At 50.9% G+C, this 49,040-nt stretch carries 51 protein-coding genes; 15 read left to right on the top strand and 36 right to left on the bottom strand.

The annotated features are described in order from the left end of the window. From BZG80_RS09655 to fkpA, 9 genes are all read right to left on the bottom strand, one after another. Nucleotides 1–199: GTP-binding protein (locus BZG80_RS09655; protein ID WP_241833891.1), on the bottom strand; the 199-nt coding region annotated here is incomplete at its 3' end. Nucleotides 200–299: 100 nt separating this feature from the next. After that, nucleotides 300–2,396 carry an elongation factor G gene (fusA, locus tag BZG80_RS09650; RefSeq protein ID WP_077679226.1) on the bottom strand — a complete coding sequence of 699 codons (2,097 nt, stop codon included), beginning with the start codon at nucleotides 2,394–2,396 and terminating at the stop codon, nucleotides 300–302. 75 nt (nucleotides 2,397–2,471) lie between these two features. After that, nucleotides 2,472–2,942 (bottom strand): 30S ribosomal protein S7, encoded by a 471-nt coding sequence (gene rpsG / locus BZG80_RS09645; protein ID WP_025673237.1) that lies wholly within the window; start codon nucleotides 2,940–2,942, stop codon nucleotides 2,472–2,474. Nucleotides 2,943–3,039: 97 nt separating this feature from the next. Beyond that, entirely contained in the window at nucleotides 3,040–3,414 is a 375-nt protein-coding gene (gene rpsL / locus BZG80_RS09640) for a 30S ribosomal protein S12 (protein WP_025673238.1), read from the bottom strand. Nucleotides 3,415–3,591: 177 nt separating this feature from the next. Beyond that, the gene (gene tusB / locus BZG80_RS09635) at nucleotides 3,592–3,882 is read right to left on the bottom strand and encodes a sulfurtransferase complex subunit TusB (RefSeq protein WP_077679225.1); all 291 of its coding nucleotides are present in this window, start codon (nucleotides 3,880–3,882) and stop codon (nucleotides 3,592–3,594) included. Between the two features lie 9 nt (nucleotides 3,883–3,891). Continuing rightward, nucleotides 3,892–4,245 (bottom strand): sulfurtransferase complex subunit TusC, encoded by a 354-nt coding sequence (gene tusC / locus BZG80_RS09630; RefSeq protein ID WP_077679224.1) that lies wholly within the window; start codon nucleotides 4,243–4,245, stop codon nucleotides 3,892–3,894. A 9-nt stretch (nucleotides 4,246–4,254) separates the two neighbouring features. After that, nucleotides 4,255–4,647, bottom strand: a complete 393-nt coding sequence (tusD, locus tag BZG80_RS09625) for a sulfurtransferase complex subunit TusD (protein ID WP_077660303.1) — start codon at nucleotides 4,645–4,647, stop codon at nucleotides 4,255–4,257. Then, nucleotides 4,644–5,333 carry a helix-turn-helix transcriptional regulator gene (locus BZG80_RS09620; RefSeq protein ID WP_174566330.1) on the bottom strand — a complete coding sequence of 230 codons (690 nt, stop codon included), beginning with the start codon at nucleotides 5,331–5,333 and terminating at the stop codon, nucleotides 4,644–4,646. Before BZG80_RS09620 ends, tusD begins: the two co-directional genes overlap by 4 nt. Before the next feature lie 162 nt (nucleotides 5,334–5,495). Then, entirely contained in the window at nucleotides 5,496–6,278 is a 783-nt protein-coding gene (gene fkpA / locus BZG80_RS09615) for an FKBP-type peptidyl-prolyl cis-trans isomerase (RefSeq protein WP_077679223.1), read from the bottom strand. Between the two features lie 126 nt (nucleotides 6,279–6,404). Between fkpA and BZG80_RS09610 the strand changes: the two genes are divergently transcribed. Together BZG80_RS09610 and BZG80_RS09605 are read left to right on the top strand one after the other, a co-directional pair. Further along, nucleotides 6,405–7,388, top strand: a complete 984-nt coding sequence (locus BZG80_RS09610; RefSeq protein ID WP_077676578.1) for a WD40 repeat domain-containing protein — start codon at nucleotides 6,405–6,407, stop codon at nucleotides 7,386–7,388. Between the two features lie 12 nt (nucleotides 7,389–7,400). Continuing rightward, nucleotides 7,401–7,622 carry a SlyX family protein gene (locus BZG80_RS09605; protein ID WP_025744270.1) on the top strand — a complete coding sequence of 74 codons (222 nt, stop codon included), beginning with the start codon at nucleotides 7,401–7,403 and terminating at the stop codon, nucleotides 7,620–7,622. A gap of 114 nt (nucleotides 7,623–7,736) precedes the next feature. Here BZG80_RS09605 and slyD read toward each other — a convergent pair whose 3' ends face one another. Genes slyD through kefG form a run of 4 tightly spaced genes read right to left on the bottom strand, consistent with a single transcriptional unit; the run spans nucleotide 7,737 to nucleotide 10,865 of the window. Continuing rightward, nucleotides 7,737–8,228 (bottom strand): peptidylprolyl isomerase, encoded by a 492-nt coding sequence (slyD, locus tag BZG80_RS09600; RefSeq protein WP_077461573.1) that lies wholly within the window; start codon nucleotides 8,226–8,228, stop codon nucleotides 7,737–7,739. A gap of 50 nt (nucleotides 8,229–8,278) precedes the next feature. Beyond that, nucleotides 8,279–8,482, bottom strand: a complete 204-nt coding sequence (locus tag BZG80_RS09595; RefSeq protein ID WP_025744269.1) for a YheV family putative zinc ribbon protein — start codon at nucleotides 8,480–8,482, stop codon at nucleotides 8,279–8,281. A gap of 9 nt (nucleotides 8,483–8,491) precedes the next feature. Then, a complete protein-coding gene (gene kefB / locus BZG80_RS09590; protein ID WP_077679222.1) occupies nucleotides 8,492–10,291 on the bottom strand; it encodes a glutathione-regulated potassium-efflux system protein KefB in 1,800 nt (599 codons plus the stop codon). Beyond that, nucleotides 10,281–10,865 (bottom strand): glutathione-regulated potassium-efflux system ancillary protein KefG, encoded by a 585-nt coding sequence (gene kefG / locus BZG80_RS09585; RefSeq protein WP_077679221.1) that lies wholly within the window; start codon nucleotides 10,863–10,865, stop codon nucleotides 10,281–10,283. The genes kefB and kefG overlap by 11 nt, the downstream gene beginning before the upstream one ends. 194 nt (nucleotides 10,866–11,059) lie before the next feature. On the opposite strand from kefG, the gene BZG80_RS09580 reads away from it, so the two are divergent. From BZG80_RS09580 to BZG80_RS09545, 8 genes are all read left to right on the top strand, one after another. Continuing rightward, nucleotides 11,060–12,988, top strand: a complete 1,929-nt coding sequence (locus tag BZG80_RS09580) for an ABC transporter ATP-binding protein (protein WP_077679220.1) — start codon at nucleotides 11,060–11,062, stop codon at nucleotides 12,986–12,988. A gap of 8 nt (nucleotides 12,989–12,996) precedes the next feature. Beyond that, on the top strand, nucleotides 12,997–13,476 hold the full coding sequence (locus BZG80_RS09575; protein WP_101494532.1) for a TIGR02444 family protein: 480 nt from the start codon (nucleotides 12,997–12,999) through the stop codon (nucleotides 13,474–13,476). Next, nucleotides 13,460–14,431 (top strand): hydrolase, encoded by a 972-nt coding sequence (locus tag BZG80_RS09570; protein ID WP_077660310.1) that lies wholly within the window; start codon nucleotides 13,460–13,462, stop codon nucleotides 14,429–14,431. The genes BZG80_RS09575 and BZG80_RS09570 overlap by 17 nt, the downstream gene beginning before the upstream one ends. 147 nt (nucleotides 14,432–14,578) lie before the next feature. After that, a complete protein-coding gene (locus BZG80_RS09565) occupies nucleotides 14,579–14,797 on the top strand; it encodes a YheU family protein (protein ID WP_025744266.1) in 219 nt (72 codons plus the stop codon). 56 nt (nucleotides 14,798–14,853) lie between these two features. Further along, a complete protein-coding gene (locus tag BZG80_RS09560) occupies nucleotides 14,854–15,723 on the top strand; it encodes a phosphoribulokinase (protein WP_077679219.1) in 870 nt (289 codons plus the stop codon). A 249-nt stretch (nucleotides 15,724–15,972) separates the two neighbouring features. Next, nucleotides 15,973–16,605 (top strand): cAMP-activated global transcriptional regulator CRP, encoded by a 633-nt coding sequence (crp, locus tag BZG80_RS09555; RefSeq protein WP_025673251.1) that lies wholly within the window; start codon nucleotides 15,973–15,975, stop codon nucleotides 16,603–16,605. A gap of 130 nt (nucleotides 16,606–16,735) precedes the next feature. Then, complete coding sequence (locus BZG80_RS09550) at nucleotides 16,736–17,437, top strand: hypothetical protein (protein ID WP_077679218.1); 702 nt, start codon at nucleotides 16,736–16,738, stop codon at nucleotides 17,435–17,437. Beyond that, the gene (locus BZG80_RS09545; protein ID WP_077679217.1) at nucleotides 17,412–17,720 is read left to right on the top strand and encodes a hypothetical protein; all 309 of its coding nucleotides are present in this window, start codon (nucleotides 17,412–17,414) and stop codon (nucleotides 17,718–17,720) included. Before BZG80_RS09550 ends, BZG80_RS09545 begins: the two co-directional genes overlap by 26 nt. A 69-nt stretch (nucleotides 17,721–17,789) precedes the next feature. On the opposite strand, the gene BZG80_RS09540 is transcribed toward BZG80_RS09545, so the two are convergent. The 9 genes from BZG80_RS09540 to rpe form a co-directional block, all read right to left on the bottom strand. Beyond that, nucleotides 17,790–18,581: a DUF1338 domain-containing protein gene (locus tag BZG80_RS09540; RefSeq protein WP_077679216.1), complete on the bottom strand. Its 792-nt coding sequence runs from the start codon at nucleotides 18,579–18,581 to the stop codon at nucleotides 17,790–17,792. A gap of 10 nt (nucleotides 18,582–18,591) precedes the next feature. Next, complete coding sequence (gene astD, locus BZG80_RS09535) at nucleotides 18,592–20,073, bottom strand: succinylglutamate-semialdehyde dehydrogenase (protein WP_077679215.1); 1,482 nt, start codon at nucleotides 20,071–20,073, stop codon at nucleotides 18,592–18,594. A 1-nt stretch (nucleotide 20,074) separates the two neighbouring features. After that, nucleotides 20,075–21,097 carry an arginine N-succinyltransferase gene (astA, locus tag BZG80_RS09530; RefSeq protein ID WP_077461564.1) on the bottom strand — a complete coding sequence of 341 codons (1,023 nt, stop codon included), beginning with the start codon at nucleotides 21,095–21,097 and terminating at the stop codon, nucleotides 20,075–20,077. A 29-nt stretch (nucleotides 21,098–21,126) separates the two neighbouring features. Next, nucleotides 21,127–22,344 carry an aspartate aminotransferase family protein gene (locus tag BZG80_RS09525; RefSeq protein WP_077461563.1) on the bottom strand — a complete coding sequence of 406 codons (1,218 nt, stop codon included), beginning with the start codon at nucleotides 22,342–22,344 and terminating at the stop codon, nucleotides 21,127–21,129. Between the two features lie 406 nt (nucleotides 22,345–22,750). Further along, nucleotides 22,751–23,329, bottom strand: a complete 579-nt coding sequence (locus tag BZG80_RS09520; RefSeq protein ID WP_077461562.1) for an anthranilate synthase component II — start codon at nucleotides 23,327–23,329, stop codon at nucleotides 22,751–22,753. Between the two features lie 96 nt (nucleotides 23,330–23,425). Further along, a complete protein-coding gene (locus tag BZG80_RS09515) occupies nucleotides 23,426–25,771 on the bottom strand; it encodes an ExeM/NucH family extracellular endonuclease (RefSeq protein ID WP_077679214.1) in 2,346 nt (781 codons plus the stop codon). Nucleotides 25,772–25,993: 222 nt separating this feature from the next. Continuing rightward, the gene (gene trpS, locus BZG80_RS09510; RefSeq protein ID WP_198532940.1) at nucleotides 25,994–27,007 is read right to left on the bottom strand and encodes a tryptophan--tRNA ligase; all 1,014 of its coding nucleotides are present in this window, start codon (nucleotides 27,005–27,007) and stop codon (nucleotides 25,994–25,996) included. A gap of 60 nt (nucleotides 27,008–27,067) precedes the next feature. Further along, on the bottom strand, nucleotides 27,068–27,748 hold the full coding sequence (locus BZG80_RS09505) for a phosphoglycolate phosphatase (RefSeq protein WP_077676564.1): 681 nt from the start codon (nucleotides 27,746–27,748) through the stop codon (nucleotides 27,068–27,070). Nucleotides 27,749–27,757: 9 nt separating this feature from the next. Next, nucleotides 27,758–28,432 carry a ribulose-phosphate 3-epimerase gene (gene rpe / locus BZG80_RS09500; protein WP_025744259.1) on the bottom strand — a complete coding sequence of 225 codons (675 nt, stop codon included), beginning with the start codon at nucleotides 28,430–28,432 and terminating at the stop codon, nucleotides 27,758–27,760. 150 nt (nucleotides 28,433–28,582) lie between these two features. Here rpe and BZG80_RS09495 point away from each other — a divergent pair, with 150 nt between their 5' ends. Further along, nucleotides 28,583–28,771 (top strand): DUF2970 domain-containing protein, encoded by a 189-nt coding sequence (locus BZG80_RS09495; protein WP_037367268.1) that lies wholly within the window; start codon nucleotides 28,583–28,585, stop codon nucleotides 28,769–28,771. A gap of 36 nt (nucleotides 28,772–28,807) precedes the next feature. Here the strand turns inward: BZG80_RS09495 and BZG80_RS09490 are convergent, their stop codons facing one another. The 9 genes from BZG80_RS09490 to pilM form a co-directional block, all read right to left on the bottom strand. Then, a complete protein-coding gene (locus tag BZG80_RS09490; RefSeq protein ID WP_077461556.1) occupies nucleotides 28,808–29,638 on the bottom strand; it encodes a Dam family site-specific DNA-(adenine-N6)-methyltransferase in 831 nt (276 codons plus the stop codon). A 72-nt stretch (nucleotides 29,639–29,710) separates the two neighbouring features. Continuing rightward, a complete protein-coding gene (locus BZG80_RS09485; RefSeq protein ID WP_077676563.1) occupies nucleotides 29,711–31,312 on the bottom strand; it encodes an AAA family ATPase in 1,602 nt (533 codons plus the stop codon). Nucleotides 31,313–31,323: 11 nt separating this feature from the next. Next, complete coding sequence (gene aroB, locus BZG80_RS09480) at nucleotides 31,324–32,403, bottom strand: 3-dehydroquinate synthase (protein WP_077679212.1); 1,080 nt, start codon at nucleotides 32,401–32,403, stop codon at nucleotides 31,324–31,326. Between the two features lie 19 nt (nucleotides 32,404–32,422). Then, nucleotides 32,423–32,941 (bottom strand): shikimate kinase AroK, encoded by a 519-nt coding sequence (gene aroK / locus BZG80_RS09475; RefSeq protein WP_025739049.1) that lies wholly within the window; start codon nucleotides 32,939–32,941, stop codon nucleotides 32,423–32,425. A 144-nt stretch (nucleotides 32,942–33,085) separates the two neighbouring features. Further along, nucleotides 33,086–34,831, bottom strand: a complete 1,746-nt coding sequence (locus BZG80_RS09470) for a type IV pilus secretin PilQ (RefSeq protein WP_077679211.1) — start codon at nucleotides 34,829–34,831, stop codon at nucleotides 33,086–33,088. A gap of 12 nt (nucleotides 34,832–34,843) precedes the next feature. Next, nucleotides 34,844–35,356 (bottom strand): pilus assembly protein PilP, encoded by a 513-nt coding sequence (locus BZG80_RS09465; RefSeq protein ID WP_077679210.1) that lies wholly within the window; start codon nucleotides 35,354–35,356, stop codon nucleotides 34,844–34,846. An 8-nt stretch (nucleotides 35,357–35,364) separates the two neighbouring features. Further along, nucleotides 35,365–35,970, bottom strand: coding sequence for a type 4a pilus biogenesis protein PilO (locus tag BZG80_RS09460; protein WP_077676559.1), 606 nt, complete (start codon nucleotides 35,968–35,970; stop codon nucleotides 35,365–35,367). Next, nucleotides 35,970–36,548 carry a PilN domain-containing protein gene (locus BZG80_RS09455; RefSeq protein WP_158011543.1) on the bottom strand — a complete coding sequence of 193 codons (579 nt, stop codon included), beginning with the start codon at nucleotides 36,546–36,548 and terminating at the stop codon, nucleotides 35,970–35,972. The genes BZG80_RS09460 and BZG80_RS09455 overlap by 1 nt, the downstream gene beginning before the upstream one ends. Beyond that, nucleotides 36,545–37,459 (bottom strand): pilus assembly protein PilM, encoded by a 915-nt coding sequence (pilM, locus tag BZG80_RS15775; RefSeq protein ID WP_108742921.1) that lies wholly within the window; start codon nucleotides 37,457–37,459, stop codon nucleotides 36,545–36,547. The genes BZG80_RS09455 and pilM overlap by 4 nt, the downstream gene beginning before the upstream one ends. A gap of 141 nt (nucleotides 37,460–37,600) precedes the next feature. Here pilM and BZG80_RS09450 point away from each other — a divergent pair, with 141 nt between their 5' ends. After that, complete coding sequence (locus BZG80_RS09450) at nucleotides 37,601–40,099, top strand: penicillin-binding protein 1A (protein WP_077679208.1); 2,499 nt, start codon at nucleotides 37,601–37,603, stop codon at nucleotides 40,097–40,099. Between the two features lie 68 nt (nucleotides 40,100–40,167). Here BZG80_RS09450 and oxyR read toward each other — a convergent pair whose 3' ends face one another. Further along, entirely contained in the window at nucleotides 40,168–41,076 is a 909-nt protein-coding gene (oxyR, locus tag BZG80_RS09445; protein ID WP_025744252.1) for a DNA-binding transcriptional regulator OxyR, read from the bottom strand. A 147-nt stretch (nucleotides 41,077–41,223) separates the two neighbouring features. Between oxyR and BZG80_RS09440 the strand changes: the two genes are divergently transcribed. The 3 genes from BZG80_RS09440 to BZG80_RS09430 all read left to right on the top strand — a co-directional run bounded on the left by BZG80_RS09440 (nucleotide 41,224) and on the right by BZG80_RS09430 (nucleotide 43,861). Next, the gene (locus BZG80_RS09440; RefSeq protein ID WP_025744251.1) at nucleotides 41,224–41,955 is read left to right on the top strand and encodes a glutathione peroxidase; all 732 of its coding nucleotides are present in this window, start codon (nucleotides 41,224–41,226) and stop codon (nucleotides 41,953–41,955) included. Between the two features lie 52 nt (nucleotides 41,956–42,007). Next, nucleotides 42,008–43,459 (top strand): dihydrolipoyl dehydrogenase, encoded by a 1,452-nt coding sequence (locus BZG80_RS09435; protein ID WP_077676556.1) that lies wholly within the window; start codon nucleotides 42,008–42,010, stop codon nucleotides 43,457–43,459. 162 nt (nucleotides 43,460–43,621) lie between these two features. Beyond that, complete coding sequence (locus tag BZG80_RS09430) at nucleotides 43,622–43,861, top strand: DUF3624 domain-containing protein (RefSeq protein WP_077679207.1); 240 nt, start codon at nucleotides 43,622–43,624, stop codon at nucleotides 43,859–43,861. 17 nt (nucleotides 43,862–43,878) lie between these two features. Here BZG80_RS09430 and argH read toward each other — a convergent pair whose 3' ends face one another. From argH to argC, 4 genes are read right to left on the bottom strand one after another with little or no spacing between them, the layout of a single operon-like run. Beyond that, complete coding sequence (gene argH, locus BZG80_RS09425) at nucleotides 43,879–45,765, bottom strand: argininosuccinate lyase (protein WP_077679206.1); 1,887 nt, start codon at nucleotides 45,763–45,765, stop codon at nucleotides 43,879–43,881. A gap of 35 nt (nucleotides 45,766–45,800) precedes the next feature. After that, the gene (locus tag BZG80_RS09420; RefSeq protein ID WP_025744247.1) at nucleotides 45,801–47,012 is read right to left on the bottom strand and encodes an argininosuccinate synthase; all 1,212 of its coding nucleotides are present in this window, start codon (nucleotides 47,010–47,012) and stop codon (nucleotides 45,801–45,803) included. Nucleotides 47,013–47,067: 55 nt separating this feature from the next. Further along, nucleotides 47,068–47,847 (bottom strand): acetylglutamate kinase, encoded by a 780-nt coding sequence (gene argB / locus BZG80_RS09415; RefSeq protein ID WP_077679205.1) that lies wholly within the window; start codon nucleotides 47,845–47,847, stop codon nucleotides 47,068–47,070. Between the two features lie 9 nt (nucleotides 47,848–47,856). Beyond that, entirely contained in the window at nucleotides 47,857–48,867 is a 1,011-nt protein-coding gene (gene argC, locus BZG80_RS09410) for an N-acetyl-gamma-glutamyl-phosphate reductase (protein ID WP_077676551.1), read from the bottom strand. Between the last annotated feature and the right edge of the window lie 173 nt (nucleotides 48,868–49,040).

Raw genomic sequence — 49,040 nt, 5'->3', positions numbered from 1 at the left:
GAGACGTTGCGATGGTGATACCACGATCACGCTCTTCTGGTGCGTTATCGATTGACGCGAAATCACGCGCAGCACCGCCGTATACTTTTGCAAGTACAGTACAGATAGCTGCAGTCAGCGTAGTTTTACCATGGTCAACGTGGCCAATAGTACCAACGTTAACGTGCGTTTTCGTACGTTCAAATTTTTCTTTAGACACGATCGTCTTCCTTCCTAGTTGTGAGTTAAGGGGCTTTGCCTAATAACTCAGAAGTCAGTGTTTGATGCCGGTGATCGCACCGGCATCAGGACCAAAATAATTAGCTACGCTCAGCAATTAGAGCATCAGCAATGTTCTTCGGCACTTCACCATACTCGCTGAATTCCATCGAGTATGACGCACGGCCTTGTGTTGCACTACGTAGGTCTGTAGCGTAACCGAACATTTCAGACAGTGGCACTTGGGCACGTACGATCTTCAGACCCGCTGGGCCTTCGTCCATACCGCCAATCAGGCCACGACGACGGTTCAAGTCACCGACAACGTCACCCATCCACTCTTCTGGCGTGGTTACTTCAACCTTCATCATTGGTTCAAGCATAACAGGTTGCGCGTCGTGTGCACCTTTCTTGAATGCCATTGATGCAGCGATCTTAAACGCCATTTCGTTGGAGTCAACATCGTGGTAAGAACCATCGAACAAGGTCGCTTTAACGTCGAGCACTGGATAACCGGCGAGTACACCGTTTTTCATTTGCTCTTCGATACCTTTTGATACCGCACCGATGTATTCGCGTGGAACCACACCACCAACGATTTCGTCAACAAAGACGAAGCCTTCGTTTGGCTCTGAAGGTTCGATCTTCAGCCATACGTGACCGAATTGACCACGACCACCAGACTGCTTCACGAATTTACCTTCAACTTTGGTGCTACCACGGATGGTTTCGCGATAAGCAACCTGAGGCTTACCAACGTTACACTCAACGTTAAACTCGCGACGCATACGGTCAACGATGATGTCTAGGTGAAGCTCACCCATACCCGAGATCAGGGTCTGCCCAGACTCTTCGTCAGACTCAACGCGGAAAGACGGATCTTCTGCCGCTAGTTTACCCAGCGCGATACCCATTTTCTCTTGGTCTGCTTTAGACTTAGGCTCAACCGCGATCTGGATAACAGGATCTGGGAACTCCATGCGCTCAAGAATAACTTTTGAGTCCATAGAACATAGAGTGTCACCCGTAGTCACGTCTTTGAGACCAACACCTGCAGCGATATCACCGGCGCGGATTTCTTTGATCTCTTCACGCTTGTTCGAGTGCATCTGTACGATACGGCCCAAGCGCTCACGCTTTTGCTTCACTGAGTTGTATACACTGTCGCCAGAGTTCACCACACCAGAGTAAACACGCATAAAGGTCAGCGTACCTACGAATGGGTCAGTTGCAATTTTGAATGCCAACGCAGAGAACGGTTCTTTGTCGTCTGCATGACGCTCAATTGGGTTACCGTCTTCGTCTTCACCTTTGATCGCTTTAACGTCGATCGGTGAAGGCAAGTATTCGATAACCGCATCCAATACCGCCTGAACGCCTTTGTTTTTAAACGCCGAACCACAGGTAGCTAGAACAATCTCGTTATCAAGGGTGCGCTGACGTAACGCTTTCTTGATTTCTTCTTCGGACAATTCGCCTTCTTCAAGGTATTTGTCCATCAGTTCTTCAGAAGCTTCAGCCGCTGACTCAACCAGGAAGTTGTGCCACTCTTCTGCTTGCTCTTTCAGATCGTCTGGAATTTCTTCATAGGTATACGTCATACCCATGTCTTCTTCATTCCAGTTGATCGCTTTCATTTTGATCAGGTCGATAACGCCCTTGAACTGGTCTTCTGCACCGATGTTCAAGTGAATTGGCACAGGGGTTGCGCCAAGACGGTTTTTGATTTGATCAACAACGCGCAGGAAGTCAGCGCCCGCACGGTCCATCTTGTTGACGAATACCATACGCGGTACTTCGTACTTGTCAGCCTGACGCCATACGGTCTCAGACTGAGGCTCAACACCTGATGAACCACAGAATACAACCACAGCACCATCAAGCACACGCAAAGAACGCTCAACTTCGATGGTGAAGTCAACGTGTCCAGGGGTGTCGATGATGTTTACACGGTGCTGTTTAAACTGCTGATCAGAACCGGCCCAGAAAGTGGTGGTCGCCGCAGAGGTAATAGTGATACCACGCTCTTGTTCTTGCGACATCCAGTCCATGGTCGCGGCACCGTCGTGTACTTCACCGATTTTGTGTGACAGACCTGTGTAAAACAGGATCCGCTCGGTAGTCGTGGTTTTACCGGCGTCTACGTGAGCACAAATACCGATGTTACGGTAGTGCTCGATAGGGGTTTTACGAGCCACAATAGTATCCTCTTGCTAAGGTTAACCTTAGAAAATGGGTTTGGCGTGCTCCGAACGGAACACGCCATGAAGGCATTACCAGCGGTAATGTGCGAACGCTTTGTTCGCGTCTGCCATACGGTGAACGTCTTCACGTTTCTTAACAGCAGTACCTTTGTTTTCTGATGCGTCTAGCATCTCGCTTGCTAGGCGCTGAGCCATAGATTTTTCACCACGCTTACGAGCGGCTTCAACCAACCAACGCATAGCCAGGGCATTACGACGCACTGGACGTACTTCTACTGGCACTTGGTAAGTTGAACCACCTACACGGCGAGATTTCACCTCGACCGCTGGGCGTACGTTTTCAAGAGCTTGTTCAAATACAGCCAAGTGCTCTTTACCAGAACGCTCAGCCATGATGTCTAGAGCACCATAAACGATTTTTTCAGCAGTTGACTTCTTACCGTCAACCATCAGGATGTTTACAAATTTTGCCAGCAATTCGGATCCGAACTTAGGATCTGGAAGAATTTTACGCTGACCAATTACGCGACGACGTGGCATGGATTATCTCCGTTGTCTTCTTCAGGTTTTATCCAAAACTTTTCAGTTTTTTCAAAATTCAATTGTTTGAGTGTTTGGCCTTACTTAACGGAATCCATTAAGACTTAGGACGCTTCACACCGTACTTAGAACGACCTTGTTTACGGCCGTTAACGCCTGCACAGTCAAGTGCGCCACGAACAGTGTGGTAACGCACACCCGGCAAGTCTTTAACACGACCGCCGCGGATCAGAACAACACTGTGCTCTTGCAGGTTGTGGCCTTCACCACCAATGTATGAGGTGACTTCAAAGCCATTAGTCAAACGTACACGGCATACTTTACGCAGTGCGGAGTTTGGTTTCTTTGGAGTAGTAGTGTAAACACGAGTACATACACCACGTTTTTGTGGACACGCTTCCAGCGCAGGCACGTTGCTTTTCGCAACTTGCTTCAAGCGTGGTTTGCGGACCAGCTGGTTAATAGTTGCCATTAAATAGCTCCTGATATTACTTAACGTATAAGTGTGAAAAATCTAGCCCCAATACAACAGGGACGCGAAATTTTAGGCGTCGGGGTATAGGGTGTCAAGATTTATACAGAGATCTTTGCATTGTTTGTTTTTCAAGCAGCGCGCAGGGGGCGTTTTCACGCTATACAGGCTAGGGTATTACCATGTCATTTGCGTGACATGCTCGACGCTCAAGCTCACTAATTTGTTCATCTCAATCATCACCGCGCTGGGATGAAGCTTATCGCCGAGTCCTCGAGCGTGAACATCATCACTGAGCAAATAAACAACATGATTCCCGGTAAATAAGCGCGTCGCCCACTCGCTTTTATCTACTCCCGCCAGTACCGCATCACTGATTAGTACAATCACACTGTCCTGATCGATGTAGTTTAAGCACAACGTTAGCGCTTGGTCACGATAGGGAGACGATTTCACGATATGAAGCACGTCGACTCCTTAAAAATGTAGTATACGGTCGCACTCTGACAACCGCTTTTTGACTTGTTCAAGTGCCAGAACTTGAGTGGGTAAGACGGTCTCGGCGTACTCCAGCCCACGAGATGCCAATGAAGCGCGGCACACATAGATGTTCTCAACGTCACACAGCGGTAGCATTTTAAAGCTGGCAATGTAATCGCGGCTCAGGATCTGTTGCGGTTGCTGACCCGCTATAAGTTGTAGAACCCCATCACCAATAAAAAAAACCGATAAGGTATCGCAAAACGCCGAGGTAGCGAGTAACGCATCTAGCCCTTCTCGACCGCTCGCCGACCCGTGGGGCGATGTAGAAAATACAAACCCTATTTGCATGAAGCCCTCTTAAAATTGCATCACTCGGTCAGCGGTTAACAAAGCGTCAGCCAATGCGCCTAAGCCTGCCTGAGAGAATCCTTCTGCCAAGGTCGCCGTCGATAATTGATGCTGCGTCGCTTCTTGCTCACTGATAATCCCGCGTCGTAATGCCGCGGCAACACAAGTTTCCAGCGCAACACCGTGATCATGCGCCAACCGCTGCCACGCTTCCACCAAATCAAATTCATCATTTGCAGGCACTGTGGTTGCGACGCCATTCAGTACACCTTCTTGATAGAAGAAGACTTTACTCACCTGGTGCCCCGCCTTTATTGCTGCACAGGCAAACTGATAGGCGGTGCGTGCCAACTGTGATCCATACGCTGGCTCAGTCACGACTAACACATAACGCAGACTCATGATTCGATCTCTTCTGTTTTGCGCTGTCTAACGTAAAGATAGACCGTATGTTTCGAGATATTGAGACGAGATGCCACACGATGAATGGCATCTTTAATATCAAAAATCCCTTTGTCATAGAGCGCCATGACTATCTGACGGTTTTTAGTGTTATTAGACACCGTTTTATCGGCATTGACTTCTTCAACTGTCCGTTCAACGGTTTGATCCACCAGCTCTTCCACGTCACTGGCAAAGTTTACCGACGAGGCCGCTTGTTTGGCGAGATCATCCGGAATGAAGGCTTGTAGTACCTGTGAAAAAGGCGCATCTAAATTGATGTTGATACACAATAGCCCGATGATACGATTATCGCCATTGCGAATCGCTACCGTGATCGACTTCATCAAGGTGCCACTTTTCGCTCGGGTAAAATAAGCCCGTGAAAAATTACGCTCTGAGCCTTCAATATCGCGCAACATCCGCAGCGCAAGATCGGTGATTGGCGATCCCACTTTTCTACCCGTGTTTTCACCATTCGCGATCTTGATCGCTGATTTATTTAAATCGTCTAATGCGTGCAGCACGATTTCACAATGTTCACCGATCAGCGCCGCAAGCCCATCCACTACCGCCGCATAAGACCGCAGAATAACACTGTCTTGTTGATTCAATGGATTAGACTCAATGAGCTCATTTTCCGTCATCACGTTCGCGCCAAAGCCTTCTGTCGGTACCACGTACGCCTATCCTTATTCGACCGTCAATGTAAATGTCTCTGCGCACAGTTTAACAGAATTTAAGCCTAAAAATGCAAAAAGCCCCGGCGATGCCGGGGCGGAGATTACACAGTCAGACGAGGCTGTCGTTTAGCCTTCGCTCGCCGCGTCTTTTTTGGTATCGTCTTTTATTTCAAGCAGTTCAACATCAAACACTAGGGTTGAGTTGGCAGGAATCGATGCGGTATCTTGATCACCGTAAGCCAACTCAGGTGGCACAACAAAGGTAAATTTAGAGCCAACAGGCATTAGCTGCACACCTTCAGTCCAGCCTGGAATCACGCGGTTAAGCGGGAAGGTAGCTGGTTCACCACGATCGTAAGAGCTATCGAACTGGGTACCGTCAGTCAAAGTGCCTTTGTAGTGAACAACCACGGTATCTTCTGCGGCTGGCTTATCGCCCTCACCCATGCTATCCACTTTGTAAAGTAAGCCAGAGTCCGTTTCTTTAACGCCGTCTTGCTGGGCAAAGTCAGCACGGTATTTTTCACCTTCCGAAATCGCGGCTTCTGCTTTCTCTTTGGCTTGCTGTTGCGCCAGTTTAGTCACGCGCTGATCAAGCGATTGCAGCGCCGCTTGCGCTTGCTCATCGGTCAGTTTTGATTCCCCTTGAAAGACATCTTGCACCCCTTGAAGTACCACCTCTTTATCAAGCTCTAAGCCGATGTCTGCCTGTTGCTCTAAGTTAGCGTTGAGGTATTGGGCTAAAGACGCACCGATCGCGTAGGCTGCTTTGTCGTCATCGTTGGCAAACGTTGCTTCTGCTTGTTCGGCAGCTTGATTGGTTTGCTCTACTTTAGCGTCGTCTTGTTGACAGCCGACGGCAAAGGCAACGGTTGCCGCGAGTAGCGACATCTTCATTACTGATTTCATTGGGTACTCCGTTGATGACAAGGATAAATCCTCGTATGGTTGTTACTGACGCATCAACAATGCGAAAGCCTGATTCTATCAATATACTCGTGGTTATATGGCTGCAAACACTGGAACTCAAGCATGATGCCCAAAATCCGCCACATTATTTGCATTTTTATAGTTATTAACAGCTTAACCGGTTGTTGGCAGTCTGGCAAAGAAGCCCAGCGCTGGTCAATCCATCCGGAAGGGGCGACCAGTTTTAGCCTCAGTCGTGACGGCCGTTTTGCCCTGATCGCGTCTGAAGAAACGGATATTGTCCTGTGGGATCTTGTCACTAATCAGCAGCTAGCCGAACTCGGTGCGCAAGATCCGGACGCCAATCCGGTCGTTGTTAGTCATATTTCCGATAATAAGCGCTATGCCATTACCACAACAGCACAAAACTTTGCCGTCTGGGACCTCGCCTGGAGCCAAGCTCAAGGGTTATGGTCCATTTCTGAAGGCATCATACGCGATGCCGCGATCAGTAATAACGGTGAAAAATTGGTGCTAGCGTTGTCGAATGGAAAAGCACTATTTATCGACTTAGGCACGGGAAGGCGCTTAGAGTTCCTCGCCCACCGCGATAAAATCAATGCAGTCTCGATTTCCCCCAACGGCGCCTATGTGCTCTCAGGTGGCAATGACCATCACGCCTACTTCTGGGATACCCAGTCTGGTCAGATCATCAATGACTTTGCTTATGATCGGCGAGTAAAACAAGTCGCCTTGCATCGTGAGGGGAAGTACGCATTTGTCTCTGACGGTGGCAACCGCGCTGTGATTTGGGCCCTACCCAGTGGCGAGAAAGTCAGTGAATTGGATATCTTTGCTCGCCAAGCCATTTATGTCAGTGCCCGGTTTTCCGATGATGGTACCTTGCTAGCCACCGGTTCACCGTCACAACGGGTCGAATTGTGGGATGTGAAAACGGGTAAAAATATAGGTCGTTGGCAAGCATTGGCCCAGCCAGATACTCGCCCACCCAGCGCAGTGGTGTATGATGTAGCGATTGATCCAACTGGACGTGTTATTTCAGGTACCTCGGCCGGGATTGCCCAAGCTTGGTTAACCGACGCGCAATAACGAGAGAGCAATATGAGCGAGATAGATAAGTTACAACAGCAAATTGATGATCTTGAGTACAAAGTGGCGTTTCAAGAAGACACGATCGACCAGCTCAATACCGCATTGACGCGACAACAAGGTGATATTGAGCGCATGACGGTGCAAATCCAGTACCTTGTCAGCAAGCTCCAACATGTTGAGCCAGAGAATATTGCTAGCCAAGCTGAAGAAACACCCCCCCCGCATTATTGAAACCACACCGTATGCGTGACGATTAGCGCGCGGTCACGACGGCCAAATAAAAAAAAGGCGCCAAACGGCGCCTTTTATTCGATGGTACTCATTACCATTTATCTGTCGTCGTGATTAGTGGTCGTGGCCACATTCTTCACCGTCTTGGTGAATGTGCCCATGTGAAAGCTCGTCTGCAGTGGCTTCACGCACATCAACGATTTCCACTGAGAAGGACAGGGTTTGGCCTGCAAGCATGTGGTTGGCATCAACAACAACTTCATCGCCTTCAACCTCAGTCACTTCGACTGGGATCTGGCCTTGGTCGGTTTCAGCCATAAAACGCATACCAACTTCAACTTGATCGACGCCTTGGAACACGTTAGCCGGTACACGTTGTACCATGGCTTCTTGGTAGTCACCGTAAGCTTCGTCTGGGCCTACAGTCACTTCAAAGTTCTCGCCTTTTTCACGGCCTTCCAGCGCGCTCTCAAGTCCGACGATCAGGTTACGATGACCGTGTAGGTATTGGAGAGGCTCTTGTGCTGTTGATTCATCAACAAGTGCACCGTCTTCATTTTTTACTTGGTAAGCCAGGCTGACTACCACATCTTTTGCAATTTTCATGCTCGCTCCGAGACCGGAAGGTAAATGGACTGCCGATGATAACGGATCCCCTACTCCGGTTTAAAGATCCCAATGACATTCTCTGCCGACTCGGCGCCAGAGTGTGACTGTTGTGCCGATTCCGGTAACCGACTATCGTGGTAATCGCAGCTGACACATTCCACTTTGTCAATGTTATTCTCACGCCACACTCGCAATGTATCGCGTTGTTGGCACGACGGACAGGCAGCGCCTGCGATAAAACGTTTTTTCACATCAACACCTTATTCGTCTCGATTCCAACTTTGATGCCGCTCACTATCACCGCGCATTTCTCGGTCAAAAATTTCTTCCAGCTCTTTGCGCGCTTCTTTAACTCGTGATGCAGTCGCGACATCTTGACTGTGCTGAGGCAATAAATCTTCCAGCACCCGCATGTCGAGTTTACGGAACAATATTTCTGCGCGTTTCGCTTTGTACGGGTGCATACCTAGGGACTCTAACGTTTGCCGCCCAAGATCCAGCGCGCCCAAAAAGGTTTCCCGAGAAAACTGCTCGACACCGTGCGCCATCAACTGATACGCCTCGACACGACTACGCGCACGCGCCATTACTTTTAGATTAGGGAAGTGATGGGCACAAAGATCAACAATCTCCATCACTTCGTCTGGCGAATCGGTACAAATCACGATCGCTTCAGCCGTCTTTGCACCAGCGGCACGTAATAAATCGAGTTGCGTAGCATCACCATAATACACTTCGTAGCCATAGCGGCGTAGTAACTTGATTTGAGTCGGATCACGTTCCAGGATGGTCACCCCAATTTTATTGGCGAACATCAAGCGACCGACGACCTGACCAAACCGACCAAATCCGGCAATGATGACTCGCGAGTCAGTCTCAGTGAATGGCGCTTGCGGAGGCAAGGATTCAGGCTCGTTAAAAGTACGCGCAAACCAACGCTGCTGGAGCGAGAGAATTAACGGCGTAGTCATCATCGACAAGCTCACGACCACAAGCAAAAAGGCATTTAATTCTTTATCCAGTAGCCCTTGGCTACGCGCGGCAGTGAAAATCACAAAGGCAAACTCTCCCCCCTGACTGAGCAATACCGCCATTTGACTGCGCGCCTTGGGCGCGACACCAAACGCACGCGCCAGTCCATACAGTAAGCAGGCTTTACCACCGACTAACGCAGCCACGGCACCGATGATCGCCCAGGGATATTCCAGTAAAAGCCCTAAGTCGACCGTCATCCCGACCGCTATAAAAAACAGCCCGAGTAATAAACCCTTAAAGGGCTCAATTGCCGTCTCAAGCTCATGGCGGTATTCACTCTCAGCCAACAACACCCCGGCTAAAAACGCCCCCAGCGCCATCGATAGACCAAGGCTTTGCATGGCCAATGCAATCCCGATGACCAAGGCAAGCGCGGTGACATTAAACAACTCGGTGACGCCACTCATCGCGATCAGACGAAAAATAGGGCGCAAGAAAAAGTGACCGCCGGCCAAGAGAGCGCCAATGCCTAAAAACATCCAGAGGACATCAAACCAACTGCCTGCACTGCCACCGGCCAACGCTGGGATCACAGCCAGTATCGGGATCACGGCGATATCTTGAAATAATAAAACGGCAAATCCAGATTGTCCGGTTTCGCTGCGCATTAAGCGTTGGTCTTCGATGATTTTCATCGCAATCGCGGTAGAAGAAAGTGCCAGCCCCGCCCCGATCACCACGCCTTGTGGCAACGTGAGCCCAGCGAAGACACTTAATGCCCCTATCACGACCCCGGTCAGCACCACTTGGCTACCACCAAGGCCGATAATGGGGCGCCACATTTTCAATAGCTTTTTAGGGTTAAGCTCCAAGCCAATCAAAAACAGCAGCAGCACCACACCAAATTCGGCAAAATGCAGGGTTGAGTCGACATCATCGATTAAACCCAGCCCCCAAGGGCCAATCACAATGCCTGCTACCAAGTAGCCAAGCACCGAGCCCATCCCCAAACGCTGCGCCAAAGGCACCGCAATCACGGCTGCCAATAAAAAGATAAACGCGATGAGCAGAAAGCTATGATCCACGATGTGCCTCCTGCTTCGCTAAAGGGTTAGCCAACCAGTCCGCATAGAGTTCAGCAAAGGCATTGCGATCAGCATCGGTGACGCGGCGCGCCCAGTGAAGAACTAAAGGTGAGACCCAGTGCATGCGGCATAACGCCGCCGTCAGTTCAAAAGGTTGCAATAACTCCTCCATGGAATATTTGTTGTAGCCGATTTTACTGAACGCTTCTGCTGCTCCACCTGTGGTGACCACAAAACGACATGTTTTTCCCGCTAACGCATCCCCCCCTTGCCCATGAGCAAAGCCTTTTCCGAGTACCACATCAATCCACTCTTTCAATAACGCCGGGCATGAGTACATCTGTAGGGGGTGTTGAAACACCAACACATCGACGTCAGTCACCAACGCACGCTCGTGATGGACATCCACCACAAAATCCGGATAAGCGGCGTAAATATCATGCACTGTGACATTCGCCAGCGGGCGTATCGATTCGAGTAATCGGCGATTGGCGACCGATTCATCCGGATCAGGATGCGCCACGATAACAAGCACCTTGGGAGGGCGTGGGTTGTCCTTCTTATCTTGAGGCATACGCTTCCTTGTCGTTATGATTGGCCAAGCACACAATCTGTTCTTTATGCCATGTTTTTAACTTTAACATACAAAAAGGCCAACCCCCCTGTCTAACCACTCGCGCCACGGGGTGGAATTTGGCAATCTCCGCATCAAGCTGGTATAACGACCGCGCAACGTGCATACATCAACCCAAGACAGACTGAGTAATCATGATTCGCTTCTCCGACATTCAATTGCTTCGTGGTGGTAAGCCCCTGCTTGACCACACCTCTGCCATCATCGCACCCGGCGACAAAGTCGGCTTAGTGGGTAAAAATGGCTGTGGCAAGTCCAGCCTGTTTGCCTTGCTACGCCACCAACTTTCGCTTGATGCAGGGCACTATGATTACCCCAATCAATGGCAAGTGGCTTGGGTGGCACAAGAAACCCCCGCATTGGATAAAAGTGCGCTGGAATATGTGATTGATGGCGATACCGAATACCGTGAGCTGCAAGACGCGCTGCGCAACGCTGAAGCCAAAGATGATGGCAATGCAGTGGCGTTGTTACACGATAAGCTCGATGCGATTGGCGGCTATACCATAGAGGCGCGCGCCGCAAGCTTGCTGGATGGATTGGGATTCAGTCAGACGCAAATCCATTGGTCATTAACGCAGTTCTCTGGGGGCTGGCGCATGCGACTTAACTTGGCACAAGCTTTGTTATGTCGCTCAGATTTACTGCTACTCGACGAGCCCACCAACCACCTCGATTTAGACGCAGTGATGTGGCTAGAAAAATGGTTGCAGCAGTACCCGGGAACCTTGGTCTTGATCTCACACGACCGTGATTTTCTTGATCCTGTGGTCAATCGTATCATTCATATTGAGCACGCTAAGCTGAATGAATACACCGGTAACTACTCGGATTTTGAAAGCATGCGCGCGCAAAAGTTAGCACAACAGCAAGCGCAATATGAGAAGCAACAAAAGCAAGTTGCTCACATGCAATCCTACATTGACCGTTTCCGATACAAAGCCAGCAAAGCCCGCCAAGCGCAAAGTCGGATAAAAGCGCTGGAACGCATGGAAAAGGTGCTACCGGCTCAATACGATAATCCATTTAGCTTTACCTTTTTACCCCCTGATGCATTGCCCACTCCCATTCTTATGATGGATAAGGTGGCCGCTGGCTATAACAAAACGCCAATTATCGAGAACATTCGCCTTAACTTAGTGCCTGGGGCGCGCATTGGCCTGTTAGGGCGTAACGGCGCGGGCAAATCAACGCTGATCAAGTTATTGTCGGGCGATTTGCCGGCGATGGCTGGCGAGCTAAGCTACTCTCAAGGGGTGAAAATAGGTTATTTTGCCCAGCATCAACTCGATACCTTACGTATCGATGAAACGCCGCTCCAGCATCTAAATCGCTTAGCACCAACTACTGCCGAGCAAACCCTGCGAGATTTTCTCGGACGGTTTGGCTTTCAAGGTGACAAAGCGTTGGAAAACATTGGCCCTTTCTCTGGCGGCGAAAAAGCACGTTTAGTCCTTGCATTGTTAGTTTGGCAAAAACCGAACTTGTTACTGTTGGATGAACCGACTAACCATTTGGATCTCGACATGCGCCAAGCGTTAACGCTCGCATTGCAATCCTATGATGGCGCGATGGTGATCGTCAGCCACGATCGCTTTTTATTGCGTGCGACAGCCGATGACTTGTATTTGGTGGACAAGGGCGCAGTGCTACCCTTTGATGGCGACTTAGACGACTATCACCGCTGGCTGACCGAACAACAACGCGCTGATCGTGCGGAAAACAAAAAGCAAGCCGCAGACGAAAAACTTGCCCCACAGCAAACGCAGTTAGATCGAAAAGCACAAAAGCGTCGTGAAGCCGAATGCCGAAAACAAACGGCGCCACTACGAAAAAAAATTGACCGTTTAGACACAAAGATCGAACAACTTTCTGCCATTATCGCAGAAGCAGAAAACCAATTAGCGGATCCCGCTATTTACCAGAGTGACAACAAAGCCCGTTTAACGGAGCAATTGCAACGCCAAGCCGATGCAAAGTCGACGCTCGAAGAGGTGGAACAAGAATGGATGGAGCAACAAGAAGCGCTAGAAGCCCTGGAGGCGACATTCAACCAACACTAACGCCTGGGATGGCAAACGCCGCCGATCTTTGGCAGTTTTGTTTGCACCACTATGCTAAGCAAGAGGTCAAACAAGCCTGCCTTAAATTACAAGACGAGCACCAAGGCAATGTGAACCTTGCTTTGTTGCTCGCTTGGATTGAAAGCCACGGTTACGGGCTTAGCCCCGAGAGCCTCACCCAGCTTAAGCACGCCTTGAGCCGGTCTGAACATTTGCTGATCGCTTATCGCCATCTAAGACGCGATCTCAAGCCACGCGTGGGAACCGGCCAATATAAAAAAATGCTCAACTTTGAACTCAGTTTAGAAAAGTTCCAGCAACAAGACTTGATTGAAGTGCTTAATCGTCAATCCTGGCTCACACAAGCCGCGTCTCCCTTGGCCTATTATTGCCGCCAGCTATCCCCCTCTGCCCGAAATCTCTATACACCACTACGGGTAGACCGGCCTACAAAAGAGGATGGAGCAGACGATGATGACACCCTTTAATCCCATTCCAACTGCCCGTAATGCGCATCTGCAAACCTTACTGCCACGCCTGCTGCGCCGGCAACCGCTTTTTGCGCCTATTTGGCAAGCGTTTGATCTGCCTGACGGTGACTTTGTCGATCTTGCATGGACGCATCATCCCGAAGTAGGACAGCCTATTATTGTCTTGTTTCATGGCCTGGCAGGAAGCTTTGATAGCCCTTATGCCAATGGATTATTGGCCGCTTTTAAACAGCAAGGCTGGTGCGGTGTGGTGATGCATTTTCGCGGTTGCAGTGGCCGTCTTAATCGCGCGCCGCGGACTTATCATTCCGGCGAAACGGAGGACGCTCGGGCATTTTTGACCTATTTACGCCAGACCTACCCGAACAATGAGATTGCCGCTGTGGGAGTCTCTTTGGGAGGAAACATGTTGGTGCGCTACCTGGCCGACTATCAGCATGATCCGATTGTCAGTTGTGGTTGTGCTATTTCTCCCCCGCTCGATTTAGCGGCGTGCTCGACCCGTATTCAACAAGGGTTTTCCCGTGTTTATCAAGCGTATTTGCTACGGTCGATGCGACAAACCTTATCGGAAAAACTTACCCGACACCAAAAAGTGGGTCGGTGGCATGCTGGGGAGCGGCCAAAGATTAAAACTCTGTTCGAGTTTGATCAAACGGTCACCGCACCGCTGCATGGCTTTGACGATGCTCAACACTACTATCAAAGCTGTAGTGGTTTATCTGTCCTTGACGCTATTACGGTCCCACTTGCGATTATCCATGCGAAAGACGATCCCTTTATGACCGACGCAGTGATCCCAACCTCGCCTCTGCCCGCGAATATTGACTATCAACTGAGCGAACATGGTGGGCATGTTGGTTTTGTTACCGGCAGTTGGCGCCAGCCACAGTTCTGGCTGGAGCAGTCGGTGCCTCACTGGTTAGCCTCACGCCTTTGCTCGTCCCGTTAAAAAAGGACGCCACGCAAAGCAAAAAAGACCGACGCACATTGATCTACTGCATTGTGTTGAATGATTGGGTAAAATGCGAGCTGATTCACAATATCAGCATCAAGCACCCTAACGTCTCAGCCATAAATCAACAAAAGGTGATGTAGTATGATGGTTCCTTGGCAATCGGTCCCTGAGGAAACACTGACTCGTTTAATCGAGCACTTTGTGTTACGGGAAGGAACCGATTATGGTGAGCAGGAAGTCAGCTTTGCACAAAAAGTGGCGGATGTTCGCCAACAACTGCAATCCGGCGACGCCGTGATTGTGTATTCTGAGTTGCACGAGACAGTGGATATTCGTCGTAAAGAAGCACTCAGATCTTAGCATCGCTGTACGCAATAAACAGCGATACACATTCAGACTGAATGACAGGGCGCGTCATGTCGGCTAAACACCCAATCATCGCGGTCACCGGCTCTTCAGGAGCAGGGACCACCACCACATCCGAAGCATTCCGTAAGATGTTCCAGATGATGAACATCAAAGCGGCGTGGCTAGAAGGGGACAGTTTCCATCGCTTTACGCGACCGGAAATGGACGTCGAGATCCGTAAAGCACGTGAGCAAGGACGGCACATTAGTTACTTTGGCCCCACCGCCAATGATTTTCCGCGATTAGAGCAGTTTTTCCGTGAGTACGGTGAACTCGGCACAGGCAAATATCGCCGCTACTTGCATACCTTTGACGAAGCGGTGCCCTACAATCAAATGCCAGGGACCTTCACACCATGGCAGGATTTACCCGACAATACCAACGTACTATTTTACGAAGGCTTGCACGGCGGTGTGGTTAATGGTGAGGTCAATGTCGCCCAACATGTCGACCTATTGATTGGTATGGTCCCGATCGTCAACCTTGAGTGGATTCAGAAGTTTGTCCGCGATACCCGCGATAGGGGCCACTCACGCGAAGCGGTCACCGACTCGATTGTGCGGTCGATGGACGATTATTTGCATTATATTACGCCGCAATTCTCACGCACTCACATTAACTTTCAACGGGTGCCGACGGTCGATACCTCCAACCCACTGAACGCCAAAGGCATTCCTTCGTTGGATGAGAGCTTTGTGGTGATCCGCTTTCGAGGGATGAAAAACGTCGACTTTCCTTATCTGCTGCAAATGATCACGGGGTCTTTTATGTCACGGCATAATACACTCGTCGTGCCAGGCGGTAAGATGGGCTTTGCGATGGAACTTATCATCCGTCCATTGATTCAGCAGCTAATCGAAAAAGGCAAGATTGGCTAGGGCGTAGCGCATCTATCGTGTATTACTTCTCAAGCCGTGATCTTAGCCACGTTTTTGCCAGTTTTTTAGGCGGTTGGCCTAGATCAAAATCAAGAAATTGCTAACAAAAAAAGATACACTCTTGTTAACATACAGTGAGCTTGTAGCCCGCGCCCAGACTTCGTATTCTGTGCATAGATCTGGTGGGTTACCCCTCAGACAAAGATAGGACGTTGTTGCCGGGCAACACATGCAGAGGAAATAAGTTATATGGTTCCAGGAAAACCTCAAACAGACCCTACACTCGAGTGGTTCCTTTCACATTGTCACATCCACAAGTATCCGTCTAAAAGCACGCTGATTCATGCAGGCGAAAAAGCGGAGACCTTGTATTACATCGTGAAAGGGTCTGTCGCCGTTCTAATCAAAGATGAAGAAGGCAAGGAAATGATCCTGTCTTATCTTAACCAAGGTGATTTCATCGGTGAGCTAGGCCTTTTCGAAGATGATCAGGAGCGTACCGCTTGGGTTCGGGCTAAGTCTCCTTGTGAAGTGGCAGAAATCTCATTCAAAAAGTTCCGCCAACTGATCCAGGTTAACCCCGATATATTGATGCGTTTGTCCTCACAAATGGCGCGCCGTTTGCAAGTGACCAGCCAAAAAGTGGGGGATCTTGCCTTCCTGGACGTCACGGGCCGTATTGCGCAAACCTTGTTGAATTTAGCGAAGCAACCCGATGCCATGACGCACCCTGATGGCATGCAAATTAAGATCACACGTCAAGAAATTGGCCAAATCGTTGGCTGCTCGCGTGAAACCGTGGGGCGTATTCTTAAAATGCTGGAAGAGCAAAATCTTATTTCAGCCCATGGTAAAACCATCGTGGTATACGGTACCCGCTAATCACAGCGCTCTCTGTATTCCCAACCGACGCCCTGGCGTCGGTTTTTTTATCGCCGCTTTCTGGCAAGCGTCTGGATAACTTCTACACTCAAAACGATATTGTTAACACTTAATTAACAAGGTGTCGTTTATGAAAAAACTGATAACTGCCCTCACCGCCCTCGGCCTCGCTGTATTTTCAGTCCATGCCACGGCTAACACCACCATTGTCCATCCAGAACCGCGAGCTGGCTCGGCACTTGATCTCTATGCCATTGAGCTGATTGAATTTCTTGCCGAAAAATCAGGAGAATCTGTCACCTTACAAGCCTTTGACGGCCAAATTGGATCTCAATCTCGTAAGGTGGAAATGCTCAAGCAAGGCAAGCTCACCGTCGACTGGCTTGGTGCCGACCGTACACTGGAAGCTGAATTGATCCCCGTTCGCTATCCCGTGTTTCGTGGCTTACTCGGCCATCGCCTGTTTATTACCAATCAAGCCACTGAGCCCCAACTTGCTCAGATAAGTAGTGCGAGTGACTTGCAGTCTCTGACTATGATTCAGGGACAAGGTTGGGCCGACGTCAAGGTGCTTAACTCAGCGGGATTTCGCGTACGTGAAATATCGAGCTTTGAAAACATTTTCAAAGTGGTTGATACGGGCAGGGCCGATCTCTTCCCTCGTGCCTTGATTGAGCCTTTTAGTGAATTAGCCGAGCGGCCGCAATACGGTAACCTGTTAGTTGACCCACACCTGATGCTGATCTATCGCTTCCCAATGTTCCTGTTTGTGTCTCCGCAACATGCTGACGTCGCCGAGATGTTAAATGGCGCTTTGGCCGCAATACGGTAACCTGTTAGTTGACCCACACCTGATGCTGATCTATCGCTTCCCAATGTTCCTGTTTGTGTCTCCGCAACATGCTGACGTCGCCGAGATGTTAAATGGCGCTTTTGAAGCGGCGTATCAAGACGGATCATTTATCGAGTTTTTCAATAATGCGTCTTTAGTTAAGGAAACCTTTGAAAAGGCGAACATTGGTGAGCGTACTGTCATCCGAGTCGATAACCCGCATTTAAGCAACGAAACACAAGCGATTCCAGACACGTTTTGGCTCGACATCGAGGCCCAATAGACGACAAAAAAAAGGGAGCGTATCACACGCTCCCTTTTCCCATGATGTCGATAAGCAATGCGTGACGCACTAATGGGTGCTTTCAAAGATTTTGTCTGCCGAAGCAGCCACAAAACCTTGGTAGAGCTCACCATTGGGCAACACATACCGCTTAGCAAACTCGTAAAAGCCACCCGGGATGGTTTGCGTGCAATCGGAGAAAGAAACGGGCACGCGGTCAGCCATGGTAGAGGATTGCTCCAGATACACAGATGCATCCCCTTTGACTTCCCCACCTGACTCGTTAATCGCAAAGCCATTATCGCGCAATCGGTTGTTCACCGAGAGGCAATCATCATGCGTATTTAGCTGATTCACACTCACGGTAAAATGGTTCGCACCGTAACCGTGTGCCGCCACCCAAGACGCATATTCACTTTCTTCGGCAAGCGTTTGATAGGTTGCCCAATCAATATCCCATAGGCGGCCCTGATGGAGAAAATCGCTGCCTGTAAGTGACGACGCATCAACTTGTGCCACCAGCTTTTCAACAATCGCCTGAAGCGCGGGCGAGCATTGCTCGACCATCAACTCACTGATAAAGACTTTCGGCATCAAGGGATCGGGGTGCTCAAAATGGCAAGCATTGAGCTTTTTCGCTTCAAAGGTATAGTCACCTTTTTGCTGATACCCCAAGGCGAGAAATGGACGCGCGAGTACCTTTAGTCCAACCTTAGGCAAACCAAATGTCCGTAAGGCAATATGATCATTGATCAAAGGTTGCCCTTCCTCTAATAAGGCATGCACCTTATGTGCCGAAGGGCACAGGCGGTTGATGTAGTCCTGCCACAGTTTGTCGAATAACGCTTGGCCACTGTCCATGTTGCTCTCCTTAGTCCTGTTGAGTCGGTATACCGGGGGCGAACGTATCGGGAAGCATCACCTGCTCGCCCTCCATGGATGCCATGGGATAAGCACAATAATCTGCCGCGTAATACGCGCTAGGGCGTAAGTTCCCCGAAGCACCTGGCCCACCAAATGGCGCATCGCCACTGGCTCCGGTCAATTGACGGTTGCGGTTAACAATCCCTGCACGAATATGATCGAGGAAGTATTGCCATTCGCCCTCGTCTTCACTGATAAGGCCTGCCGACAAACCATAGCGGGTATCATTCGCCTTCGTGATCGCATCAGCTATATCCTGATAGCGCTGCACTTGTAGTAGCGGACCGAAATACTCTTCGTCGGGTAACGCTTGAATGCCACTCACATCTAAAATCCCTGGAGAAATCACCGCATCATGCTGATGTTCACACTCAATCACTGGCGTCGCGCCCAGATCAACAAGCTTTTGTTGTGTCGCCAGAATGCCTTCCGCTGCTGCCACTGAGATCTGTGCGCCCATAAACGGAGCCGGATCATCAAACTGACCGCCTACACGCACGGTTTTTGTCCATTGAGCTAGGCGCCTCAAGATCTTGTCACCCACTTCACCCTCAGGCAGCAGCAAGCGGCGCGCACAGGTACAGCGTTGGCCGGCGCTAAGATACGCTGACTGAATGATGGTATACACGGTGGCCTCTAAATCACCAAACTGATCACTGACCACCAAGGGGTTATTTCCCCCCATTTCAAGTGCGAGCATCTTATCAGGCTGACCGGCAAACTGGCGGTGGAGAATATGCCCCGTATTGGCGCTACCGGTAAATAGCAGTCCGTCGATGCCGCGCGCTTGCGCGAGTGCCTCACCGGTATTACGGCCACCTTGCACCAAATTGATAAGGCCATGTGGCAGCCCCGCCTCTAGCCAATACGCCAGTGTTTTCTCCGCCACTTTCGGCGTCAACTCTGACGGCTTGAATACCACACTGTTACCGGCTAAAAGCGCAGGCACAATGTGGCCATTAGGTAGATGCCCAGGGAAATTGTAAGGCCCGAATACCGCCATAACGCCAAGTGGACGATGGCGTAATACCGCTTGGGTGCCATTGACGTCTTTTTCACGTGAGCCTGTTCTTTCGTGGTACGCGCGCAAGGAGATCGCCACTTTGCCTACCATGGCCCCGACTTCGGTTTTGGTTTCCCACAAGGGTTTGCCCGTTTCTTCGGCAATGACCCGAGCCAGTTCATCGGTATTGGCTTTCACTATCTCGGCAAAGCGTTCCACCAGCGCTTGGCGCTCAGAAAAATCGGTATTGCGCCAACGCAAAAACGCGTCGCGTGCGGCGCTGACCGCTTGCTCCACTTGCGAACGACTCGCTTCTGCACCTTGCCAAATACATTGACTATCAAAGGGGTTTTGCGAGGTCATGATCTCGCCCTCGCCTTTCACCCACTCGCCATGAATCAAATGGCCTGCTGATTGCTTTGTCATTTTATCCCCCCATGGCAATCAAACGCAGTTGATCGCCGTTTTTTACATTCAATGCATCGGCAACCGCTGGGCTAATCACAACTTGATTGGTTTCGTGATCGATCGCAGCTTTCGCCGCGGTGGCACGGAAGCCAGCAAAATCGGTATTCGATATTAAATAATCCTGCGCGCTACTGTGCTCTCTTACGCGCGCTGAAGCGGTGAAAGAGTGACGTACAGACTCAATATTGGGGCGTAAGCATTCTACCGTTGGGCCCGCATCAAAGATGTCGACATAACCACGGCAAGAAAAGCCCTCTTTTTCCAACAAGCGTAATGCTGGACGGGTATTCGGGTGCACTTGACCGATAACTGCACGAGCTTCCTCACTCAGTAGGCTCACATAAATCGGCAATTTAGGCATTAAGTCGGCAATAAACCCTTTGGCACCAATCCCGGTGAGATAATCCGCCAATGTAAAGTCAATGTTAAAAAAGTTGTCTTTTAGCCACTGCCAAAACGGCGAGTTGCCCTCGTCATCCGACACACCGCGCATTTCGGCAAACACCACGTCAGCGAAGCGCTCTGGAAATTGCGCCAGCATTAGGAAGCGGCATTTAGACAATAACTTACCGTTTAACCCGCCACGAAACTCTGGACGCATAAACAGGGTGCAGATTTCTGTCGCCCCCGTGTAGTTGTTGCCAAAGGTCAACACTTCAACAATGTTGTGCACGTTCAGTTTGCGTGATGAATGAACCACCTTGGTCAGATGGTAACTGTAAAACGGGTTATCAAGACCAATGGCGGCTTCGATGCCCGTGGTCCCTGCGATTTCACCGGTTTCTAAATCTTCGGCGACCATCAGATATCCCTCTGGCCCCGGCTCTGTCACCTGTTTGGCAAAACTCTCAAGCGAATTATTAATCCGCCCCTGTAGCAAATCGGCATCGACCGGCAAGGAGGTAAATCCATGCCCGGACGCTTCCGCACACAACATCAGTGCATCAAAATCTGATGCACGGATCGGCCGAATAACTAACATCTCAAATCCCTCCGAGTGAGTCAGGTCGCTTATCCTGCGACGACCTTGGCAATCGCACGTTCTAGGCGTGCCATTCCTTCTTCAATATCCGCTTTGGTAATGACCAGTGAGGGAGTAAAACGCACCACATTAGGCCCGGCAACGAGAACCAATAAGCCTTCTTCGCCTGCCGCAACCAAGATATCGCGTGCTCGGCCTTCCCAGTCTTGGTTCAGTGCCGCACCGAGTAACAAGCCTTTGCCACGCACTTCACTGAAGATGCCATATTTATCATTGATCGCTTCTAACCCGTCACGGAACCATTGCTCACGCTCTATGACACCGGCAAGCACGTCGGGTTTGGTCACTTCATTAACCACCGCTTCTGCCACCGCACAGGCCAGTGGATTACCGCCATAAGTAGAGCCATGAACCCCCGGCTTCATATGCGCAGCCAAGGCGTCGGTCGTTAACATGGCACCAATTGGGATCCCGCCACCGAGTGATTTTGCGGTGGCTAAAATATCGGGCTCGACCCCAGACTCTTGATAAGCATAAAAAGTACCGGTGCGCCCGTTCCCCGTTTGCACTTCATCAAACACTAAAAGCGCATTGTGTTTATCACACAGTTCACGCACGGCTTGGAGAAAACCTGGCTCTGGCGGCACAATCCCACCTTCACCTTGTAAAGGCTCCATCATCACCGCGCAGGTTCGGTCCGAAATATGATCGGCCAATGCGGCAATGTCATTGTAAGGAAGGTGTGTTACATCGCCGGGTTTAGGTCCAAAGCCATCGGAATACGCGGGCTGACCACCTACGGTGACAGTAAAGAAGGTGCGACCATGGAAGCCTTTGGTAAAGGCAATGATTTCACTTTTATGCTCACCATGTTCTTCTTTTGCCCAACGACGTGCCAGTTTCAGGGCCGCTTCGTTCGCTTCAGCGCCCGAGTTAGCGTAAAACACGCGGTCGGCAAATGAGAGTTCGGTGAGGCGTTTAGCCAGACGCAACGCGGGCGCATTGGTCATGACATTACTCAAATGCCACAGTTTCTGGGCTTGCTCGGTTAACGCATCAACCATGACCGGATGACAATGGCCTAAACAGCTCACCGCGATACCACCGGCAAAATCGATATACTCTCGGCCTTCTTGGTCCCAAATGCGCGACCCTTTACCGTGATCAGGAATCATCGGCATTGGGTTGTAACATGGCACCATGACTTCATCGAAGAGTTTACGTTCTACTTTGTGCTCCATTGTCATCACTCAATCCTTCTATGTTTTATCTATGAGGCATAGTATTTACATTATTTTAACCGCAGCAATAGCAGATTATGTTTTGTTTTCAGCATGGTAACAAAGCTCATGCAGTTTAAAGAGATAGTTATGCATAAACTGTGAGCAAAGAGAAGATGAAAGTGAGTAAGGCTATGATGCTAAGAAGGCAAGATTAACGGACTAGAGACCGACAGTTGCATAAGGTTGCAGCCGTTGACAAAGTGATTAAAAACAGCGAAATGTAAAATTAGTGATAAAGATCGCTATTTTTTGCAACCATTGCTGAAAAAAAAGACTCAAGAAAGGAAGACATACGGTAAAGGCTGCACGATAGAGGCCGCCACAGATAGAGCGTCAAAAGACGAACATATTAACCTGCCCGCCCCGCTACCTAAGATTGTTGAAGAAAATTGGCTAACAAGGCATGGCCCTGCTCCGTCAGAATACTTTCCGGATGAAATTGCACCCCCTCAATCGCCAGCTGCCGATGTTTGAGCGCCATTATAATCTCACTGCCATCGTTATCGATAGCGGTCGCTGTGACGGCCAAACAGTGAGGTAGGCTTTGAGGTTCAACTAATAAAGAATGATAACGCGTGACAGTGACAGGGCTAGGCAGGCCAGCGAAGACCCCTTCTCCTTGGTGGGTAACTTGGGACGTTTTGCCATGCATTACCGTACGAGCTCTCACGACGTTCGCGCCAAATACTTGTGCCAGCGCCTGATAGCCAAGACAGACCCCTAAAATTGGAATTTTCCCGGCAAAGTGTGCAATCACCGCTAAGGAAATCCCCGCTTCATCCGGGGTACAAGGGCCAGGGGAGATAACGATGTGCGAGGGAGCCATCACCTCAATATCCGCCACACTAATAGCGTCATTTCGCGCAACATGGACCGATGCGCCCAGCTCACAAAAGTACTGATAAAGGTTATAGGTAAAGGAATCGTAATTATCGATGATAAGAAGCACTGTGCTACGCCATGCGATGGAAAACCGGCATGATGCTACCACAGTGCTGAATAGGCGTCATCCAGGTGCGAGCAACCTTCGCTGCCCGCCACAAGATTACGGCTGGGTGAGCTGACAGCGAAATCCGGTGTATTTAACCGTCATCGCGCTATCTGCAGGTGCACGGCCGCAGTAAACCGGGATCAGCCCTAGCGCTTTCACGGATACCCTTATCGAATCATCCGGCTGCAGCGCCAAGGATTGAACTAAAGGGCTAGCCTGGTCAAAGGTGCGCGTCGCGCGCCATTTCATCCACGCATGATCCGGACTTTTTTGTCCATTAAGTAAGGGGATAATAGGCAAGAAACTGCGATTATTGATCGTCACCGAGACGGGGACCACGGGCTCAGGATAATCGAGTGAGATCAGCACAGGATCGTGATCGGATGACGAGAATGGATTACTCGATTTCACCAATTCTCCGCTATATTGTCGGCTGTACTCAAACAGAGTGCTCTCTACCGAGTTAATATGCCACTCTTCCACCCCGACCACTTTGCTCGCCAAACTGGCATTGGCGAGTGCATGATCTAACGCGCCCAGTTCTCCAGAAAATGAGTACGAGTAGGCTTTATCCCCTAACCACTGCGTTGCGAGGTTGGTATAACCAAGACCTTGCTCAACGACGCTTGGCGTTGGATGCATAGGCACACCACGAATTTCAGTGCCCGCCGCGGTGATAATATCGCGCTGGCCCTCAGTACGCTGATAATCCGTTAGCACCCGCACCGGATCTTCTTGCGCATAAGCATTGAGATCACCCAAAATTAATACGTCACCGTCGACCGCTTTGAGATGGTCACGCAATGCAACGGCGGCAGACACGCGAAACGCATTGCAGTGTCCCTGCATATCCGCGGTATCAGTATCAAACTCACCCGCAATCCAGTCTTCATAGCAGCCTGAGCCTTTCGATTTAAAGTGATTCACCACCACACTGAGCGGCTGGTCATTAACCATAAAACGTTGAATTAGGCTATCACGCTGGTATTTGTCGAGTGTCTTAGTTTCTCCGTCTGGACTTTCGCCGCTGATATGCTGCTCTGGCATGGGTACCGCTTGCGCCTCACCTGCGAGATTGACCTTCGCGGGGCGATAAATCATGCCCACCATAATCGCATCTGAGCCAAAATAGGCGCCCTGATTTTTCTCTTGGTCACTGGGTTCGACAAATTGGTAATGATCACGCGAGTCAGCAAATTGCGCATTTAAATGGGTCACCAGATCAGCAATGGCGCTGCCAGCCTCAAAGCCATTATTCTCAATTTCCATCAAACCGACAATGTCGGCGTCCATCGCGGTGAGTGCATTGACAATTTTAGTGCGTTGCAACCCAAACTCAGCCGCCGTTTTCGCCCCACGGTTACAGCCACGATTCGCATCGGCATCGGCACGATCATCACAGGTCACGTTGAGTGGGCCACCGACCGCACTGGCGCTGGTGAAATAGTTAAGTACGTTAAAACTCGCCACCTTAATGTCAGCGCCAGGCACGTTATTCGGTGCCGGTTGACGATCATTTTGGTGCACAATATCACCGGCAGTGATGGTGTTTGTTGCAACAAGTCGGTATTGGTTGTAGCTATAACCCATAACACCGCTCAAACGCTCGACCCGATCGCCAATACGTAGATATCCCTGCTCGGCATCTAAGCCTGGAAAATATGGGATCTTGCCGTCTTTCGCTTTTTGATCGCTCTCGATATACAGCTGGTTATCGCTATTTTTCGCGGCTAATGCCTCAGCGTCAGGCGTTAACGCGGGATACTGTTGCGTGGGTTTGTATAAAGGGGATTGATGCGATAACACCATATTGTTACGGAAGGCATCGTAGTCAAAGCCAAAGTTACGCGTGATCACCAAATCGCTATCCGCGTCCATGGTGACGTACATCCCTTCGTAGCGCTCAAGTGCCTCGTGCAAAGTCTCATCGGGTTGAACACGGAGTGCCGTCGGTGCAATCGTCCCCTGAGGTGCTCCCTTAGCCACTTGTTCATCGGTAACACCCAGTTGGGTATGGCCGTAATACTCGTTGATGTAACCACTGGCACATAAGGTGTCACCGGGCTGTAAGTTGAGGTCATCAGCGCCTCGCAAGTAAACAAATAAGCCATCGGAAGTGGCACGATTACCATCGCCTTGCGGATCTTGTATCCAGGCTCCTTTATACAAGCCTTGGGTAACGGCAGTGACTACGCCTTGTACCGCATAAGTTTTATCTGAGCGGTACTGCCCGTCTGGAACCAATGGGCTACGCGCGCCGTCACCTTGAATCGCGTAGATGGGGGTTGGGGTTGTCACACCACATTGATAAGTTTCAGTCGGTGGGGCTTTTGCCGCCGCGGGCAGTGCAACGCCGGCCAGCACCAAAGCAAGGGGCGACCACATCAATGGCTTTTTCATACCTGTTCCTTCACGTAAATTGAGTGTTTACTCGAAAATCGGGTGCATTATTCATGATAGATACAGAATATGACGTGATATGAATCGCATCGAGGCTAGCGATTATTGATGAATTCGTTAGAAGTGAGAGGCCGGTTCAGCCTTGATCAAAAAAGCAGCGAGACTGGCCCGCTGCTTATTTATTTTGTGATTATACCAGGTTTGTACTATTACAAACGCGTGCTACACACGTGGCACAAAACCGACCGCATCATAGACTTTGCGTAAGGTGTCTTGTGCCCGTGCAGAGGCATGCGCCGCCCCTTTTTGCATCACATTATCGAGCATTGCGCGATCAGCTCGAAACGCATGATAGCGCGCTTGCAACGGCTCTAGCATCGCGACGACGGCGTCTGCAGTGTCTTTTTTCAGGTGGCCATACATCTTGCCTTCATACGCTTTTTCTAGCGTATCAATTGACTCACCCGTCGCCCCAGACAATAACCCAAGCAAGTTGGAAACACCCGGTTTTTGTGCGCTATCAAAACGGACACGCGGCGGCTCTTCTGAGTCCGTGACCGCTCGTTTGATTTTTTTCGCAATCGCTTTTGGATCCTCGAGCAGCCCGATCACATTGTTACGGTTATCGTCAGATTTCGACATTTTTTTGGTCGGATCTTGCAGGCTCATCACCCGCGCATTGACATCGGGTGTGTAAGGCTCAGGCAGAGCAAACACATCGCCATAGCGATTATTAAAACGGGTCGCCACGTCACGCGCCAGTTCAAGGTGCTGCTTTTGATCGTTACCCACCGGCACTTGGTTGGTTTGATACAAAAGAATGTCTGCCGCCATCAATACCGGATAACTAAACAATCCCGCGTTAATGTTCTCTGCATGGCGCTGCGACTTATCTTTAAACTGGGTCATCCGATTCAACTCACCCATTTGGGTGTAGCAGTTTAATACCCAGCTGAGTTGAGCATGCTCAGGCACGTGGGACTGGACAAACACGTTGCTTTTTTCTGGACTGACTCCCACCGCGAGACACAGCGCTAGCGCATCTAAAGTCGCTTCGCGCAGGGCATCCGCCTCTTGGTGAACCGTAATGGCATGCAAATCCACCACACAGTACTGGCAATCATAATCATCTTGCATCTGTTCCCACTGACGCAACGCGCCCAGATAATTACCAATACTCAGCTCGCCTGAGGGCTGCACACCACTCAATACAATGGGTTTCGAAGATTGACTCATGATGATTCGGTTCCTTTACATGTTGCCCGTGTGGGCGGTCTTATTTGCTGGTAAAAAGCGTTACGCGGAGTAATTGGCCACCACTGCCTCTAGCTGGCTAAAATGGTCTAGTACATAGCTAGGTTGGCTGTCACTGATTGGCTCACCGTAGTTGTAGCCATAAGTGAGGCCAACGGAGGCCATTCCCGCATTGTGTGCTGCTAAGATATCATTTTTTGAGTCACCGACCATCAACATCTGGGCATTGGTTAACCCATACTTATCGCGCAACAGGTGCAAGCCTTCTGGGTCAGGTTTGCTGGTTGACAGACTATCACCACCAATCACATCACTGAACAAGGGCGCTAAACCTAAATCCTCTAAAATAGCGGGCACGAAAGCGATCGGTTTATTCGTGACGACGCCCAGCTGATATCCCTGCTGGTGCAATGCGGTTAGGGTCTCTTTCACGCCAGGGTAGAGCACGGTTTTTTCGTGACCATTGTGCTCATAATGGTAATTAAAACGCGTGCGTGCAGTTGCGACCAGCTCAGGGTCAAGCGCTGGATCATGATCATGCGCACGGGACAATGCGCGACGAATCATAATATCCGCACCATTCCCTATCCAACCGGTCACCTCGGCTACACTCACTGTTGGCCGGTCCAAATCCGCCAGCATCATCTGCAGCGCTTGGGTCAAATCGGGCACGCTATCAACCAAGGTGCCATCTAAATCAAATGCAATATAACGCAGGCTCATACGACTTCATTACCTTTCTACTTTTGCCAGTTCGGCACGCATTTCTTCAATTGCGGTTTTATAATCCGGTTGACCAAAAATGGCCGACCCTGCGACAAACATATCCGCGCCCGCTTGGGCAACGTCTGCAATGTTATTGGCCTTTACACCGCCGTCAATTTCCAGACGAATATCTCGCCCGCTGGCATCAATACGCTGACGGACCTCACGCAGTTTATCTAAGGTGGTGGGAATAAAAGACTGGCCGCCAAACCCAGGATTGACCGACATCAGCAGGATCATATCGAGCTTATCCATCACATAATCTAAGTGGTGGAGCGGCGTTGCCGGGTTAAAGACCAAACCCGCTTGCATGCCGTGCTCTTTGATCAACTGCAACGTGCGGTCAATATGCTCACTGGCTTCAGCATGAAACGTCACCATGTTCGCGCCCGCTTTAGCAAAATCAGGAATAATGCGGTCGACCGGCTTAACCATCAAGTGAACATCAATCGGTGCGGTGATCCCATAGTCACGTAAAGCCTGACAAACCGGGGCACCAAATGTCAGGTTCGGAACGTAATGGTTATCCATCACATCAAAGTGAATCACATCTGCACCCGCCGCCAATACGTTTTCAACTTCTTCGCCCAATCGGGCAAAGTCTGCAGATAAAATCGATGGCGCAATCAAAAAATCCTTCATAGTGCGGTCGCCTCAATTGCCAAAAAGTCGCCGTAATTCTACCCGATATCAGCCATGAAGTCTTACCTTAACCATGCTTAATCTCAGCGAACACTGGCAAGTGCCAGAGAATTAACTAGAGTAAAAACAGAGGCTGAAAATGGAGGCAGGATGGGCGAAAAACCTAGACTGAAACAGGTAGTAACAAGTGTCATCGCTGCTTTGTTTGGGGTGCAATCACAACGCAATCGCGAGCGAGATTTCGGCTATGATTCACCGGCAATTTATATCATTACCGGCGTTATCATGATCGGACTCGTCATTGGCGCGCTGCTGGTGATCGTGAGCTGGTTGACGTGAGCGCTTTGGGGCAACAGCGCTTTGATGCAACAGTGCTTAAGGCGTGGATGGCTGAGGGGAAAAAAGTGCCAATAGCTCATCTACCTTATTACGACCATTGCCATTACGGCTGATGGTACGCTTAACTTTCACCACATTAAAACTCGCGCCACGATATAAACGGCGTGTATAGGGCGTATCGTGATTGGAGATTAATACCGGCACCCCTTGGGCCAACGACGCTTGCTCAGCATGCTCAGCCAGCAAGGCTTGATCATCCAGCGTAAAACCATTGGTGGCGTAGGTGGTAAAATTCGCCGTAGCAGTTAAAGGCGCGTAAGGAGGGTCGCAATAAATCACTGTTCCTTTCGTCGCCCGAGCAAAACTCTCCCCATACCCTTCACATACAAATTCTGCACGCTGGGCCTTTTCTGCAAAGATCGCGAGCTCTTTTTCCGGAAAATATGGCTTTTTGTACGACCCAAATGGGACATTGAAGCCGCCTTTTTTATTGTACCGACACAAGCCATTAAAGCCGTGACGATTCATATACAAAAAGTACAGCGAGCGTAAATAAGGGTCTGTGGTAAGGTTAAACTCCCGGCGGACATCTAGATAGCGCTCTTTTTGGTTGTACTCTTGGCAAAAGAAGACGCGCGCATCCGCCACAAAACGCAACGGCGTTTGCTTAATAATATTGTATAGGTTGATAAGATCTGGGTTGATGTCAGCCAGAATGTAATGTTCGTAATCGGTGTTTAGAAATACCGATCCAGCACCGACGAAGGGCTCGATAAGCGTGTTCCCTTCGGGAAGATGACGACGAATGTCATCGACTAGCGAGTATTTGCCACCAGCCCACTTTAGAAACGCGCGATGCTTTCTCATTGCCCCTGATCTATCTCTGCGGTGTGAAAAGGGGCGGATTGTACCCTATTTTGGCTCATCAATCAGCGGATTTTACTGCCCATTTGCGCGGTTGATTTCACGGTGAACCTGACTAAAAGACTTCACAAACGGCTGCAGCGCCCGCAGATTATCCGCCAATGTCAGTTCCGCACGACGTGCATCCGTGACGCTGGCATAATCACCCAGTAACACCATGTACCAGTCAGCATTGTTGCGTTGGGTTTGATACACCTGAACCCGATCACTCAGTTGGTAGTTAGCGATAAAGTCTGTCGCATCTTGACGTGAACGCAACGCTGCGAGCTGCAGGGCATAACGCTGGGCAGGTACATCAAGCAAAGCTTGCGCGTCAAAAGACAAGCGATTATCACTGGCCGCGTCCGCTGTCGACGCTGTCTCTGTAGATGCTGTCTCTGTAGACGACAAAGCGGCACTATTTTGCGATTGCGCCTGCGTCACATCTGAGGGCTGATCCGGTGTCGCGGGCGCAGGAATCGCTTGGTTAATCTCGCTAGCAAGTGGTTCCTCAACCGCCTGGGTGCCATCGCCACCGGCATCTTGTTCGTTAATAATGGCGTCGACAACATCATCAGGTAAAACCACTCTCTGGCCCGCATCATTGCGACCGACGGTTAACCCCTCACCGTTGACTTCCTGCGGTAAATTCGCCTGATCATCGGTCACCGCTGCGTTCGATCCCGCCACGGTGTCGGTTTGATCCGCTGCCGAGTTGCTATCTTGGCCCGTCACTTGCCCATCAAGGGTTTGTGGGTCAGTGGTCGCTTGCTGCTCGTTGAGTAAATCATCCAAGTTTTTTAACCCGTCAGGGAGCATTGTCTCAGCCGACGAGGCGTCATCTTGACTCGGAAAAGCCCACCAGATCGCACCGGCACCCACAATCATCAGCACCACGGCCAACAGCAGCATTAAAAAGGGTTTATTATTTTTCGCGGGCTTTTTATTGTCTTTACTCACAGCGCCTATCTCCTGATTGTCCTTTCCCATGATGGTGCCGGGGTAAACGGTTTGATTAGCAAGCTTAGCTAACCACTGTTTTTTGCCCGCTGCATCAATACGTTGCGTAACGGCTAACACATCGATGAACATCTCTTCTTCACCGTCATTAAGCGGCGAAATCTCGAGCTCCAGCGGCTTTTGGTCGTGCCCGTAAGACACCTGACGTAGCCACTTGTTCAACTTTCCTGGCAAGGCAAAGAGTACAACATTAATCCGCCAGTGTGCTTGATGCTGTGCATATTGCACCAACGCCCATAGCTCAGACAGTAATCCAGGAGTCAGCCGATGCGCATCATCAATCACAATGAGTGCATCACACCCAGCCCCGTCAAGCATCATCGTCAAGCTATCTAGCAGCGGATCCGCTTGATTAAAAACACCGTCTTTGACAATTTGTCGTAGCAAGATAGCGCGACGTTGGTCATCGCTTTGTGCCGTATGGCACGCGAGTAAGGCATGAACATGGGCATCCGCCCACTGCTCCATGTAGCGCTCACTTAACCAGGTTTTACCCGCCCCATCAGGCCCGGTGACTTGGATCAGATTCGCGCTAAATCGAGTGATAAATTGCAGTCGAGAAAGGAGCTGGGTTTGACTTTCCAGATCCAGAGCTAGCGTATCAAACGTGTCTGTCATGCATTCAATGGTTAACCGGCATCAATCACATCAGCGATTAGCTGGTGTGGAACATCTGCAACCACTTGAGCCTGGCCTATCGCTGTTGGTAAAACCAGACGCAACTGTCCTGAAAGCACTTTTTTATCACGCATCATGTGCTTAATAAAAGCATCGTAGTCCATTTCACGGGGAGCCTGCACGGGAAGATGTGCACTTTGTAACAGGGCCGTGATGCGGGTAACCGTTTTTTCATCAATCAAGCCATGCTGGCACGCCGTTTGTGCTGCCAACACGGTTCCAGCCGAGACCGCTTCACCATGAAGCCAATTGCCGTAGCCCATTTCGGCTTCAATCGCATGACCAAACGTGTGCCCCAAATTCAACAGCGCGCGTACGCCTGTTTCGGTTTCATCTTCGGCCACCACATCAGCTTTGATTTGACAACAACGCCTTATCGCATAAATCAATGCATCAGGAGAGAGCGCGGTCAGCGCCACTATTTCACTGTCAAGCCAATCAAAGAAAGGGGCATCGGCAATCACACCATACTTGATCACTTCTGCCATCCCCGCAGCAAACTCACGACCGGGCAAGGTGCTTAGCACCTGCGTATCAATCACCACCGCTTTGGGTTGATAAAATGCGCCAATCATGTTTTTGCCAAGAGGATGATTAATTGCTGTTTTCCCACCGACGGACGAATCGACTTGCGACAGTAATGTCGTGGGAACTTGAATAAAATCAACGCCGCGCTGGTAACAAGCACTGGCAAATCCAACAATATCGCCAATCACGCCGCCCCCGAGGGCGACGAGCACGACATCACGGTTATAATTATTTTCTAAAAGAAAGGTGTTGATGGTGTTAAACGTTTCGAGCGATTTATACGCTTCACCATCAGGCAAGCTAAGGCAGGCTACATCAGTTGCGCCTGCCCGCTGAAGGGTTGAGACCAGAGTGGTGCCATAAAGCGGCATCACTGTCTCATTGCTAATGACAGCAACCCGACGGGAATGGACGCCCTCAAACAGGCTCGCATCTGCTAAAAGCCCTTCACCAATCGAGATAGGGTAGCTACGTGCCCCTAAGTTAACGTCTATCCGTTCCATGGTCGGGTCCTGTGGTCGGTTATTGCTGCTCTAAGAGCGCCATGATTTGATTTGCCACCACTTTAGCGCTTTGATCATCAGTTCGTACAACGTAATCCGCAATTTCTTGATACAAAGGATTACGTTCTTCTGCCAATGACTCCAGCACTTCACGTGGTTGGTCAGTTTGCAACAATGGTCGTTTCTTATCGCGTTGGGTACGTGCGAGCTGCTTTTCGATGGTGGTTTCCAAATACACCACCACCCCACGAGCAGAGAGGCGATTACGGCTTTCTTTGCTCATAATCGAGCCACCGCCAGTCGCGAGAACGATACCTTGCTCTTCAGTGAGGTCGTTTATCACGTTTTCTTCGCGTTTACGGAAACCTTCTTCACCCTCAACGTCAAAGACCCATGCAATGTCTGCTCCAGTACGATCTTCAATCACTGAATCAGAATCATAGAATTCCATGTGAAGTTGCTGAGCGAGATGACGACCAATTGTGCTTTTACCAGCCCCCATAGGGCCTACCAAAAAGATGTTTCGTTTTTCAGCCATTTTAAGCAATTTTACGCGCGGTTAAATAAGACAACACCGCCCGCAGGCTTAATGTAAAAAGCCCGAGGCGCCAATTCCTCACAGATATTTCGTGATCAGATTAAAAATTATCTCAGGACAGTGACCCCTTTGGCAACACCTAACCTACCCTGTGACGATTTTAGGGGTCACAAAGATCAGAAGTTCGCGTTTTGCATGGTCTTTTAACTGATGTCGAAACAAACCTCCAAGCAAGGGAATATCCCCAAGGAGAGGCACTTTGGTTTCTTTGTTGATCATCGTGTGCTGAAAAATGCCACCTAAGACCACGGTTTCGCCATTCCGCGCCAAGACTTGGGTATTGATCCGTTTGGTACTGATCGACATCGCCTCACCTTTTCCGGCCACGACCGACTTTTCCGGCATATCTTGGGTCAGCTTTAAATCCAGCACCAACGTATTATCCGGCGTGATCTGAGGCGTGACCGACAAACTCAACACCGCTTTCTTAAAAGAGACGGCCACCGCCCCACTGGAAGAAGCTTCTAAATAGGGCAACTCCGTCCCTTGTTCAATATAGGCGGCTTTTTTATTGGTGGTGATTAATCTTGGGCTCGAGACCACTTCGGCTTTTCGTTCGCTCTCGAGCGCAGAAAGCTCCAAATCGAGCAGTAAATCGTTGCCTAACTTAGCCACTTGAAAGGCCATGCTTGAGGCAGAAGGATTGACTGCAGCTAAATTAACATTGAGGAAATCACCAATACTGCTCCCCTCACCGGCGGCTTCATTTAGGCTGTCAGGGCCTTGCTGCGCCAAATCGCTATCCCACATGATATTCCCTTCGACCGACGATCCCACCGTGGTTGAGCCGTTGCGATTCAAAAGCCCCCAACGTACGCCAAGCTCGTCGACCGAACCTTGCTCTACCGTGACAATACGCGCTTCGATTTCCACCTGCTTAACCGGCACATCGAGGTGCTGAACCAAGGTGCGGATACGATCAATGTTCTTGTCAATATCGCGAATGATGATCGCATTGGTCCGCTCATCCAGCGACACCGCCCCCCTTGGAGATAACAAGCTCACGCCTTGCGTTTGACCGCGAATTAACGCGGCTACCTCGCTGGCTTTGGCATAATTCACCGTGATAACCGACGACGATAGCGGCAACAAGGTTTCTGCTTGCTGCGCCATTTCCAAATCCTGTTTTTCTTGCGCCATCAGCTCTCGACGAGGGGCAACAAGCATCACCTCGCCACGTTGACGCTTGTCCAACCCTTTCACTCTTAAGATAACCTCTAACACGTCTTGCCAAGGCACACCGTCAATCCGCATGGTGATATTGCCCTGAACACTGTCTGAGGTGACTAAATTAAACTGATTTTGCTCGGCAATCAGTTGGAGCACAGCACGAACTGGAATGTCTTGGAAGTTGATCGATATCGGTGCATTCGGTTCAAAGGATGCAGGTGTCGTCGGTTCGGTGGCTTGTATGGTTACCACTAATTGTTGTTTTTGTTGATGGTAATCAAAGGCGATCGCTTGCGCCGCTTGCAGATAAATTTTTGCGTGTCCAGAGGATTGCGACACATCGATCGCCGTAATTGCCGAATCCCTGTCTTGGGTATCGATCCGCTTCATTAATGACGGTTTAATCGTTACCTGCGGTAATCGGATATGGAGTTGATCGGCGCTGGGCTGACGAAAATCCGCCATGATCGCAGGGCTGTCGAAGCCCAAAATCAGTTGCGCCTCTCCCTGAGCAGAGCGGGTTAACTGCAACTGGCTCAAGGTTGTCATCTCCGCAGCCTGAGCGGACGCGCCTATAAAACACACCAGGATCAGCGCCACGCGCACAAGCGACCACGGTATAAGGGTATATCGGGCGTTATACGCCGCGAAAATCATCATAACAGTTATCCTTTACGACAGGTTAGGTTCGATTGAAAGCGTCACGGTCCGTTGCTGCCAGCATCCTAAACCATCAGGTAGTGCCTGGTTTATCGCGACATGATCACGCGTCACCGCCATCACTCGGCCGTGGTGTTCACCAAGCCGGTCGCCACGTGCGACTTGCTTGACCATCCCATTCGGCAAAGCAATGAGTGCCTGTTTTTGCCCCCCTTTCGTGAGGCTTCCTTTCATTTCAAGTTGTGCTAAAGGTAAGGTTGAAAGCGGACTGTCACGCCAATGCAAGGCCGGTTGCCAGCAATCACCAGGAGACATCCGTTGTGGGTCTGCTGCGACCGATAGAACAAATGGATCGCGCGCTTCTTTTGCAAAGGGGACAGGTTGATAAACACTAGGCGGCGGCATGCGTGTCGCGGTAACCGTCGCTTGTGCTTGCACCTGGCGCATAAACTGATGCATGTCATCATCCGTTTTTTGACAACCACTCAAGATCACGATCAACAAAAATACACTGGCTCTTAACATGACGCGTCCTAGTTTGTGGGTTGATTGAGCGCGGGGCGGCCGGTATAGCGATACGTCGTCGCAGACACCGAAAATTGCAATGGCGCCGCAGACGGCGGCTGTTCGGTCTCGCGCGCGAGGACAAAGTCCTGCAATGACACTAAGCGAGTCATCGCGGCAATATCGGCACTGAACGCGCCAATATCTCGATACTGGCCTTCAAGCACAATGTTGATTGGAATGGCGTCTAGCCAGCTTCCTTGCTTTCTCGGCTGCCATGCGAGCGTTTCAAACTGCAACTGGTGACGCATCCCCACCTCGTTCACACCAGCCAGCAGGCCCGCGAGCTCTTCTTCCTCAGGCAATTGCTGAATCAGTCTTGCGTAGCGTTGATTAAGCGTCTCTATTTGCGCCTGGACATCGGGTAACGCAGCCACCTCATGCGCTAACTGTCGATAACGTGCTTTCAGGTGAGACTCTTGCCGGTGAGCATCAAGCAAGGTCGCTTGATTTGGCTGTCCAGCGCCTAACCAGCCGACATACCCCATCACTGTCAGTAAAGCACCCCATAAACTCAGCTTTACCGACCAAGGCGCAAACGGTAGTCGTCGCCACTCCCATGCCATCGAATCCATCACTGTTCGTCCTCCTCGCGCTCCGGTAATTGGGGGGAAACATAGTGTGTCAGTGAAAAGCTCAGTCGAAACCGTTTATTGGGCCCGACGGTGTGATCACCCGTCACTACGGTATCGATATCGAGCGCCTCTACCGCTTGCTGCGCTTCCAACGCGGCCAGCAAACGCGCGAGCTCTGCGTTTGAATTCACCCACCCTTCTAAACGGATATGGCCTTTTTGTTGAGCCAACCGGGTTAAATAGGCACCAGCAGGCATCACCGTCGGTATAAAGTTGAGTACCTCAGTGACATTATTACGCTGTCTTTGCAGTTGATTGACCAACCCGAGCCGTGATTGCAAGGCGCGACGTTTAGTGTCTTGTTGCTCAAAGCGCACTAAGGTTTGTTTAAACTGCGTGATGCCTTGTTCAAGTTGTTGATTACGGTGTTGCTGCCCCACTATCTGATAATGCTGCCACTGGATGAATCCCATCACGATGATCAGTGCGCTCCCCGCAACCGCAAGGGTTTGCAGGATAAAATAGCGTGCCTGTCGACGTTGCACTTGCGCGCGCCAGGGGAGTAAGTTAATCCTCATGAACCGCTCGCTCCTCGGAGCGCAAGCCCAAGCGCCGAGCAAGCATGAGGGCTTAGAGAGGGCGCGCCAAAGGGTTCGCCAGGTTGAATAAACACACGTTGGGCAGATGAGGGGCAGAGAATGTCGCTGGGCCAGTGACCGCTTAGCCATAGGGTTGAGATAGGCACCGCGTGTTCGCTCTCCACGCGTTGATAGGCATGATCCAAATGTTGTTGTAGAACGCGAGAGGATGCCGTTGCCTCGCCTTCTGAGCCAGATCCTCCTAGCGGCATTGCGACGGTCAAAGATTGTTGGTACAGCCCGCCATCGGATAACGCGCGCACCGCCGTCAACTTGCCGGCATCAAGATGTAGCCATAGCGGTGAAGTCTGTGGTTGGTAGTGACCTATCAACGCATCATAAACTGCTTGCAGCCCATGCTGCTGCGTATCGACAACACTTACCTTTAATCCCACGTCTTTCAACGCCGAAAGTATTGGCGTGAGTGTCTGTTGGCGACAGGCCACTACCTGGTACTGCGCCTGTCCTGGCTGATGGTTCAACGCATGCTGTTTGGTGAAATCGAAGAAAAGACCACTAATTTCCATATTGAGCGCCATGCCTAATGCTTGTCCGACCACGGCTTCCTGCTCGAGAGGATCATCCACATCGGCTGCCATCAGGGTCTTACTGATCACGGTGTCATCCTCAACGCCTACCACCACACTCGGTGACAAACGTTGATACCAGGATACTCGGCTCAATAGTGTGTCTTTGAGCGTTTTCATCGTGGTTGTCAGGGTGTCTTCATCACCAGCGGTCAAGATATGATGCCCGGAAACCTTGAAGGATGAAGGGGACGGGCATAGCGCAATCGCGTGGCTTTCCGTTTGGCCCAAAGCGATACCTAAAACTGCCGAACTTGGAATCATTTCGTGTTAGGCTCCAACGTCAGAGTAAGGTCAGTATTTACAAAACTGTCCTCATCACGGGTTATTTTTTATGCTGGTGCCTTTATACTACTCACGTATGATTATTAAACGGCTAAACGGCAACGAAACGGGAAATCTCAGGTGAAGTTCATAAAGCGTTTGCTTATCTTTGCACTGGTTTGCACAGTGCTTGGAGTCACAACAATCTTTGGGTTTTACCTTTATGTGAAACCCGACCTCCCCGATGTGGCGACATTGCAAGATGTTGAGCTACAAACTCCGATGCAGGTCTATAGCGCAAATGGTGAGTTAATCTCGCAATTCGGCGAAAAACGGCGTATTCCAGTCAAACTCGAGGATATACCTCAACCCATGATTGATGCCTTAATTGCCACCGAAGATAGCCGCTTTTATCAACACCCAGGCATTGATCCTATTGGTATTGTTCGTGCCGCGGCGGTTGTCGCTATGTCTGGCAGTGCCAAGCAAGGTGCCAGCACCATCACCCAACAGCTAGCACGAAACTTCTTCCTGACCAACGAAAAGCGAATTATGCGCAAGATAAAAGAAATTTTTATCGCGGTGCATATCGAACAATTGCTCAGTAAAGAAGAGATCCTTGAGCTCTATTTCAACAAAGTCTTCTTGGGGTATCGCTCTTATGGCGTAGGGGCAGCCGCACACGTGTATTTTGGCAAAACCTTAGATCAACTGACCTTAAGCGAAATGGCCGTGATCGTGGGGTTACCCAAAGCGCCCTCCACCATGAACCCACTTTACTCGCTTTCACGCTCAACCGAGCGACGGAACGTAGTGCTCGGCCGCATGTTGAATGAGGGCTACATTTCTAATGCGGAATACCAGCAAGCAAAAAATGAGCCTATTGTCGCCAGCTACCATGGCGCCGAAATAGAACTCTCAGCACCCTATGTTGCTGAAATGGCTAGGGCTTGGGCGGTCGATGCGCTTGGCGATGATGCCTACACCTCAGGGGTACGTATTTTCACCAGTGTGGATGCGGATATGCAGCGCGCGGCCAACAACGCCGCCATAGAGAATATCCTCGCCTATGACAGACGCCATGGTTTTCGTGGTCCAGTAGCCACGCTTTGGCAATCACCTAGCGAACGCTGGCAACATCAACGTATTGTTGATCACCTTGCCAAGCAACCCAGTTACGGCCCCTTGGAGCCTGCGGTCGTGACCGATGTAAAAGCACAATCGGCTCAGGTTGTCGGCCCTAATGGTCGTGATATCGAGCTGCCTTGGAAAGGACTCGACTGGGCGCGCCCATACATTACTGATAGCCGTCAAGGGCCGGCCCCTAAACGCGCTGATGCGTTCCTCGCCAGTGGCCAACAAGTGTTTATTCGTCGCGTCAATGACAGCTGGCATTTGGCGCAAGTACCTACCACCAATACGGCCTTAGTTTCTATGTCTCCGTCAACGGGCGCAATCAAAGCCTTGGTCGGTGGGTTTAACTTTGTCCACTCCAAGTTTAACCGTGCCACACAGTCAGTTCGCCAAGTGGGCTCAAGTATCAAGCCATTTATTTACTCCGCCGCAGTCAATGAGGGAATGACGCTAGCCAGCCTTATCAATGACGCGCCCATTAACCGTTGGGATCGCAGCCAAGGGGTGGCATGGCGTCCTAAAAACTCACCGCCACGCTATGCCGGCCCGACGCGCGCACGATTGGGATTAGCCCAGTCGAAAAACGTCATGGCGGTGCGAGTACTCCGCCGAGTGGGGCTCGACGATACGCTGGACTTCCTCACGCGTTTTGGTTTCCAACGTGACGACCTACCGCGCGCTGAAGCGATTGCTCTGGGGGCAGGCAGCTTAACCCCCGTCGAAATGGCACAAGGCTTTAGCGTGTTTGCCAATGGCGGCTATTTTATGGAGCCCTTTATCATTGATCGGGTCGAAACCCCCTTCGGCGCGGAGATTTATCGCGCCAACCCACCGGTTATATGCGACCACTGTGAGCGCAAACCGGAAAAGGCTGACCCGTTTAATGAGCAAAACTTATTGACGGACAATGGCAGTGACCAACCAACACCGCGCAATGCTAAGCAAGTGATTGATGAACAAAATGCGTTCTTGGTGCGCGAAATGATGCAAAGCAACATTTGGGGCGGCGGCGATTGGCGTTATGGCACCGGGTGGAACGGCACGGGCTGGCGTGCTCAAGCGCTTAAACGTCGCGATATCGGCGGTAAAACCGGGACCACCAATGACTCAAAGGATACTTGGTACACTGGCTATGGCCCAGGTATCGTCACCACGGTTTGGGTTGGCTTTGATGATCATTCGCGTGAACTCGGTCGCACCACTCGTAATGCTAATTTAGGCGACGAGCGTCAACCGATTTATGGGGCGGAATCTGGCGCGAAAACCGCAGAACCTGCTTGGATTGACTTTATGCAACAAGCTCTCGCTGACGTGCCAGAGCAAAATAAAGTGGTGCCGTCCGGCATAGTCAAAGTACGGATCGATCGCGAGACCGGACTGCTGACAAGAAAAACCGATCATACCTCGATGTTTGAGTACTTTATCAAAGGCACCGAGCCGACAGAATATGTATCGGATCAGTCTGATGGCAACATTTACGAGTCCAGCACGGAATCCTTGTTTTAACTCGATAAACGCTTAAACCACAACGCCCACATCCGTGGGCGTTGTCACCTCAATGCCAGTATCTTGTGTTAGCGGTGATTTAAGCCGCTCATTATCGCGGTCATCTGGCCACCAATGGCGTCCGCAAGCTGTTCATATCGTCCTCGTAGCGGCGAGCCAGGGCGATAATCGAGCGTGATTTGTCGCGACGGCGTCGGTGACGTAATGGGGATATACACCACACCATCGCGTTTATCGGCAGGCACGGACAGCTGAGGCAATAAGGTAATCCCACTTCCTGCGGCCACCATGTTGCGTAACGTTTCTAGACTGGTCGCGCGGAAACGTTGATCCTCTTGCGCACCGACTTTAAAACAAAAGCCCATGGCTTGATCGCGCAAACAGTGGCCATCGCCCAGCATCAACAAGGTTTCCCCGTCTAACACATCAAGCGCAACTTCAGCACATTCCGCCAACCGGTGCTTTTCGTTGACCGCAAGCAACATCGGCTCATCATAGAGTGGCAGCTCTTTAAGGTGCTGTGTTTCTTCGACAGAGGCCAGGATAACGCAATCGAGCTTGCCTTCTTCCAACTGCTGAACCAGTTGCTGGGTTTGTCCCTCATGAATAAACAGCTCTAAATCTGGGAAACAATCTCGCAGCATCGGAATGATTTTGGGTAATAGATACGGCCCCACGGTGGGAATAAAGCCAATATGTAGGGGGCCGGTCATACTTTCACCTTGCTCACTGGCCAATTCGGTTAAAATTGTGACTTCCCGCAATACGTTACGTGCTTGCTGTACTAACCTCATACCGGCATCGGTGAACAGAACCCGACGACTGGTACGCTCAAGTAAGCTGACGCCGAGTTCATCCTCCAGTTTACGAATTTGGCCACTCAAGGTCGGCTGGCTGACAAAGCAAGCCTCAGCGGCTTTGCGAAAATGTCGGTGTTCAGCCAACGCAACCAAATACTCCAAGTCACGAATGTTCATCGTTGTCTCTTCTATAGGGGATAACTATCAAAACCATAGCATCAAGCGATTAGAACTATCAATCTTATTTAGCAATACTAGACCCATCAAAACACAGCGAGTCACTTCTCGCTTAACAACTTTAATTGAAAACAAAAGGAACGATTCATGACAGCAACCAAAGAAGGCCAGCCAGTACCACAAGTAACCTTCCGCACTCGCGAAGGCGATCAGTGGAAAGACGTGACCAGCGATGACATCTTTGCCAACAAAACCGTCATTGTGTTCAGCCTGCCAGGCGCGTTCACCCCGACGTGTTCTTCTTCGCATCTACCACGCTATAACGAGCTGTACCCTGTCTTTCAACAACACGGTGTTGATGACATCGTTTGTGTCTCGGTCAATGACACCTTTGTAATGAACGCATGGAAAGCCGACCAAGATGCTGACAACATCCATGTACTACCTGATGGTAACGGTGAATTTACCGATGGCATGGACATGCTGGTCGACAAAAATGATCTTGGCTTTGGCAAACGCTCATGGCGCTACAGCATGCTGGTGAAAAACGGCGTGGTCGAAAAAATGTTTGTTGAGCCAAACGAACCAGGTGACCCGTTCAAGGTCTCTGATGCCGACACCATGCTGGGCTATATTGCTCCTGAGCATAAACTGCAAGATTCGATCACCGTGTTTAGCAAGCCAGGCTGCCCATTCTGTGCCAAAGCAAAACAAGCACTGATCGATGAAGGACTTCAGTTCGAAGAAATCATCCTCGGTAAAGATGCCACCACGGTCTCTTTGCGCGCAGTCACCGGCCGTGCCACGGTGCCACAAGTATTTATCGGTGGCCGTCACATCGGTGGCAGCGAAGAGCTCGACACTTACCTAAACCAGTAATCCGCTGTTTGGGCGGCAGCCTTGCCGCCCGTTATTTTCCCAGGAGAAAGCAATGAAGACATTAACGGTTGATGTGGCTGTGATTGGTGGCGGGACCGCCGGACTCGGTGCCTATCGCGCGGCAAAAGCACATACAGATAGCGTGGTGATGATTGAAGGCGGCCCGTATGGCACCACCTGTGCACGTGTTGGCTGCATGCCATCCAAACTGTTAATTGCGGCCGCCGAAGCGGCGCACCATATCGACAAAGCGCCCGGTTTTGGTGTCTATCCAGGCGGAAGTACCGAGATAAATGGTCGTGAGGTAATGGATCGGGTTAAACGCGAGCGTGATCGCTTTGTCGGCTTTGTATTGGAAAGTGTCGACGACATCCCCGCCCAAGACAAAATCGATGGCTATGCACGTTTTGTCGATGATCATACCTTGATGGTTGACGATCACACCACTATCCATGCTGACCGCATTGTGATTGCGACCGGCTCGCGTCCGAGCTGGCCCGAGGCCTGGAATCACCTCGGTGATCGTTTGGTGGTTAACGATGATATTTTCGAATGGGATGACTTACCTGAATCGGTTGCCGTGTTTGGTCCGGGCGTGATTGGCCTTGAACTGGGCCAAGCGTTACACCGCCTCGGTGTCGAAATGACTATGTTTGGCGTCGGCGGCCAAGTGGGTCCACTCACCGACCCAGATATCATGGCATATGCGGATAAAACCTTCAGCGAGGAGTTTTATCTCGATGCCGATGCCAAGGTTGAAGAGATGATCCGTGAAGGTGATAAGGTCCAAATCCGTTACCGCGACAAAAACGGCGAAAGCCAGTTGCGTTGGGTTGATTACGTGGTTGCCGCCACCGGTCGTCGCCCCAATGTCGACAAACTTAACCTTGACGCGACGAGCATCAAAGTGGACGCACGCGGTGTCCCAGTAGCCGATAGCTACACCCTGCAAACCACCGCAGCGCATATTTTTATTGCCGGTGATGCTAACAACCAAATTCCACTGCTGCACGAAGCGGCTGACCAAGCCAGAATTGCCGGTGACAACGCGGGGCGCGGCAAAGATATCCGTGCGGGACTGCGCCGTAGCAAGCTATCCGCGGTCTTCTCCGATCCACAAATTGCGATGGTGGGCGAAAGCTATAAAGCAATTACCGATCGTCTCGGCCCATGTGGCTGTTTTGAAATCGGTGTGGTTTCCTTTGAGGGACAAGGTCGCTCACGGGTCATGCTACGCAATAAAGGCTTATTGCATGTTTATGCCGAGCAAGGCACAGGGCGTTTCTTGGGCGCAGAAATGATTGGGCCGAACGCCGAGCACTTAGCACACTTACTCGCCTGGGCTCACCAAAACCAAATGACCATTTCGCAAATGTTGGATATGCCCTTTTATCACCCAGTGATTGAAGAAGGGGTACGTACCGCACTGCGTGATGTCAACGCCAAACTCAAACTCGGCCCAGAGATGATCAAACACTGCATGGATTGCGGCCCAGGCTGCTAATTCACTGTCCTTTTCGCCGAACTCTCGGCGCTTTACAGGCAATGCCTGTTGCTTCCCCAAGTACTTGCTTACCTTTTGCCCTCTTTCGCGGAGGGCTTTTTTGTATCCAACGACTCACTGCGCCACAATAGCGTATCGCCCTTACTGACCAAGAGAGCCCATATGGCTTGTAAATATTGTCAATCTGGCATTTGGAAGCAGAAGTTAGGACGCTGCACGCGCTGTATGACCCAACTTGCTGTCATTTCTGCCATACTTTGGCCGTTTTGGTGGTGGGTCTATGCCGACACACCACGACAAGTGGAGTCGATTGCCTTGTTGTTCGCCGCCGGCAGTGCCAGCGCCTTGCTCACGCTTCATTTATTAATTTATCCATTTCGGCGCAACAGAAAGCGGCCCTAAAGCCGCCCCACACTTTTTTACTCAATCTCTGCATGTGAGAAGGTCGAGATCGTCGCTGGCCCCGCAATGTTATAGGTCAGAGCCACTTCATCACAGGCATGAAAGCGCGGACAGATTTCACAATCTTTCATCACTTTCTCTGGCAATTGCGATTTCGACACTGGGGTAAAGCCCAATTGGGTGAAAAACTCGGGCACCCGGGTGAGGACAAAGACTTGCTCAATCGCCATTTGCTTGGCTTTTTTAATCAAGTGCATCATCAACGCCGTGCCGTGTCCTTGGCGCTGCCAGCCCGCTTCAACCCCTAAGGAGCGAATTTCTGCCAGCCCTGAGTCGTAAATATACAGCGATCCGCAGCCGGTCAAATCCCCTTGATGCTCAGATACCGCAAACAGGCCAATATTACGCACTAATTCATGACGGTCGCGCGGTAAGTTCTCCCCCAATTTCGCCCAATACACCACCATGCCTTCAATGGTATCCAAATCGGTGAGCCGCGCCGAGCGCACCGTGACTTTGGGGGTAAAGCGCTTATCCAAGCGCTTTTGCGCTTCTTGAATAGCAAAGCTGACCTGCTCAGGTGCCACCCCTCCCAGTGCCCGACGTTGGGCCAAGCAGGATTCAATCGTGAGCATGGCATACACATCATCTTCAATCACCGGTGAGAATTGCTGCAAGGTTTCTAGCGGCAGCGCTTCCAGCGTACACCCTTGCTCAATGGCTGACACCACCGCCACGCCAACAATATGGTGGGCTTCACGGAACGGGATCCCTTTGCTCACCAAATAATCGGCCAGCTCGGTCGCATTGGCATGACCTTGCTGCGCCGCTTGCAAGGTTTTGTCTTTATGGATGGTGATGCCTTCAAAGCACAGGGCCGCCATGTCTAAGCAGTCATGCCAGGTGTCCATGGCATCGAATAGCCCTTCTTTGTCTTCTTGCATGTCCTTGTTGTAGGCCAGCGGCAAGGCTTTCACTGTCATCATCATTGCCGACAAGGAACCATACACCCGACCCGTTCGACCACGTATCAGTTCTAACGCATCGGGGTTTTTCTTTTGTGGCATCAGCGACGAGCCTGAGGTGACGGTATCGGCCAGCTCGATAAACCCGGACTCGCCCGAGTTATAGAAGATCATATCTTCGGCCATCCGCGACAGATGCAACATCGACATGGATGCAGCAGACATCATCTCCATCACATGATCGCGGTCCGAGACCGAATCCAAACTATTACGGGTGGCCCGTCTAAATCCCAGGTTTTGTGCCAAGGCATCGCGATCAATCGGGTACGCGGTGCCTGCCAGCGCCCCCGATCCGAGTGGGCAGGTATCCAAGCGACTAAGCGCATCTTGCAAACGCGTGGTATCACGCTCAAACATCTCCAGATAGGCCAGACACCAATGGGCAAAGGTCACCGGTTGTGCACGCTGCAAGTGGGTGTAGCCAGGCAGCACGGTACCATGGTGCTGACCCGCCACATCCACCAGCTGCTGCTGAAGCTTATCGAGAGACAGCAAGATTTGCTGGCCTTGCTGGCGACACCACAGTTTGAGATCCGTGGCCACCTGATCGTTGCGTGAGCGCCCGGTATGCAGCTTTTTGCCCAAATCCCCGACTTTATCGATCAGTTGCTGCTCGACCCAGCTGTGAATATCTTCGGCCTCTGAGTTTAAGATCTGCTCAGGGTTTTCCATCACCGACAGCTTGAGCTCATTGAGCGCCAGCTCCAATTGCTGTTGCTCGTCATCACTCAGCACGCCCACTGAACGCAAGGCTTTCGACCAAGCAATGGAGCCCACAATGTCTTGCTCTGCTAAGCGATAGTCAAAGCGCAGCGAATCATTAAACGCTTGAAACCGTTTGTCTGCTGCTTGACTAAAGCGTCCGCCCCATAATGCCATGCTGTCTCTCCTTACTGCTCACGATGCTTTTTTAATTAGGATTGTTTTTGTTTGTTCAGTGTCCGAATCCGGCTCGACAGCGAATACAAACGGATAAAGCCTTCGGCGTGGCTGTGATCGTAGACATCGTCATCCCCGAAGGTGGCAAAGTCTTCCGAGTACAAGCTATTGGTCGAGCGCTTTTGTACCACTGTCGCTTGCCCTTTATAGAGTTTGATTACCACCTCGCCCGTTACCGGCGCGGCGAGAGAATTGGCCGCGGCAACAATCGACTGACAAAGTGGCGTAAACCAACGCCCATCATAAATCAGGTGAGAGGCTTTTAAACCGAGCTCCTCACGGAACTGATAACTCTCTTTATCCAGCACCAATTGTTCAACGCCGCGCAGTGCTTCCATGATGATGGTGCCACCCGGGGTTTCGTAGCAGCCGCGGGATTTCATCCCCACCAAACGGTTCTCAACGATATCAATCCGTCCCACGCCATGTTCGGCACCTTTGTCATTCAATAGCGTTAGCACGTCATAAGGCGACATGGATTCACCATCGACCGAGACCACTTCCCCGCTTTGTACTCCCAAGGTGACAAACTCGGGCGTATTGGGCGCCTCTTCCGGCGCGACAGTCCATACCCAGCAATCTTGGTTGGCCGCCGTCCAGGTATCTTCTAACACGCCGCCTTCGGTTGAGACATGCCAAGCATTGGCATCACGTGAATAAATTTTCTCAAGGCTCGCCGTGCAAGGAATATCACGGGCGGCCAAGTAATCGAGCAGGGCTTCACGACTGGTGAGATCCCACTCACGCCAAGGCGCAATCACTTTCAGCTGCGGCGCCAGCGCGGAGAAGGTGCTCTCAAAACGGACTTGATCGTTCCCCTTGCCGGTACAGCCGTGGCAAAGCGCATCCGCGCCGACCTCAAGGGCGCACGCGACCTGCGCTTTGGCAATGATAGGACGCGCCATCGAGGTGCCAAGTAGGTACTTGCCTTCATACACCGCCCCGGTTTTCAGGCTGGGGTAAATATAATCCGCCACCATTTCGTGTTTTAGATCGGCGATAAAACACTGTGATGCCCCCGAAGCGAGTGCTTTTTGCTCAATGCCTTCGAGCTCTTGCTCGCCTTGACCGACGTCGGCGACAAAGGCGACGACTTCACAGTCATAGTGTTCTTTTAGCCAGGGAATGATGGCCGAGGTATCCAATCCACCCGAATAGGCCAGTACCACTTTGTTGACTTTGCTCATCTTGCTCTCCTTAAATCATGATGCGACGGTTTGAGTAGCGTCGTTATACGTCTTATTAACTGGCGCTAAACCGGGTGCCGATTTGCTGGCCATCGAATAATTGGGTGAGTTTTTCTGGGTAACGCCAAGTGGCAATCTCCACCGGTTTACCCAGTTCGCGGGCGGCGGCAAACGCCGCGTTGACCTTGACCACCATGCCATCGGTGATCACGCCTTTTTCTATCAGGTGTTGCGCATCCAGCTCGGTCAAACAGGGCAGTAGATGGCCTTTGCCATCCAATACACCACTGACATCCGACAGCAGCACTAGCTCCGCCCCGAGGGTGGTTGCCACCGCGACCGCTGCTTGGTCGGCATTAACGTTCATCAGCTCACCTTGGTCACTGATGCCAATCGAGCTAATAATGGGGACACAATCTGCGGCCAGTACCGCCTGCAGCAGGCTAGGATCACCGGCGCTGGCTTCTCCCACCGCACCCAGCTCAGGGTCCAGCTGGCTGACCTGACACAGGCCACCGTCGGCCAAGCTCAAGCCACAGCTTTTAATGTTTGCTTTACGTGCTTGGGCTAACAGCAACTTGTTTGCTGTCCCTGCCAACGCACCGGTGACATAATCAATCTGGTCGGCGGGCGTGACCCGTAAGCCTTGGTTTTTGACACTGGTGAGGTTGAGCTTTTTGAGCAGATCATCGACCAAGTAACCGCCACCATGCACCAGCACTAACGGGCGCTCCGCCTCACTGCGATAGGCATTGATCGCGCCGAAAACCTTGGCGAGGGTCTCGCTGCAGCTCAGTGCCGCACCGCCTAATTTAATCACTAATGGCGTTTTCATCCGTTTCTCCTAGACAATCGCGGTAGTTTCGGCAAAGCCAAACTTCAGGTTTAAACACTGCACGGCTTGGCTGGCCGCGCCTTTCAGTAAATTATCAATCGCACTGGTAAGGATCAGATGCCCATGCGCGGCCTGATAGCCAATATCGCAAAAGCCGGTATGTTGCACCGCGTGTAGCTTGGCCACCTCACCGGTAGGAAGCACCCGTACCAAAGGCGCCTCTTGATAGGCGTGAGAGAGTGCCTGCCCTACCTCGGCCTCACTAACACCTGGCGCTAATTTGGCGGTAATGGTGGCAAGAATGCCGCGCTTGTAGCTGCCAAGGTGCGGGGTGAAAATCACCGGCGTATCTAGGTGTGCGGCAATCTCTGGCTGATGACGGTGAGAAAACACCCCGTAGGCATGCAGGCTCACTTCGCAAAAACTGTTGGTCAGACTCGCTTTGCGCCCCGCGCCCGTCACGCCGCTGGTGGCATTGATCACCGGCCACATTTGTTTATCCAACAAGCCTGCATCCAGCACAGGTTTGAGCGCTAATTGACTGGCGGTGGGGTAACACCCAGGTACGGCGACCAGCTGCGCTGCTTGCAATGCCTCCCCCTGCCACTCGGCCAAGCCATACACGGCTTGCTCAAGCCATGTTGGCGATTGGTGCGCAAAACCGTAGTGTTCGGGATAAAAATCGGCTTGATTGACCCGATACGCCCCCGACAAATCAAACACCACACAGCCTTGAGCCAGAAAAACCGGCGCCAATTCATGACTGACCGCATGCGCGGTGGCTAAAAACACCACATCAGCTTGCTTGGCGACATCCTGTGGCGAGGACAATGGCATCAGTGGCATATCCACCACGCCACGCAGTTGCCCGTGCAACGCGCTCACAGGACGATTAGCGTCTTCACTGCCTGCCGAGACATATAAACCGGCCAAGTGCAATTGCGGATGGCGATGGACAAGGGCGACAAGCTCGGCTCCTGTGTAGCCACTGGCACCGACAATAATGGTGTTAAGTGTCATGGGTGTCTCTCTTTATGGATATTTAAGGCGTGCTGCGGCGCAGCAGAGTATCGAGGGCGTAGCGGATAGCCACGCAAAGCAGGCTAGCGTCGTCGAAGGGCAAGGATATTGTGTTTGGCGGTACCTAGTATCATGGTCGACTCGTCTTATAAAATATTTTTATTCATAAATAG

The sequence above is a fragment of the Salinivibrio sp. MA440 genome (assembly GCF_001996265.1).
Lineage (GTDB): Bacteria > Pseudomonadota > Gammaproteobacteria > Enterobacterales > Vibrionaceae > Salinivibrio > Salinivibrio costicola.
The sequence above is the reverse complement of the archived record's forward strand: the minus strand, read 5'-3'. Positions and strand labels throughout refer to the sequence as shown.

Excerpts from the sequence above, each read along its gene's own strand:
- argC (WP_077676551.1), bottom strand. The coding sequence starts at position 48,867 with ATGACACTTAACACCATTATTGTCGGTGCCAGTGGCTACACAGGAGCC.
- BZG80_RS09545 (WP_077679217.1), top strand. The coding sequence starts at position 17,412 with ATGGCGCTTTGGCCGCAATACGGTAACCTGTTAGTTGACCCACACCTG.
- BZG80_RS09575 (WP_101494532.1), top strand. The coding sequence starts at position 12,997 with ATGGCAAACGCCGCCGATCTTTGGCAGTTTTGTTTGCACCACTATGCT.
- pilM (WP_108742921.1), bottom strand. The coding sequence starts at position 37,459 with ATGATTCCAAGTTCGGCAGTTTTAGGTATCGCTTTGGGCCAAACGGAA.
- BZG80_RS09560 (WP_077679219.1), top strand. The coding sequence starts at position 14,854 with ATGTCGGCTAAACACCCAATCATCGCGGTCACCGGCTCTTCAGGAGCA.
- BZG80_RS09525 (WP_077461563.1), bottom strand. The coding sequence starts at position 22,344 with ATGACAATGGAGCACAAAGTAGAACGTAAACTCTTCGATGAAGTCATG.
- trpS (WP_198532940.1), bottom strand. The coding sequence starts at position 27,007 with ATGAGTCAATCTTCGAAACCCATTGTATTGAGTGGTGTGCAGCCCTCA.
- BZG80_RS09610 (WP_077676578.1), top strand. The coding sequence starts at position 6,405 with ATGCCCAAAATCCGCCACATTATTTGCATTTTTATAGTTATTAACAGC.
- rpsL (WP_025673238.1), bottom strand. The coding sequence starts at position 3,414 with ATGGCAACTATTAACCAGCTGGTCCGCAAACCACGCTTGAAGCAAGTT.
- BZG80_RS09465 (WP_077679210.1), bottom strand. The coding sequence starts at position 35,356 with ATGTTAAGAGCCAGTGTATTTTTGTTGATCGTGATCTTGAGTGGTTGT.
- aroB (WP_077679212.1), bottom strand. The coding sequence starts at position 32,403 with ATGGAACGGATAGACGTTAACTTAGGGGCACGTAGCTACCCTATCTCG.
- oxyR (WP_025744252.1), bottom strand. The coding sequence starts at position 41,076 with ATGAACATTCGTGACTTGGAGTATTTGGTTGCGTTGGCTGAACACCGA.
- BZG80_RS09570 (WP_077660310.1), top strand. The coding sequence starts at position 13,460 with ATGATGACACCCTTTAATCCCATTCCAACTGCCCGTAATGCGCATCTG.
- crp (WP_025673251.1), top strand. The coding sequence starts at position 15,973 with ATGGTTCCAGGAAAACCTCAAACAGACCCTACACTCGAGTGGTTCCTT.
- BZG80_RS09620 (WP_174566330.1), bottom strand. The coding sequence starts at position 5,333 with ATGACGGAAAATGAGCTCATTGAGTCTAATCCATTGAATCAACAAGAC.
- BZG80_RS09565 (WP_025744266.1), top strand. The coding sequence starts at position 14,579 with ATGATGGTTCCTTGGCAATCGGTCCCTGAGGAAACACTGACTCGTTTA.
- astA (WP_077461564.1), bottom strand. The coding sequence starts at position 21,097 with ATGTTAGTTATTCGGCCGATCCGTGCATCAGATTTTGATGCACTGATG.
- argB (WP_077679205.1), bottom strand. The coding sequence starts at position 47,847 with ATGAAAACGCCATTAGTGATTAAATTAGGCGGTGCGGCACTGAGCTGC.
- BZG80_RS09605 (WP_025744270.1), top strand. The coding sequence starts at position 7,401 with ATGAGCGAGATAGATAAGTTACAACAGCAAATTGATGATCTTGAGTAC.
- BZG80_RS09430 (WP_077679207.1), top strand. The coding sequence starts at position 43,622 with ATGGCTTGTAAATATTGTCAATCTGGCATTTGGAAGCAGAAGTTAGGA.
- BZG80_RS09490 (WP_077461556.1), bottom strand. The coding sequence starts at position 29,638 with ATGAGAAAGCATCGCGCGTTTCTAAAGTGGGCTGGTGGCAAATACTCG.
- rpe (WP_025744259.1), bottom strand. The coding sequence starts at position 28,432 with ATGAAGGATTTTTTGATTGCGCCATCGATTTTATCTGCAGACTTTGCC.
- tusC (WP_077679224.1), bottom strand. The coding sequence starts at position 4,245 with ATGCAAATAGGGTTTGTATTTTCTACATCGCCCCACGGGTCGGCGAGC.
- BZG80_RS09485 (WP_077676563.1), bottom strand. The coding sequence starts at position 31,312 with ATGACAGACACGTTTGATACGCTAGCTCTGGATCTGGAAAGTCAAACC.
- aroK (WP_025739049.1), bottom strand. The coding sequence starts at position 32,941 with ATGGCTGAAAAACGAAACATCTTTTTGGTAGGCCCTATGGGGGCTGGT.
- BZG80_RS09440 (WP_025744251.1), top strand. The coding sequence starts at position 41,224 with ATGACAGCAACCAAAGAAGGCCAGCCAGTACCACAAGTAACCTTCCGC.
- BZG80_RS09540 (WP_077679216.1), bottom strand. The coding sequence starts at position 18,581 with ATGGACAGTGGCCAAGCGTTATTCGACAAACTGTGGCAGGACTACATC.
- BZG80_RS09460 (WP_077676559.1), bottom strand. The coding sequence starts at position 35,970 with ATGGATTCGATGGCATGGGAGTGGCGACGACTACCGTTTGCGCCTTGG.
- rpsG (WP_025673237.1), bottom strand. The coding sequence starts at position 2,942 with ATGCCACGTCGTCGCGTAATTGGTCAGCGTAAAATTCTTCCAGATCCT.
- BZG80_RS09505 (WP_077676564.1), bottom strand. The coding sequence starts at position 27,748 with ATGAGCCTGCGTTATATTGCATTTGATTTAGATGGCACCTTGGTTGAT.
- BZG80_RS09580 (WP_077679220.1), top strand. The coding sequence starts at position 11,060 with ATGATTCGCTTCTCCGACATTCAATTGCTTCGTGGTGGTAAGCCCCTG.
- tusD (WP_077660303.1), bottom strand. The coding sequence starts at position 4,647 with ATGAGTCTGCGTTATGTGTTAGTCGTGACTGAGCCAGCGTATGGATCA.
- BZG80_RS09435 (WP_077676556.1), top strand. The coding sequence starts at position 42,008 with ATGAAGACATTAACGGTTGATGTGGCTGTGATTGGTGGCGGGACCGCC.
- BZG80_RS09515 (WP_077679214.1), bottom strand. The coding sequence starts at position 25,771 with ATGAAAAAGCCATTGATGTGGTCGCCCCTTGCTTTGGTGCTGGCCGGC.
- argH (WP_077679206.1), bottom strand. The coding sequence starts at position 45,765 with ATGGCATTATGGGGCGGACGCTTTAGTCAAGCAGCAGACAAACGGTTT.
- slyD (WP_077461573.1), bottom strand. The coding sequence starts at position 8,228 with ATGAAAATTGCAAAAGATGTGGTAGTCAGCCTGGCTTACCAAGTAAAA.
- BZG80_RS09420 (WP_025744247.1), bottom strand. The coding sequence starts at position 47,012 with ATGAGCAAAGTCAACAAAGTGGTACTGGCCTATTCGGGTGGATTGGAT.
- BZG80_RS09495 (WP_037367268.1), top strand. The coding sequence starts at position 28,583 with ATGGGCGAAAAACCTAGACTGAAACAGGTAGTAACAAGTGTCATCGCT.
- BZG80_RS09455 (WP_158011543.1), bottom strand. The coding sequence starts at position 36,548 with ATGAGGATTAACTTACTCCCCTGGCGCGCGCAAGTGCAACGTCGACAG.
- BZG80_RS09550 (WP_077679218.1), top strand. The coding sequence starts at position 16,736 with ATGAAAAAACTGATAACTGCCCTCACCGCCCTCGGCCTCGCTGTATTT.
- kefG (WP_077679221.1), bottom strand. The coding sequence starts at position 10,865 with ATGCCTCAAGATAAGAAGGACAACCCACGCCCTCCCAAGGTGCTTGTT.
- fkpA (WP_077679223.1), bottom strand. The coding sequence starts at position 6,278 with ATGAAATCAGTAATGAAGATGTCGCTACTCGCGGCAACCGTTGCCTTT.
- astD (WP_077679215.1), bottom strand. The coding sequence starts at position 20,073 with ATGACAAAGCAATCAGCAGGCCATTTGATTCATGGCGAGTGGGTGAAA.
- BZG80_RS09470 (WP_077679211.1), bottom strand. The coding sequence starts at position 34,831 with ATGATGATTTTCGCGGCGTATAACGCCCGATATACCCTTATACCGTGG.